Annotated in this window: 58 protein-coding genes, 1 tRNA gene and 1 riboswitch (1 of these 60 running past the window's edge); of the genes, 21 read left to right on the top strand and 38 right to left on the bottom strand. The window is 50.1% G+C overall.

The window, feature by feature from the left end; all coding sequences use genetic code 11:
* Positions 1–52, bottom strand: the 5' portion of a protein-coding gene (locus tag ACETK5_RS04650) for a YesL family protein (protein WP_326113820.1). It extends 755 nt beyond the left edge of the window; 52 of the gene's 807 nt are visible here — the first part of the coding sequence; the start codon lies at positions 50–52; its stop codon lies off the left edge, out of view.
* A 188-nt stretch (positions 53–240) separates the two neighbouring features.
* Between ACETK5_RS04650 and ACETK5_RS04645 the strand changes: the two genes are divergently transcribed.
* Positions 241–345, top strand: a complete 105-nt coding sequence (locus ACETK5_RS04645; protein ID WP_207797483.1) for a YjcZ family sporulation protein — start codon at positions 241–243, stop codon at positions 343–345.
* A 193-nt stretch (positions 346–538) separates the two neighbouring features.
* Here the strand turns inward: ACETK5_RS04645 and ACETK5_RS04640 are convergent, their stop codons facing one another.
* Positions 539–2,149 carry a DEAD/DEAH box helicase gene (locus tag ACETK5_RS04640; protein WP_394054386.1) on the bottom strand — a complete coding sequence of 537 codons (1,611 nt, stop codon included), beginning with the start codon at positions 2,147–2,149 and terminating at the stop codon, positions 539–541.
* 286 nt (positions 2,150–2,435) lie between these two features.
* Here ACETK5_RS04640 and ACETK5_RS04635 point away from each other — a divergent pair, with 286 nt between their 5' ends.
* From ACETK5_RS04635 to ACETK5_RS04620, 4 genes are all read left to right on the top strand, one after another.
* Positions 2,436–3,257, top strand: coding sequence for a YitT family protein (locus ACETK5_RS04635; RefSeq protein WP_100538490.1), 822 nt, complete (start codon positions 2,436–2,438; stop codon positions 3,255–3,257).
* 171 nt (positions 3,258–3,428) lie between these two features.
* A complete protein-coding gene (locus ACETK5_RS04630) occupies positions 3,429–3,623 on the top strand; it encodes a hypothetical protein (RefSeq protein WP_006211704.1) in 195 nt (64 codons plus the stop codon).
* A 389-nt stretch (positions 3,624–4,012) separates the two neighbouring features.
* Positions 4,013–5,200 carry a putative glycoside hydrolase gene (locus tag ACETK5_RS04625; protein ID WP_394054385.1) on the top strand — a complete coding sequence of 396 codons (1,188 nt, stop codon included), beginning with the start codon at positions 4,013–4,015 and terminating at the stop codon, positions 5,198–5,200.
* A gap of 273 nt (positions 5,201–5,473) precedes the next feature.
* Complete coding sequence (locus ACETK5_RS04620) at positions 5,474–6,850, top strand: MATE family efflux transporter (protein ID WP_394054384.1); 1,377 nt, start codon at positions 5,474–5,476, stop codon at positions 6,848–6,850.
* Between the two features lie 186 nt (positions 6,851–7,036).
* Here the strand turns inward: ACETK5_RS04620 and pfkA are convergent, their stop codons facing one another.
* Positions 7,037–8,008, bottom strand: coding sequence for a 6-phosphofructokinase (pfkA, locus tag ACETK5_RS04615; RefSeq protein WP_100538493.1), 972 nt, complete (start codon positions 8,006–8,008; stop codon positions 7,037–7,039).
* Between the two features lie 21 nt (positions 8,009–8,029).
* Entirely contained in the window at positions 8,030–9,112 is a 1,083-nt protein-coding gene (locus ACETK5_RS04610) for a tetraprenyl-beta-curcumene synthase family protein (protein ID WP_100538494.1), read from the bottom strand.
* Between the two features lie 243 nt (positions 9,113–9,355).
* On the opposite strand from ACETK5_RS04610, the gene ACETK5_RS04605 reads away from it, so the two are divergent.
* Entirely contained in the window at positions 9,356–10,546 is a 1,191-nt protein-coding gene (locus ACETK5_RS04605; protein ID WP_394054383.1) for an MFS transporter, read from the top strand.
* 196 nt (positions 10,547–10,742) lie between these two features.
* On the opposite strand, the gene ACETK5_RS04600 is transcribed toward ACETK5_RS04605, so the two are convergent.
* Positions 10,743–10,940, bottom strand: coding sequence for a cold shock domain-containing protein (locus ACETK5_RS04600; RefSeq protein WP_006211711.1), 198 nt, complete (start codon positions 10,938–10,940; stop codon positions 10,743–10,745).
* Positions 10,941–11,135: 195 nt separating this feature from the next.
* Between ACETK5_RS04600 and ACETK5_RS04595 the strand changes: the two genes are divergently transcribed.
* The 5 genes from ACETK5_RS04595 (at position 11,136) to ACETK5_RS04575 (ending at position 15,056) form a co-directional block, all read left to right on the top strand.
* Positions 11,136–11,369, top strand: a complete 234-nt coding sequence (locus ACETK5_RS04595; protein ID WP_100538495.1) for a hypothetical protein — start codon at positions 11,136–11,138, stop codon at positions 11,367–11,369.
* Positions 11,370–11,372: 3 nt separating this feature from the next.
* On the top strand, positions 11,373–11,555 hold the full coding sequence (locus ACETK5_RS04590; RefSeq protein WP_100538496.1) for a hypothetical protein: 183 nt from the start codon (positions 11,373–11,375) through the stop codon (positions 11,553–11,555).
* Positions 11,556–11,757: 202 nt separating this feature from the next.
* Positions 11,758–13,548, top strand: a complete 1,791-nt coding sequence (gene pepF, locus ACETK5_RS04585) for an oligoendopeptidase F (protein WP_326113816.1) — start codon at positions 11,758–11,760, stop codon at positions 13,546–13,548.
* 108 nt (positions 13,549–13,656) lie between these two features.
* On the top strand, positions 13,657–13,983 hold the full coding sequence (locus ACETK5_RS04580; RefSeq protein ID WP_100538498.1) for a LapA family protein: 327 nt from the start codon (positions 13,657–13,659) through the stop codon (positions 13,981–13,983).
* 38 nt (positions 13,984–14,021) lie between these two features.
* On the top strand, positions 14,022–15,056 hold the full coding sequence (locus tag ACETK5_RS04575; RefSeq protein WP_100538499.1) for a M42 family metallopeptidase: 1,035 nt from the start codon (positions 14,022–14,024) through the stop codon (positions 15,054–15,056).
* 186 nt (positions 15,057–15,242) lie between these two features.
* Here ACETK5_RS04575 and taeA read toward each other — a convergent pair whose 3' ends face one another.
* The 7 genes from taeA to hemE all read right to left on the bottom strand — a co-directional run bounded on the left by taeA (position 15,243) and on the right by hemE (position 23,021).
* Positions 15,243–17,189: an ABC-F type ribosomal protection protein TaeA gene (taeA, locus tag ACETK5_RS04570; protein WP_326113815.1), complete on the bottom strand. Its 1,947-nt coding sequence runs from the start codon at positions 17,187–17,189 to the stop codon at positions 15,243–15,245.
* Positions 17,190–17,255: 66 nt separating this feature from the next.
* A complete protein-coding gene (locus ACETK5_RS04565) occupies positions 17,256–18,062 on the bottom strand; it encodes a DUF92 domain-containing protein (protein ID WP_326113814.1) in 807 nt (268 codons plus the stop codon).
* Between the two features lie 32 nt (positions 18,063–18,094).
* Entirely contained in the window at positions 18,095–18,718 is a 624-nt protein-coding gene (locus tag ACETK5_RS04560; protein ID WP_100538502.1) for a fumarylacetoacetate hydrolase family protein, read from the bottom strand.
* A 3-nt stretch (positions 18,719–18,721) separates the two neighbouring features.
* Complete coding sequence (locus ACETK5_RS04555) at positions 18,722–19,495, bottom strand: glycerophosphodiester phosphodiesterase (RefSeq protein ID WP_100538503.1); 774 nt, start codon at positions 19,493–19,495, stop codon at positions 18,722–18,724.
* Positions 19,496–19,527: 32 nt separating this feature from the next.
* Positions 19,528–20,844: a CapA family protein gene (locus ACETK5_RS04550; protein ID WP_394054382.1), complete on the bottom strand. Its 1,317-nt coding sequence runs from the start codon at positions 20,842–20,844 to the stop codon at positions 19,528–19,530.
* A 141-nt stretch (positions 20,845–20,985) separates the two neighbouring features.
* On the bottom strand, positions 20,986–21,927 hold the full coding sequence (gene hemH, locus ACETK5_RS04545) for a ferrochelatase (protein WP_394054381.1): 942 nt from the start codon (positions 21,925–21,927) through the stop codon (positions 20,986–20,988).
* Positions 21,928–21,962: 35 nt separating this feature from the next.
* Positions 21,963–23,021, bottom strand: a complete 1,059-nt coding sequence (hemE, locus tag ACETK5_RS04540) for a uroporphyrinogen decarboxylase (RefSeq protein WP_100538506.1) — start codon at positions 23,019–23,021, stop codon at positions 21,963–21,965.
* 237 nt (positions 23,022–23,258) lie between these two features.
* On the opposite strand from hemE, the gene ACETK5_RS04535 reads away from it, so the two are divergent.
* A complete protein-coding gene (locus ACETK5_RS04535) occupies positions 23,259–24,470 on the top strand; it encodes an MFS transporter (RefSeq protein ID WP_100538507.1) in 1,212 nt (403 codons plus the stop codon).
* A gap of 116 nt (positions 24,471–24,586) precedes the next feature.
* Here ACETK5_RS04535 and ACETK5_RS04530 read toward each other — a convergent pair whose 3' ends face one another.
* Positions 24,587–25,222, bottom strand: a complete 636-nt coding sequence (locus tag ACETK5_RS04530; protein WP_394054380.1) for an O-methyltransferase — start codon at positions 25,220–25,222, stop codon at positions 24,587–24,589.
* A 162-nt stretch (positions 25,223–25,384) separates the two neighbouring features.
* On the opposite strand from ACETK5_RS04530, the gene ACETK5_RS04525 reads away from it, so the two are divergent.
* Both ACETK5_RS04525 and ACETK5_RS04520 read left to right on the top strand, forming a co-directional pair.
* Complete coding sequence (locus ACETK5_RS04525; protein ID WP_127591555.1) at positions 25,385–26,533, top strand: THUMP domain-containing class I SAM-dependent RNA methyltransferase; 1,149 nt, start codon at positions 25,385–25,387, stop codon at positions 26,531–26,533.
* Between the two features lie 170 nt (positions 26,534–26,703).
* The gene (locus ACETK5_RS04520) at positions 26,704–28,689 is read left to right on the top strand and encodes an LTA synthase family protein (RefSeq protein ID WP_394054379.1); all 1,986 of its coding nucleotides are present in this window, start codon (positions 26,704–26,706) and stop codon (positions 28,687–28,689) included.
* Between the two features lie 194 nt (positions 28,690–28,883).
* Here ACETK5_RS04520 and ACETK5_RS04515 read toward each other — a convergent pair whose 3' ends face one another.
* From ACETK5_RS04515 to racE, 9 genes are all read right to left on the bottom strand, one after another.
* A complete protein-coding gene (locus ACETK5_RS04515) occupies positions 28,884–30,344 on the bottom strand; it encodes a serine hydrolase domain-containing protein (protein WP_394054378.1) in 1,461 nt (486 codons plus the stop codon).
* Entirely contained in the window at positions 30,341–30,892 is a 552-nt protein-coding gene (locus tag ACETK5_RS04510; protein ID WP_394054377.1) for a hypothetical protein, read from the bottom strand. Before ACETK5_RS04510 ends, ACETK5_RS04515 begins: the two co-directional genes overlap by 4 nt.
* Entirely contained in the window at positions 30,889–31,254 is a 366-nt protein-coding gene (locus ACETK5_RS04505; protein WP_100538513.1) for a PadR family transcriptional regulator, read from the bottom strand. The genes ACETK5_RS04510 and ACETK5_RS04505 overlap by 4 nt, the downstream gene beginning before the upstream one ends.
* A 120-nt stretch (positions 31,255–31,374) precedes the next feature.
* Positions 31,375–31,641: a hypothetical protein gene (locus tag ACETK5_RS04500; protein ID WP_394054376.1), complete on the bottom strand. Its 267-nt coding sequence runs from the start codon at positions 31,639–31,641 to the stop codon at positions 31,375–31,377.
* Between the two features lie 135 nt (positions 31,642–31,776).
* Positions 31,777–31,998 (bottom strand): YuzB family protein, encoded by a 222-nt coding sequence (locus ACETK5_RS04495; RefSeq protein ID WP_100538515.1) that lies wholly within the window; start codon positions 31,996–31,998, stop codon positions 31,777–31,779.
* 30 nt (positions 31,999–32,028) lie between these two features.
* Positions 32,029–32,331, bottom strand: a complete 303-nt coding sequence (locus ACETK5_RS04490; protein WP_100538516.1) for a heme biosynthesis protein HemY — start codon at positions 32,329–32,331, stop codon at positions 32,029–32,031.
* A gap of 103 nt (positions 32,332–32,434) precedes the next feature.
* Positions 32,435–32,710: a hypothetical protein gene (locus ACETK5_RS04485; protein ID WP_127591571.1), complete on the bottom strand. Its 276-nt coding sequence runs from the start codon at positions 32,708–32,710 to the stop codon at positions 32,435–32,437.
* Between the two features lie 202 nt (positions 32,711–32,912).
* Positions 32,913–34,115 (bottom strand): M14 family metallopeptidase, encoded by a 1,203-nt coding sequence (locus ACETK5_RS04480; protein ID WP_100539484.1) that lies wholly within the window; start codon positions 34,113–34,115, stop codon positions 32,913–32,915.
* Positions 34,116–34,347: 232 nt separating this feature from the next.
* The gene (gene racE / locus ACETK5_RS04475; RefSeq protein ID WP_100538518.1) at positions 34,348–35,154 is read right to left on the bottom strand and encodes a glutamate racemase; all 807 of its coding nucleotides are present in this window, start codon (positions 35,152–35,154) and stop codon (positions 34,348–34,350) included.
* Positions 35,155–35,414: 260 nt separating this feature from the next.
* On the opposite strand from racE, the gene ACETK5_RS04470 reads away from it, so the two are divergent.
* A complete protein-coding gene (locus ACETK5_RS04470; protein ID WP_394057326.1) occupies positions 35,415–36,482 on the top strand; it encodes a nitric oxide synthase oxygenase in 1,068 nt (355 codons plus the stop codon).
* A gap of 112 nt (positions 36,483–36,594) precedes the next feature.
* On the opposite strand, the gene ACETK5_RS04465 is transcribed toward ACETK5_RS04470, so the two are convergent.
* The 5 genes from ACETK5_RS04465 to ACETK5_RS04445 form a co-directional block, all read right to left on the bottom strand.
* A complete protein-coding gene (locus ACETK5_RS04465) occupies positions 36,595–36,972 on the bottom strand; it encodes a YtxH domain-containing protein (RefSeq protein ID WP_100538519.1) in 378 nt (125 codons plus the stop codon).
* Positions 36,973–36,987: 15 nt separating this feature from the next.
* Complete coding sequence (locus ACETK5_RS04460; RefSeq protein WP_326092646.1) at positions 36,988–37,440, bottom strand: DUF948 domain-containing protein; 453 nt, start codon at positions 37,438–37,440, stop codon at positions 36,988–36,990.
* Positions 37,441–37,710: 270 nt separating this feature from the next.
* The gene (locus tag ACETK5_RS04455) at positions 37,711–38,133 is read right to left on the bottom strand and encodes a DUF86 domain-containing protein (RefSeq protein ID WP_100538521.1); all 423 of its coding nucleotides are present in this window, start codon (positions 38,131–38,133) and stop codon (positions 37,711–37,713) included.
* A gap of 44 nt (positions 38,134–38,177) precedes the next feature.
* Complete coding sequence (locus tag ACETK5_RS04450) at positions 38,178–38,465, bottom strand: Dabb family protein (RefSeq protein ID WP_076325696.1); 288 nt, start codon at positions 38,463–38,465, stop codon at positions 38,178–38,180.
* A gap of 198 nt (positions 38,466–38,663) precedes the next feature.
* Positions 38,664–40,100, bottom strand: coding sequence for an NAD(P)/FAD-dependent oxidoreductase (locus ACETK5_RS04445; RefSeq protein ID WP_394054375.1), 1,437 nt, complete (start codon positions 40,098–40,100; stop codon positions 38,664–38,666).
* 75 nt (positions 40,101–40,175) lie between these two features.
* Positions 40,176–40,275, bottom strand: a riboswitch (purine riboswitch).
* Between the two features lie 288 nt (positions 40,276–40,563).
* On the opposite strand from ACETK5_RS04445, the gene ACETK5_RS04440 reads away from it, so the two are divergent.
* The gene (locus ACETK5_RS04440; protein WP_071223142.1) at positions 40,564–41,160 is read left to right on the top strand and encodes a helix-turn-helix domain-containing protein; all 597 of its coding nucleotides are present in this window, start codon (positions 40,564–40,566) and stop codon (positions 41,158–41,160) included.
* Between the two features lie 169 nt (positions 41,161–41,329).
* Positions 41,330–41,521: a hypothetical protein gene (locus ACETK5_RS04435; protein WP_100538523.1), complete on the top strand. Its 192-nt coding sequence runs from the start codon at positions 41,330–41,332 to the stop codon at positions 41,519–41,521.
* A 132-nt stretch (positions 41,522–41,653) separates the two neighbouring features.
* Here ACETK5_RS04435 and ACETK5_RS04430 read toward each other — a convergent pair whose 3' ends face one another.
* From ACETK5_RS04430 to ACETK5_RS04405, 6 genes are all read right to left on the bottom strand, one after another.
* Positions 41,654–42,349 carry a WD40/YVTN/BNR-like repeat-containing protein gene (locus tag ACETK5_RS04430; protein ID WP_394054374.1) on the bottom strand — a complete coding sequence of 232 codons (696 nt, stop codon included), beginning with the start codon at positions 42,347–42,349 and terminating at the stop codon, positions 41,654–41,656.
* Positions 42,350–42,547: 198 nt separating this feature from the next.
* Positions 42,548–42,631, bottom strand: a tRNA-Leu gene (locus ACETK5_RS04425).
* Positions 42,632–42,766: 135 nt separating this feature from the next.
* A complete protein-coding gene (locus tag ACETK5_RS04420; RefSeq protein ID WP_394054373.1) occupies positions 42,767–43,747 on the bottom strand; it encodes a copper amine oxidase N-terminal domain-containing protein in 981 nt (326 codons plus the stop codon).
* 478 nt (positions 43,748–44,225) lie between these two features.
* On the bottom strand, positions 44,226–45,347 hold the full coding sequence (locus tag ACETK5_RS04415; protein ID WP_394054372.1) for a GerAB/ArcD/ProY family transporter: 1,122 nt from the start codon (positions 45,345–45,347) through the stop codon (positions 44,226–44,228).
* Between the two features lie 14 nt (positions 45,348–45,361).
* Complete coding sequence (locus ACETK5_RS04410; protein WP_326113801.1) at positions 45,362–46,576, bottom strand: Ger(x)C family spore germination protein; 1,215 nt, start codon at positions 46,574–46,576, stop codon at positions 45,362–45,364.
* A gap of 21 nt (positions 46,577–46,597) precedes the next feature.
* Entirely contained in the window at positions 46,598–48,286 is a 1,689-nt protein-coding gene (locus tag ACETK5_RS04405; RefSeq protein WP_394054371.1) for a spore germination protein, read from the bottom strand.
* 146 nt (positions 48,287–48,432) lie between these two features.
* Between ACETK5_RS04405 and ACETK5_RS04400 the strand changes: the two genes are divergently transcribed.
* Positions 48,433–49,116, top strand: a complete 684-nt coding sequence (locus ACETK5_RS04400) for a lysoplasmalogenase (RefSeq protein ID WP_394054370.1) — start codon at positions 48,433–48,435, stop codon at positions 49,114–49,116.
* Positions 49,117–49,231: 115 nt separating this feature from the next.
* Here the strand turns inward: ACETK5_RS04400 and ACETK5_RS04395 are convergent, their stop codons facing one another.
* The 5 genes from ACETK5_RS04395 to ACETK5_RS04375 form a co-directional block, all read right to left on the bottom strand.
* Entirely contained in the window at positions 49,232–49,945 is a 714-nt protein-coding gene (locus tag ACETK5_RS04395) for an MgtC/SapB family protein (protein WP_100538530.1), read from the bottom strand.
* Positions 49,946–49,988: 43 nt separating this feature from the next.
* Positions 49,989–50,594 carry a glycerol-3-phosphate responsive antiterminator gene (locus tag ACETK5_RS04390; protein ID WP_100539487.1) on the bottom strand — a complete coding sequence of 202 codons (606 nt, stop codon included), beginning with the start codon at positions 50,592–50,594 and terminating at the stop codon, positions 49,989–49,991.
* A gap of 67 nt (positions 50,595–50,661) precedes the next feature.
* Positions 50,662–51,474, bottom strand: a complete 813-nt coding sequence (locus tag ACETK5_RS04385; RefSeq protein ID WP_100538531.1) for an HAD-IIA family hydrolase — start codon at positions 51,472–51,474, stop codon at positions 50,662–50,664.
* Between the two features lie 332 nt (positions 51,475–51,806).
* Positions 51,807–53,570, bottom strand: a complete 1,764-nt coding sequence (locus ACETK5_RS04380) for a glycerol-3-phosphate dehydrogenase/oxidase (RefSeq protein ID WP_394054369.1) — start codon at positions 53,568–53,570, stop codon at positions 51,807–51,809.
* Positions 53,571–53,787: 217 nt separating this feature from the next.
* Positions 53,788–54,645, bottom strand: coding sequence for an AraC family transcriptional regulator (locus ACETK5_RS04375; RefSeq protein ID WP_394054368.1), 858 nt, complete (start codon positions 54,643–54,645; stop codon positions 53,788–53,790).
* Positions 54,646–54,771: 126 nt separating this feature from the next.
* On the opposite strand from ACETK5_RS04375, the gene ACETK5_RS04370 reads away from it, so the two are divergent.
* From ACETK5_RS04370 to ACETK5_RS04360, 3 genes are read left to right on the top strand one after another with little or no spacing between them, the layout of a single operon-like run.
* Positions 54,772–55,830, top strand: coding sequence for a Gfo/Idh/MocA family protein (locus ACETK5_RS04370; protein WP_100538534.1), 1,059 nt, complete (start codon positions 54,772–54,774; stop codon positions 55,828–55,830).
* The gene (locus ACETK5_RS04365) at positions 55,827–56,684 is read left to right on the top strand and encodes a sugar phosphate isomerase/epimerase family protein (protein ID WP_100538535.1); all 858 of its coding nucleotides are present in this window, start codon (positions 55,827–55,829) and stop codon (positions 56,682–56,684) included. The genes ACETK5_RS04370 and ACETK5_RS04365 overlap by 4 nt, the downstream gene beginning before the upstream one ends.
* 49 nt (positions 56,685–56,733) lie before the next feature.
* On the top strand, positions 56,734–57,630 hold the full coding sequence (locus tag ACETK5_RS04360; RefSeq protein WP_100538536.1) for a sugar phosphate isomerase/epimerase family protein: 897 nt from the start codon (positions 56,734–56,736) through the stop codon (positions 57,628–57,630).
* Positions 57,631–57,671: the final 41 nt, after the last annotated feature.

The following is a 57,671-nucleotide window of genomic DNA, read 5'->3' as shown; positions in this document are numbered from 1 at the left end:
TAATCCACTCGGTGAGCTTGTATAAGCCACCCATGGCTCCTTTCATTTCCAAATCCGTTTCCTCCTCACTCAAATCATGCATGTATCTATTAATATACCTTATTTGGTACATGCATTGCCAGAGCCTAATTTAAACGCACCTGGGTGAATGTCCAATCCATCGCCGTGGTTTCCCCATACGATATCTCGTAATCCGTTCAACAAGCTTGAATTTCCAAATTTAAAGAGGAGGGATTATGTATGTCTTGTGAAGGTGGCGGCGGTTACGGCTACGGAAATAATGTTGGAATTGTCCTGGTTCTGTTTATTCTCCTTGTCATTATTCTCAGCACATTCTACATCTAATGTCTCTTTGAGTCATGAAGTGAAACAGATCGGATGTTACTGCCCTAAAACTGCGAGTTTAAAGGGGATGCACCTTGGGTGCATCTTCTTTAAACATGAACAAAAGACGAAGCGCGGCTCCACTTGGTGTGAGCAGCTGCTTCGTCTTTTAATGTTCGGTTACTTCATTTCAGAAGAAGTTAACCTTTAAATACTATTCGTCTCCGCCCCGGTTAGGACGACGTTCGCCGCCGCCGCTGTAGGAACGAGGTTTACGGTCACCGCTATTGCTGCGGTCACGGTTGTAGCCACCGCCATCGCGGTTGCCATAACTGCTGCCGCCGCCATCGCGGTTGTATCCACCTTTGGAGTAGCCGCCACGGTTACCACCGCCACCGCTACCGCCTTCACGACGATAGCCGCCGCCACCGCTGTTGCTGCGTCCGCCATAGCCTCCGCTTGGCTTGCGGCCACTTCGAATATCCGGCTTCCGGCGCTTTGCGCGGATCGGATCTTCCGGAGTCAAGTGAATATCGGAGCCTTCCTTCTTGTCACCCGTCAGGATTTTCATTGCAGCTGCCAGCAATTGTACGGAATCGTACTGCTCCAGCAATTGAATGGCAAGACCTTTATACTCGGTCAATTCGCCCTGCTCAATGATTTCAAGCACACGCTCAGCGATGATCCGTTGTTTACCTTCAATCGCTTCAGCGATCGTAGGCAAAGGTTTACGTGGAATACGGTGACGAGTCACACGCTCGATGAAGTACAGATGATCCATCTCACGAGGAGTTACGAAGGACCAAGCTGTACCTTCTTTACCCGCACGGCCTGTACGTCCGATACGGTGTACATAACTTTCCGGATCTTGCGGCAAGTCAAAGTTCACAACATGGGTAACGCCCGATACGTCGAGACCACGTGCTGCCACATCGGTTGCCACGAGGACATCGATGCTTCCGTCACGGAATTTCCGCATAACGGTATCACGTTGGTGCTGGGACAGGTCGCCATGAAGGCCATCTGCCGAGTATCCGCGTTTTTGCAATGCTTCTGCCAATTCGTCAACACGGCGCTTGGTACGTCCAAAGACGATCGCAAGCTCAGGCGACTCCATATCCAGAAGGCGGCTCAAGGCTTCGAATTTTTGACGTTCAGGAACTTCGATATATGCTTGGTCAATCAGAGGTGCACTAACGTGCTTAGGAATAACGGATACATGCTCAGGTTCTTTAAGGAACTGGGATGCCAACTTCTGAATGTTAGCCGGCATAGTTGCGGAGAACAGCAAGGTTTGACGTTCTTCAGGAACAAGCTTAAGGATCGACTGAATATCTTCCATGAAGCCCATGTCCAGCATTTCATCCGCTTCATCCAATACAACCGTTTGGACATCATCAAGTCGGATGGTTTTTCTGTTGATGTGGTCAAGTAGTCGACCTGGTGTGCCGATAATGATTTGAGGCTTCTTTTTCAAAGCGCGGATCTGACGCCCGATATCCTGTCCACCGTAAATAGCCAAGGAACGAATTCCTTTAAAGCGGGACAGTTTACCGATTTCTTCAGCAACCTGGATGGCAAGTTCACGGGTCGGTGTCATAATGAGAGCGACGATACGCTCCTCTTCCTTGGCGATTTTGTGGATAAGAGGAAGGCCGAATGCTGCTGTCTTACCAGTACCTGTCTGTGCTTGTCCAATCATATCCTTGCCGGTAAGGGCAATCGGAATCGATTGGGATTGGATCGGTGTGGCTTCCTCAAAGCCAAGTTCGGTAATTGCTTGCAGCACGCGCGGCTCCAAGCCAAAATCTGCGAAATTTTTCAATAGGTTCATACTCCTTCTATCTGTGGACTTCCACTTTCTTCTCTGTATTCTTAAGTAGTGGTAACGTTTATAGGCTTTCCCGGCCAGCAGGATTTTCTGCACGAGGTGAACCGGTATATTTCTCTTATCACCAGTATGGTGACTGGTTAATGTATAATCATCCTGATAAGCTTGCAAAGTTATCAATGTAACGGACTACTCAAGAATATCCAATACATTATATCACAAAACATTTCTGGAATACCAGCAAGCTTAAAGAAGTCATAATAACCGGGAGGTGATTCCTATGTTGAAGCGTCTATGGACCTATTTCTCGATCGTGTTCGGCGGCATCATTATCGCCGGCGGATTTAATTTGTTTCTGATTCCCCATCATCTGCTCAGCGGAGGCGTTTCCGGCGTCGCTCTGATTATCGGCTATTTCACGCCGCTAAATATCAGCATCCTGTATTTTGTGCTCAATATCCCGATTCTTATAACCGGTTGGTTCAAGCTCGGCAAAAGGTTCGTTGGTCTCAGCGTTCTCTCGGTTATCGTTACAACCCTATTCCTGGAGCTCATTCCGGTTACTCCGGTTGCAACCGACATGCTGCTGTCCTCCGTTTTCGGCGGCGTGCTTGTCGGATTCGGCACCGGACTCTCCTTTCGAGTTGGCGGTTCCACCGGGGGCTTTGATATCATCGGCTCCCTCGTTACGAAATACCGGGACTTCCCCGTTGGAAGTGTGCTCGTGACGCTGAACGCCATCGTCATTATGGCAGTTGCTTATTTGGAAGACGACTGGAACCTGGCCCTCGCCTCCATGGCCTCCATCTATATTGCCGGAAAAATGGTGGATATGCTCCATGTCAGTCATATCAAGGTTACGGTCTTTATTGTCACGAACCAGACGGAAGCCCTGCTGGAGAAGCTGCTTAAGCGCCCCCGCGGTATAACCAAGATCAAAACCGAGGGGGCCTTTAGTCATAAAGAAAAGGATATGCTAATGACCGTCACGACGCGATATGAGCTGGCTGAGCTAAAACAAATCATTACGGAGACCGACCCCCTGGCCTTCGTTAATATCGTGGAAACCACGGCTGTCATGGGTCAATTCCGCAAGAACTAAATATTTACCACCTGTGAGGGTGTGGTAAATTTGTGGTATAATATTGGTGCGCGGTTCCTACAATATTCATGAGATCTTTTCCCGGGCATCGCTTTGGCCCAATTTTAATTGTTTTTCCGTTTTACAAAAGAACGTCCTGCCTAACCAATTTGGAAGGAAAGGGTGATTTTTATGGAAATGGAAACGGTAAAATTGTCACAAATCGTCATGAAGTGGTTCCCGGAAATGATACCGTTCTTTAGACAGAACGAACTGAATTCCATGATCGTTCTTAGGGACGGGCTGAGTATTCTGGAGCAGGAGGACGCTCTTGAAATCATTCAGTTCAGCATTTGCGAGCATCAGAACCAAACGCCGCTTCATTAATTTTAATGCTACACGTAAATATCGCACGACAAGTGTCGTTATTCTCCGGTAAAATTCACCGGTGAGTAACGGCATTTTTTTATGGATAAATGTAAATTCTATAAGCACGTCATTCCCCACCAAAGCAGGGTAAGCTGCTGAAAACGCTATCCACCTTCTTATGGTTGTTATATTCCGATGCTAGTCACTCCCCATGTTCACATGTTGTTCACGGCCAACTGCCACAAATGTCGATTTTTAGCGTTTAAAACGCCCTCGACCCGTTTAATGAACTAAGTACGCTCACCCGCCGTTTCCAATTTATTGTCGATTGTAACAATCCTGTTCTTTTTGAAGGCATCCGTTCCTTTATAATCATGATGTGAATGTACACAAGGGAGAGAGTAATTATGAATATCATCTTGGCTTTATTCATCTTAGCGTCCGCGGGCTTCGGCGGTTCCAGTCCGCAAGACAACAATCTTACCGCCAAACTTCAGGCTTCGTTAAATACCGCCATGATTCAGGGCATGCACCAAAATAACAACCAGGGTCAAGGACACTCCGGCATCAAGCCAAACACGACGGAAATCGATCCGCAGATTGACGCGCCTAAAGTCAAGGGCATTTATGTAACGGCTTATAGCGCAGGCGGCTCCAGAATGAATCAGCTCGTGGATCTTATGGACAAGACCGATCTTAATGCGATGGTCATTGACATCAAGGACGATGAAGGATACATAACGTACAAAACCGATAATCCGAAGCTGAAGGAACTCGGTAAATCCCAGCCTTTTATCAAAGACATCAAGCAGCTGATGAAGCGGCTGGAGAAACACGATATTTATCCGATCGCCAGAGTTGTCGTGTTCAAGGATACCATTCTTGCCAAGAAAAACCCGGAGCTTTCCTTCCGTAAAGGAGACGGCAGCGTCTGGACCAATGGCGGGGGCGACAGCTTCGTTAACCCGTACAGCAAAGAGGTTTGGGATTACAACATCGAAATCGCCAAGGAAGCCGCAAAACTCGGATTCAAGGAAATCCAGTTTGATTATGTCCGTTTTCCGGAGGGCTTTGAGAAACGCGCCGATTCCCTGAAATATACCAAGACGGATCAATCGCGTGTGGACGTGGTATCCGATTTTGTGCAATATGCCCGGGAAGAACTGGCGCCGCTCGGCATACGCGTATCCGTTGACATCTTCGGGTATGCTGCTTCGGTACCCGCGGCGGAAGGGATCGGCCAAGACTTCGTCAAAATTTCCAAAAACGTGGATGTCATCAGTCCGATGGTATACCCAAGCCATTACACGGCAGGCTGGTTCGGCTCCCCTGTACCGGATAAGGCTCCATACCAGACCATCAAAGGCTCCATGGAAGATACCCACAAAAAGCTGGAAGAGCTGGGGGATCAAAAACCGATCATTCGGCCTTGGATTCAGGACTTTACCGCGAGTTGGCTTGGAAGCGGAAATTATGCCAAGTACGGTAAAAAGGAAATCGAGGAGCAGATTCGCGCCCTCAAGGATACAAACGTCGATGAATATTTACTCTGGAATGCTTCCAACCGTTATACGGAAAGCGTCACTCATAAATAATTCAATTATCCATTCGTTAAGGGCCGGCCCATCAACAGGGCCGGCCCTTTCTGCGTTCAAATCGATCGGTGAGCTTACTTGACAGCAGATGCTATGATGAAGATTAGGGCCGGGCTTCGGGCCCTGAACATGCAAACCTGACGCACTCCGATTCAACCGCTGGTTGAGTTCTGGCTCGCCGCTCAATAAGCCAGTTATTGTTCCCATCCTTAGCAAGACCCTACAATATGGGGGCAGCGTCATAAAAACTACAATAAGAAAGGCACATCGCACATGCAACCGACCACTACAACACGGGGAAAGCTGAAGCAATTCGCGATTATTCTTATCCCCATTCTGATTACACAGCTAGCCTTATCGGCCATTACTTTTTTTGACACCAACATGTCCGGAAAATTCAGCTCCGCTGACTTGGCAGGCGTAGCGATCGCTACAAGCATCTGGATCCCGGTCCAAACCGGCCTCAGCGGAATTCTGATGGGGATAACCCCCATCGTTTCGCAGCTCGTTGGCGGGCGTCAGGAACATAAAGTCGCTTACCAAGTTAACCAGGCGCTCTGGCTGTCCATCTTACTCGCCATCGTCGTGCTTGGGATCGGGTATGCCGTTGTACCAGGCATTCTTGGAGCCATGAGCCTCGAGCAGGAAGTTCGGCGGATTGCCTCCCAGTTTCTCGCCGCCATATCGATCGGCATCATTCCGCTGTTCGCCTACACCGTGCTCCGCAGCTTTATCGATGCTCTGGGGCAAACTAAAATTTCCATGGTGATCACGCTGATTACCCTGCCGGTGAATGTAGGCTTGAATGCGTTATTCATTTATGGATTCTGGAGCTTTCCAAGAATGGGGGGCGTGGGCGCCGGCCTTGCTTCCGCGATTACATACTGGACCGTTCTCATCATCGCCATGGTGATCATCCATAACAATCACCCGTTCTCTCCATTCGGCATCTTCAGGCAGCTTCAGGGTGTTTCCTTGAGTGCATGGAAAAGCCTGTTAAAAATCGGCGTGCCGATCGGGTTCTCCATCTTCCTCGAGACCGCTGTTTTCGCAGCAGTGACGCTGCTCATGAGCAGCTTTGATACAGCGACCATTGCCGCACACCAAGCTGCCCTGAATTTCGCTACGACACTGTACATGCTGCCGTTAAGCATATGCATGAGTCTGACGATCCTTGTAGGCTTCGAGGCCGGCTCGGGACGCATGAAGGATGCCTGGAAGTACGCTAAACTCGGCATCAGCACAGCCGTTATCCTGTCGCTGATCACGGCTGTCATCCTGTTTATGGCCGGCCGCCAGGTCGCCGGATTATATTCCAACGAGCCTGCGGTCGTGGCGCTGATCCAGCAGTTTCTGTTGTTCGCGATCTTCTTCCAGATCTCAGACGCTATCGCCACTCCGACCCAAGGGGCGCTGCGGGGCTATAAGGACGTTAATGTCGCTTTCATGCTCGCTTTTTTGTCGTTCTGGGTGATTGGCCTGCCAGTAGGATATGTGCTCGCCAACTACACCGATTGGCAAGCCTTCGGCTACTGGATCGGCTTAATCACGGGCCTTGCCGTCGGCGCTGCCCTGATGCTGATGCGTCTGGTCAAAGTTCAACGCAAGTTCGCACGTCAAGTCAATGCGCAAGCCCGATCCGCATCCTAAACGTCTATCGACGTACTTCTCAGAAGACAGACCGCTTCTAGCGGATTTTTCTTGCGAGACAGGGATGATAAACCTCTAAAGTGTATACTTTCTCATCGCTAAAAAAAGACCGTCTCCATGCAGAATGCGTTCTGCAATGGGAGACGGTCTTTTTGCTTATCGTCCGAAATTAGGACACGGCCTAATTTATTGGGATAATCGCAATGCCAAATCATATAGTTCACGGTTAAATTCTTTCTTCGTATTAACGACCTTGTCAATATCCGTGAGGACCAGCTCACCCTTGATGATACCGCATCCTTTATCGGATTGGCCGTCAATCAGACTGCGAACTGCAAAATCGCCAAGACGGCTTGCCAGGTTGCGGTCAAACGGAGTCGGAGCTCCACCGCGCTGGATATGTCCGAGCACCGTTACCCGTGCATCGATCGAGGCATGGCACTCTTTAAGATCACATACGATGTCCTCGCCGCGTCCGACGCCTTCCGCTACGATGATGATACTGTGACGCTTGCCTTTTGCGAAATTTTCGCGCAAACGGGTTGCCACTTCATCAAGGTTGTATTCCACTTCCGGCACCAGAATGGTCTCTGCGCCTGAAGCAAGGCCCGCATGGAGCGCAATGTCGCCGCAGTGGCGTCCCATAACCTCTACAACGGACGAGCGCGCATGGGAAGACATCGTGTCACGCAGTTTGTTAACGGCGTCTACAACAACGCTCACGGCTGTATCAAAGCCGATCGTATAATCCGTAAAGGAAATATCGTTATCAATCGTTCCAGGAAGGCCCATCGTTTTGATTCCGAGTTTGCTGAGCTTGTTCGCCCCATGGTAAGAACCGTCCCCACCGATAACGACCAGCCCGTCGATGCCATGCTGATTCAGAATCTCGGCACCCTTCTGCTGCCCTTCCGCCGTCTTGAACTCTTCACAACGGGCGGAACGAAGGATCGTGCCTCCGCGCTGGATGATATCCCCTACGCTGCGAAGATCCATTTTGACAATGTCGTTCTCCAGAAGTCCTTGGTAACCGCGCTGAATGCCATATACTTCAAGACCATAATACAGACCGCTGCGTACAACGGCGCGAAGCGCCGCGTTCATCCCTTGGGAATCGCCACCACTTGTAAGAACTGCAATTTTTTTAACCTCTGCCATGTTTCTTTTCCTCCTTCAATGTCACTCATGCTTATGCTTGCGAATCCATCGGCTGTTGACGTAGAAAAAGATCCGGGTCATCGGACTCTTCTTCATCAAACGTTTGGATACGGAGCGAACCAGTTGCTGCTCGCTGACTTTTGGATCGGATAAATATAACGCCAGTAACCCCTCAATGATCATACGATGAAAAGGGGTCGAGGGAATTGTTCTGACATCCTTCCGGGCCCACTCAACAATGGAAGCTATACGGTTCAGCATCGTATCGGCATCTTCGTAATAATTACAAAAGTTCAGATCGCCGCCCAGCCTGTCTTCGTCTTGATCAATAAGATAATCCAGCATAATGTGGAGACTGCATACATTCGGAAAATAAGACGCATGAATGGACGAAGCATCCTCGTCATCCAGAAACGGATCGGTTGCAGCCAAGAATAGCATGAACACACCCAAGGTTGATCCCGTTGCTGCCGCAAACTCATTCCACCGCAGATGCGGTGTCCGGTGAGCATGCAGGGACCACCATTCAAGCAATGCCGCTTCCCTCTTATCCGGATGGATGTGCTTGTATACCTGCAAATCGGTATACAGCCCAGCCAAATCCCTTATGTAGGGCTTTGCCGCTTCATACCCTGATAATTGACCGATGCAATCCCGGCATTTCTGGACAAGACGGAGAAGGTAACCTCCATCCTCCCTTTCGGTCCGGAGTGCGTAATAATCGGCCGGCTCAGTCTCAGGCGTAACGGCATCCAGCATCGACTGATGGAGCTGTCTGAAATCCGCTGGGTCCAGCGAAGTACTACGGTCACATAAATTATCGAGATAATCGCTAATTGTCTGGTAAGCTACAATCAATGGAATGAGAATATGCTTCTCCGGCAGATTGGCTGCGGCATACACCGCACCGCCCTGGCAGTGGAATCTTTTGTTATCTATACTGGCCAGTGCCTGCTTTCGTAGCTCCTCATCCGGAATTTGCTCAGCCTCCCGGCGCCACTTCTCCAATTCGATCCGCACTTCCGGGAGTATGAATTTGTACACCCGGCTCATCAGCCCGACCGGACTGCGCGGAACCTTACGGCTTAGCTCTTGATTATTCAATGAACTCTGCCTCCACATGGTTGTCTTTTTATCCCTATCCAAATCAAACCTATTATAATATGATCGTTCATTTTGCACAAATAACACAAATCATTGACGGCGTAGGGTAGTTGAGCGCGTCCTATTATCCATCTATCTCCATTCTGCGATATGTTATATACTAGTCGGAGCTGAATAACAGACCATGAACCTCACGAATTGCGTATATGCGCCGGGTTCATAAAAAGAACGGAGAACCCCAGCATGAAACTTCCCGCTACGAAAAGACCGGATCAGAATTGGCTGCGCGCCTTTATGTTTACGATATTTGGCACGACAGCTCTCGTCATTTCCTATTTCCCGCTATATTTCAAAGAAATCGGCTTCAGCAGCGCACAGATCGGTTATCTGTATGCCATCGGCCCGCTTATATCCATGTTCTCCAATATGATTTGGAGTTACACGAGCGACAAATACCGGACCATCAAACGCATTATGAACATTCTGATAATCGGTCAGCTTGTCACGATGCTTGTTTTGTGGCAGGTTGCAAGCTTCGGCGTTGTATTGATTACAATCAGTTTGTTTTATTTTTTCTACTATCCGGTCTATCCCCTGGCGGATACAATGGCGATCCAAACGGCACAGAGGTACGGTCGCAGCTTTACCGTCATTCGCGTATTCGGCTCACTCGGCTACGCGTTCTTCGCGCTTGCTATTGGATATGCCATCGGTGCCGCGGGCGCATCGGCCACACTGGCCATCGGCATCGGAATCGGCGTGTTCACGCTGCTCTGCTCGTTTCTTCTCCGCGACGGAGTTGCTGCGAAGTCGGAGGCTGTCGAACTGGCAGCCCTCCTCAAGATATTGCGTTCCAAAGAAATATTGTGGTTCTTCGGCTGCTCGTTCTGTCTTGCCATCGCCCACCGTATGAACGAAGCCTTCCTCACGCTTACCTTATCCGACCTGGGTGCAGGCGAAGGACTCATCGGCTGGTCCTTGATGGTCTCGGCTGCCAGCGAGATCCCGATCTTCTTCCTGCTAAGCAAGTATGGCGACAAGATGAAGGAGCTTCCCCTGCTGGCTTTTGCAAGCCTGATGTTCGCGCTCCGTTTCCTGCTCATGGCCCTTGCAGCTGACCCGTTGTCCGTACTCGCGGTTCAGTCGCTTCACAGCATTACGTTCGGCGTGTTCTATGTAACCGCCGTGCGGTATATTACCCGGATCATCCCTTGGCAGTACCGCGCGACCGGCATGGCTCTATTCGTTATCTTCTGGTCAAGCGTTTCAGGACTTCTCAGCGGAGCCTTCGGCGGTTTGCTGTTCGAAGCCGCAGGAAGACCCACCTTCTATCAGCTCGCTGCCCTCTTGGCCTTTGTCGCTGGTCTAGGGTTTCTTTACCGGCACCTCTTTGCCAAGCCGGAGGATATGAATGTCGGCGGGATCAGCGTTTAGACTACCCGCTTGCATTTTCCTCCCTTGCTCCAAAAACAGCAAAGGCAAGTACGGACCAGATATTCATCCGTACTTGCCTTTGCTTACTGATGACAATGGCTTGACCCATCGGAACACAAAAAAGCACAGTTCTCTAAACCGAGAACTGTGCTTCATGCCTTGGTAATTCTATAAGATCTCCGTATTGGGAGCTAACTTACAGTTTTGTTACGTTGGCTGCTTGAGGACCACGGTTACCTTCAGTGATGTCGAACTCAACCGCTTGACCTTCTTCCAAACTCTTGAAGCCTTCTTCTTGAATTGCGGAGAAGTGTACGAATACATCCTCGCCACCTTCAACGGAAATGAAGCCGTAACCTTTTTCTGCGTTAAACCATTTAACTGTACCTTTCAAATGAACAACCTCCTAAAAATACCGCCATCTATGGCGAATATCCATATTATATCCCATGTTTTCTGACAATGCAATCCGTCAATTCGCCCTAAGGGGCTTTTTTTGAGCCACTATTTAACAGAAGATTATTTGCTTTTACGCCCGCGAGTGCGTTATCATTTACCCAAAAGCCTAAGTAGCAAACGGAGAATGCATATGATCAAAAAACATGAAATATACAAAAAAGACAAGTGGAACATGATGACGGTTGAAGTTCAGGGCCGGTACATCGTTCTCCGCGAAATTTCGGACCAGTGGGGTGAAGAGACCCATACCTTTATGAGTCGGCCAGCCTTGATGCACTGGGCTCAAAACCGTTTCCCCAAAGCAGATTTTGAAGGCCGGGAAGATGAGTGGAGAGACATGATGGCTGCTTTTAAGCAGGTGTAGAGCATGGATTATACGAATATCGTCATCTTCATTATCCTCGCGTTCAGTCTCGGTGCCATCATGATCATGTACCGGGATAAGATACCGCCAAGACTGAGGAAGGGGATGGCCCTGATTGCCGTCGCCTTCATCTTGTTTGCCTTTTACCTTATTGTATACAGCTTCTTGAATCTGGGTTCCTCGTAAATTTATAGGATGAAAGTGGCGGGTACGCGGCATACTATCGCTCGGATGCTTCAATTCGAGGAGGTATGATGCCATGAGAGGCGCCAAGGTGCTCTGCATTACGATTGCAATCAGCCTGATCGCTCTTTCGACTACCCGCAACGAAGTCTTATCTGAAGGAACCCGGACTCCAACTAATACCTATCATTCAAGGAGGATTTCCATGGAACAATTGTTAAAACGCGCTGATGTCCCTAAAGAGCATCAATGGAAGCTTGAAGATTTATTCGCTGACCAGAAGGCTTGGGATGCGAGCTTTGCGGAGCTGAAGAATCTTCTGAAACGCACAGCCGATTATCAAGGCAAGTTAACCAACGCAGCTTCCATCAAGGAATGCTTCGAGCTCGAAGACGAAATCTCATATCACGCCGAACGCTTATACGTATATGCCCATATGCACCATGATGAGGATACGGCAAACCCTACATATCAAGCACTGACTGCCAAAGCCAAGAAACTGAACGTGGAAGCCGGAGAAGCCCTCTCCTTCATCACACCTGAAATTCTGTCCCTGTCCGAAGCGGAACTGGATAAACTGATCGATGACCCTTCCCTCAAGGAATTCAAATTCACGCTGACCGAAATGAAACGGGAGAAAGCGCACGTTCTGTCCAAGACGGAAGAAGCGCTGCTGGCTCAAGTCGGCAACCTCTCCTCTGCGCCGCAGACCATTTTCGGCATGCTTAACAATGCGGATATGAAATTCCCGAAAATCAAAAACGAGGACGGCAAGGACGTCGAGCTCACGCACGGCAACTATATTCAATTCCTGGAAAGCCCGAACCGCGAAGTTCGTGAGCGTGCTTTCAAAGCCGTGTACGAAACCTACGGCAAGCAGAAAAACACGATCGCAGCTACGCTGAGTGCCAATGTAAACAAAAATATCTTCTATTCCCGCGTGCGCAAGTACCCTTCCGTTCTCGAAATGGCGCTCTATGGCGATAACATTCCGAAGGAAGTTTACACCAACCTGATCGACACGATTCACGAGAGCCTGCCGCTTCTCCACCGCTACATGGAGCTCCGCAAGAAGCTGCTGGGCGTGGATGAGCTTCACATGTACGATTTGTTCGCTCCGCTCGTAGAAGAGTACAAGTGGGATATTACTTACGAAGAAGCGAAGCAAATGACCAAGGAAGGTCTTACGCCGCTGGGCGAAGATTATCTGAGCAGCCTGCAAGCAGGATACGACAATGGCTGGATCGATGTATACGAGAACGAGAACAAACGGACGGGCGCGTACAGCTGGGGCGCTTACGGCACCCATCCTTATGTGCTGCTGAACCATAAAGATAACCTGAACAGCATGTTTACCCTTGCTCATGAGATGGGTCATGCGCTTCACTCTTACTATTCCGACAATGCCCTGAAATACCGCGACGCCCAGTACACCATCTTCCTGGCTGAAGTGGCATCCACCACGAACGAGGCGCTGCTGATGGATTACTTGCTGAAAAACGCCAAGGATCCGAAGCAGAAAATGTACCTGCTCACCTACTATGCCGATCAATTCCGGACCACGGTATTCCGTCAAACGATGTTTGCCGAATTCGAGAAGATTGTGCACGAACGCGCAGAGAGCGGCGAATCCCTGACTCCTCAGGATCTATCCGACATCTATTATGAGCTGAACGTGAAATATCACGGCAAAGGCATGCAGGTGGATAAGGAGATCGGCATGGAATGGGCGCGGATTCCTCATTTCTACAACAGCTTTTATGTATACAAATACGCGACCGGCTTCTCGGCTGCGACCAGCTTCTCCAAGCAAATCCTGGAGGAAGGCCAGCCTGCCGTTGACCGTTACCTCGGCTTCCTGAAGAGCGGCGGCAGCGATTACTCCATTAACATTCTCAAGAAGGCCGGCGTGGATATGTCCTCACCGGAGCCGATTCGCGAGGCGATGAGCGTGTTTGAAGACATCATCAGCCAGATGGAGCAATTGACGAAATAAACATCCACTATTGCAGGAGGAGCGAATCCCAATTGACCAGTGGAATAAAATCCCTTGCCCTTTACAGGCAAGGGATTTTATACTGTTTGGAGGAAGGAGGTGTTCCCCATGAAAATTCAATGGTCGCTAATCGCAGCCTTATTGTTTGCCTTGATTACGGCTGTATTCGCCGTCATCAACGTCAATCCGGTCGCAGTCAATCTGTTATTCGGCACCGTCAATGTACCGCTGATTCTGCTGATTATCGGGTGCTCGCTGATCGGGGGACTCATTGTCGGTACGTTCGGCATTTACCGTCAATATCAAATGCAGAAGGAGATCCGTTCGTTAGCGGAGCAACTTATACATATCCGTGAAGTAACGGGATACACCCCGGAAGTACAAGCTGCGGAAGAGGAAAGCAAGAAAGAACAAAAGGACGCCCCCGCTGAATAGGGCAGGTGTTCGATTGAACCAAGGAGGCTTAACAATTCGTGTCGATACAACCGAATGAAACTTATGTGCTGGACCTGCTAAAAGAACTGCTCGATACTCCGAGCCCTACGGGTTATACCCAAGACATTATGAAGCGGATCGAACAGGAAGCCGCAACGCTTGATGTTTCGCTGGAATGGAATGAAAAAGGCGGTGCCATTCTGTCCGTTCCAGGACAAGACGGCAGCCGTACGGTTGGTCTGAGCGCTCATGTGGACACACTTGGCGCGATGGTTCGTGCCGTGAAATCAGAGGGCACACTCCGCCTTACCTCCGTTGGCGGATACATGATGAACAGCATTGAGAATGAATACTGCATCATCCATACTCGCAGCGGCAAGAAATATACAGGCACCATCCTGTCTACCCATCCTTCCGTTCACGTGTACAGCGATGCACGCGATTTCAAGCGCCAGGAAGCCCATATGGAGGTCCGGATCGACGAATTGGTGGAGTCGGCCGATGATGTGAAGAAACTCGGCATCGGGGTTGGAGATTTTGTTTCCTTTGATGCCCGTCCGGTCATTACGCCAAGCGGTTACATCAAATCGCGCCATCTGGATGACAAAGCCAGTGTCGCCGCACTCTTCGGCTTGCTCGAAAGCATGAAGCGGGATAACTGGAAGCCTAAACACAATGTGAAGCTTCTCATCTCGAACTATGAAGAAGTGGGACATGGCGCTGCCTATATTCCTGCCGACATCAACGAAATGATTGCGGTCGATATGGGCTGCATCGGCGATGACCTGAGCTGCAAGGAAACCGATGTGTCCATCTGCGCGAAGGATTCTTCCGGTCCCTACGACTATGACATGACCAGCCGTTTGATCCAGCTGGCCGAAAGCGAAGGCATTGCTTATGCGGTGGATGTCTACCCTCATTACGGCTCTGACGCTTCCGCTGCGCTCTCCGCAGGCAGCAATATCAAGGCCGCGCTGATTGGTCCCGGCGTTCATGCATCCCACGCGATGGAAAGAACGCATAAACAAGCCGTTCTTAACACCGTCAAACTGCTCGCAGCTTACGTAAAGTAAATCATTCATAACCAACGTCTATCCACGTACTTGCACAAAAGACCGTCCGCGTTTGGTGGATGTTGTTCTTACGATGATCAAAATGGTTCAGACTTCGCTGAAACCTGATACTAACAAAGGGGCGTCCCGCCAAGGCATTATGCCTGGGGACACCCCTTTTGCTATTGATATGGATCGCTTGAATCATTACAATTTCTTGCTCTGTTCAATCTTCTCTGCGAGCTCGTTCAGATAGGTCCAGCGCTCCATCAGATGCTCCAGCTCACGCTCCGTTTCTTCCTGAGCCTTCATCAGCTCCTGAAGCCTGGCTGCGTCGCTGCCGGCGGTCTCCATCTCCGATTGAATGGATGCCAGCTTGCTCTCGGTATCCTCGATGAGACCGTCAATCTGCTCATACTCCCGTTGTTCTTTATAACTGAATTTCAAGCGCTCCCGCGGCGCTTCTTTAGCCGAGCTGTTGTCCGAACCTCCATTATCCCCCGACGCTGACTTGAAACTGGATGCTTCCGTCTTGCTCCCGGCAGCTTCACCGCCATGACGCTGCATCCATTCCGCATATTCGCTGTAGGAGCCAACATGGACACGAATCTGACCCTTGCCCTCAAACGCCATAATCTTGTCCACCGTTCGATCCAGGAAAAAACGATCATGGGATACTACGATACAGACGCCCGGGAACTCATCCAAATACTGTTCCAGGACGGACAATGTCTGAATGTCCAAATCATTCGTCGGTTCATCCAGCAGCAGCACATTCGGCGCGCTCATCAGCACCCGCAGCAGATACAACCGTCGCTTCTCTCCTCCGGACAGCTTCGCAATCGGCGTCCACTGCAGCGCGGGCGGGAACAGGAATCGCTCCAGCATCTGGGCCGCGGTAATCGCCGAGCCGTCCGCCGTGCGGACAACCTCCGCCTCATCCTTGATATACTCAATCACGCGCTGACTGCCATCCATCTCCTGATGCTCCTGCGTGAAATAACCGAGCTTGACCGTCGGTCCGAGCACGACTTCCCCGCCATCCGGCTGAATCCGTCCGGCAATCAGATTGAGCAGCGTGGATTTGCCGCTGCCGTTCGGGCCTACGATACCAATCCGATCCTCGGGAACGGCAATGTAGGAAAAGTCCTGAATTAACGTTTTGTCGTCAATCTTCTTCTGGAGACCTTCGATCTCCAGAATTTTGCGTCCCAAGCGGGTGGAAGCGACCGATACGTCCAGCTCACCGGAGCTGTGTACCATCTCCTGATCCTTGAGCTTCTCGAAACGCTCAATTCTCGCCTTCTGCTTGGTTGTACGGGCCTTGGCACCTCTGCGAATCCAAGCCAGCTCGCTCCGCAGCAAATTCTGGCGCTTCTGCTCGGAAGCGGCCTCACGCTCCTCACGTTCTGCCTTCAGCTCCAGAAAACGGCTGTAATTCGCCTCATATCGGAACAGCCGTCCGTGATCCAGCTCCAGCATGACATTGGCCACCCGATCCAGAAAATACCGGTCATGCGTAATCATGAGCAGCGCACCGCGGCGCTTCTGCAAATACTGCTCCAGCCAGGCGACGGATTCATTGTCGATATGGTTCGTCGGCTCGTCCAATATGAGCAAATCGGAAGGCTGGATCAAAGCGGCGGCTAATGCCACCCGCTTACGCTGGCCGCCTGAGAGCGTCCCCATCTTCGCGTCATAATTCCGGATGCCCAGCTTGGACAGGATGGTTTTCGCATCGCTTTCTAGCTGCCACGCCTGCAGCGTATCGAGCGTCTGATTGAGCTTCAGCAGTTTCTGCTGCAGCTCCTCATGACTTGGATGCAGCTCCAGCAGCTCCATCGTTTCGGTGTACTCCCGCACCGCCTTCATCTCCGGAAGATCGCCCTCAAACACCTGCTGCAGGACGGTTTTGTCCGGATCAAACTCCGGGTTCTGTGCCAGGTAACGCACCCGGATGCGATTGCCCATCGATACTTTACCGGAGTCGGGCGGCTCGATCCCTGCGATGACGCGCAGAAATGTGGATTTCCCCGTGCCGTTAACTCCGATAATGCCGATTTTATCCTGATCCTCCATTCCGAAGGACGCATCTTGAAACAGAATTTTGTCTCCATAACTTTTTGTTACCTGTTCGACGGTCAAAATATTCATTGTTATGATCCCTACTTACATCTATAGATTTCGTTGATTCGTTGTTTCATCGGTAAGATGGATACATTATAACGCAATAAGCACTGCAATCCCATAAGCTGCCGCGCCGCCGAGAAGTGAGCTGACCAGATTAACTGCATCGTTGGACATCCAGGCAGCGCCGCGCGTACGCACGGTATCTTCACCACAGTGATGAGATACTTCCACCGATTTACCGCACACACGGCAGCGATACATCACTTGTAAGGTCGCTCCGAGATACGAATCGGCAAAAGCTCCTACCAATCCACCCGCAAGGGCTGCAAGGACATACGGCAATATCTCTGCATTCATGCCGCTCCATCCGGCAAGCAGCCATCCGCCTGCGCCTATCAGTATGCTCCCTACCGCTGCAGCCGTGGAGCCGACCCAGGAGACGCCGCCGGATTCCCCGGCGGTCAGTACCTTGCCGTTCAGCACGGAGCGCGGAGGCTTCCGGCTAAGGCTGCCTACCTCCGTGGCCCAGGTATCCGCCGTTACCGTAGCCATCACACCTATAAACAGGAATACCCACAGATCGGACGGAAACCATGCATTTAACAGACATAGCACCATGCCGATGCCGCCATTGGCGAATACCTGGCCCGCGTCCCGCCGGCCGGTCTTGGCATAGGATTTTTCCAGGTCTGCCTTCCGCTGCTTCCCGTATCGGGAAAGCAGTGTGGACGTAATGAAAAAAAGAAGCAGGGTTCCGAACCAAAACACGTTCCCTGCTCCGTAATATATGGTACCCATCAGAATAGCGGCTGCGGCTCCGGATTCCGATAGCGATCGTTTCCTGTACGCGGCTCCTGCCACGATAAGGGCACCTGCCGCTCCGATCAGCCAATCCATCTGTGACCCCTCCCATGTTAAAGCATATCAGATTACCCGATTTCGCAGCGGCCCAGACGGACATCTCCCCAGTACAATTCGAACACGTCGCCGGATTCCGTCGGTCCTACGCCAGCCGGCGTACCCGTGAAGATTAAATCACCCTGGCCAAGGCCATAATGCTCGCCGATGTAATCGATGATGCGCTGGAGGGAGAAGATCATATCCTTCACATTCCCGCGCTGTACTTCTTCGCCGTTCTTCCTTACGGTAAAATCCATATCCGCCAGCTTCGCGGTTCCGGGAAACGTAATGGATGGCGTAAGCGGTGCGGAAGATTTAAACGCTTTTGCCGCGGTCCAAGGATGTCCCTTCTCCTTAATGACCGACTGTACGTCACGCAGCGTGAAGTCGATGCCAAGGGCCATCGTTTTTACAAGCTCATCAACACTTTTACCTGGCGCGTAATCCTCCGCGAGCTGTATAACAAGCTCGCCTTCAAAATGAAGACTGCCGCGGTCCATCGGCAGCTTCAGCACGCTGCCGTCCAGCGGAACGACGGCATGCGACGGTTTTAGAAATATCATCGGCTCTTCCGGTACGGCATTGCCGAGCTCCGCCGCATGCAATTGATAATTACGACCTACACAATAAACGTTATTCACCAGGGCACACATACATTAAAACCTCCATTTTCTTCGCCAGAATGGAACTTTGGGTGCTATTTTATTAATAAAAATCTGACCCCAAGTATCGGGGCGGTTCGTACAGATCATGATGGCGGGATTCATTCGAGCGAGCGATCTCATGCTCTTCGCATCATCCACCGTCCAGGCCATCGGCGTAATGCCGTTCTTCACCAAATCCGACGCGAAGGCCGCATCCAGATGGGAGTAGCCGATGGATAAAAAGGAGCATTTCATTTGCTTCAAGCGTGCTACCAAATTGCGAGGATGCGCATCGATAATAAGTCCGGTTTTCACTTCAGGATCCAATTCCTTCGCTTTGATCAAGGCTTTCGGTTCAAAGGAAGTAAGCACCACATCCGAAAGCATCCGGTGGGCATGAATCCGTTCCAAAACGGCTTTCTCAAGACCGGGATACATGTCTCCGCTCGTTTTGAGTTCGATATTAAGCTTCAATCGGCCTTTGACAAGCTGCAGGACTTCATCGAGCGAGGGTACCTGCTCTCCCCTGAATTGGCGTCCCTTCCATTCGCCGGCGTCCATCCTACGGATTTGCTGCCAGGTCAGATCCTTCACCTTGCCCTTCCCGGTCGTCGTACGATCCACGCTGAAGTCATGTATCACGACAGGGACCCCGTCCTGAGTCAGTTGCACATCAATTTCCATCCAATGCACGAAGGGTTCATCCATCGCCATCTGAATGGCTGCGCGCGTATTTTCAGGTGCTTTACCGGAGAACCCCCGGTGAGCCACACATAAATTATTCATGGTGGGACCTCCTTGATGTAACATTTAACGAATTATTCCACAGCCTTGCCTGCTATAACTTCACCATCAAGCGCTATTTTGACACCGCCGACGGAGCGCTTCTCCACCTCTTTCAGCAAGTCTTCAGCTTCTTTGCCTTCAAGCGGGATGACCTGTCCGATCTCCGTACGGTAAGGCGTCAGCTTCAAGTCACAGTCTCCTTGGTTGCTGCATGATACCTGGAATACGGCTGTTTTCCACGTATCTTCATTCGACGATTTGGTAAATATGAAATTGCCGGTACTATACGCAATCCACTTGCCTTTGTACTGCTCCAATCCCTGCAGCACATGGGGGTGCCCGCCGATAATCAGGTCAGCCCCACCGTCAATGAACGCGCGTGACAGATTGATCTGATGTACATTCGGCGCCTTATGAAGCTCCTCTCCCCAATGGGCAATCACGACCACCAGATCGGCTTTGGAACGTGCCGCCTGAATCGCTTCAACCGCCTTGGGAAGCACATGATCATAAGCCCCGGCCACCCCCGGCCTGTTTTCCAGCGCGTACCAGGTCGTCTCCGGAAGCACACGGCTGAATCCAAGCAATGCAACCGTCATGCCCTGAAGCTCGAAATACTGGGGCGCGAAGGCTTCTTCCTCATTCCGTCCTGCCCCCACGTAACGGATATCATGGTCCTTCAGATGCTTCAGGGTATCCAAAAGTCCTTCTTGGCCTTGATCCAGGATGTGATTGTTAGCCAGATTAACGGCCTCTACCCCGGCATCTCGAAGGGCCGGCAATACGTCCGGCGAGGACTTGAATACGAATTTCTTATTGGCGGCGCCAACGCCTCCGTTCGTAACGGGCGTTTCCAGATTAAGAACGGTCAAATCATCCTCCAGAAATGCCGTACCCAGATGCTTGTAGGGATAATCATACCCGTGATTCTTCAGCACATCCTCTACTTTGCCCGAAAACAAGGTATCCCCGGCAAAATGCATCACCACCCGCTTGGCGGTAGCGGAATCGGCAGGATCCTCTGCTGCGCTGCCTTCCGGCTCGGTCATATCGGAACCTGGGGGTTCGCCGGTCTCCGTCGTCTTTGGAGGCTTCGGATCCGCCCCCTCACCGTCAGCTTGTTGTCCGGAGCCTGGGCTATCCGTTCGATCCCCTTCCATGCCAAATTCCGGCATACCAGGCAGATAAGCCGTTTGCTGAACAGGATCTTCCTTAAATTTAAAATGATAGACAAGCAAAGCAGCGATCATAACAATCAGACATAAGTTAAGTATGATCCAAACCTGTCCGGTTCGCTGCTTACGGGCCTTCTTTTCGGCCTTGCTTTTCTCTGATCGTGACAGATGCATAGGTCACTCCTTTATTCCCTTATGAGCTCGCGTAATAAGTCGCTCCCCCCATTATACCAGCTTCCCTATAAAGAATAGAACCCCCCGTCGCCGGGGAGTTCATATCTAAGCATTCTATTCGAATTTCGGGTAATAACGGATTTACAGGCCTATCAAGGTGATCACGGAATCACTGAGCGCTTCCATGTAAAGCGGGTCGCTGTTCAAGGAGTCGATGCGCTCGAGCCGCATATCCATTTCTTTGGCAATGCTCTTGGCTTCAATATCCAGATCATACAGGACTTCAAGATGATCCGAGACAAAACCGACCGGCGCAACCAGCACATCCTCGACCTGTTCTTCTTTATTCAGTGTTTGCAGCGTATCCAGAATGTCCGGACCCAGCCAAGGCTCCGCCGTCCGGCCAGCGCTTTGCCATGTGAACTGCCACTGCTTGACGCCTGCCTGTTCGGCTACGGCTTTGGATGTCTCAAGCAGCTGCTCCTGGTAAGGATCTCCGATGGACAAGATGCGTTCCGGGAGGCTGTGAGCACTGAACAGCACTCTCACGCTGTCCCGGTCAGCCCCTGCTTCCTCGAACTGGTTCAGCTTGGCGGACACCCGATCGGCAAAGGACTCGATCAGTTTCGGATGCATGTGATAGCTCTCCACAAACGAAATCTCAAGTCCCAGCTCATCCGCTTTGGCCTGAGCGCGCTTCACGTAGGATCCGATGCTCATGGTGGAGTAATGAGGAGCCAGCACAATGCCGACGGCTTCCTTAATGCCGTCCCGGACCATTTGCTCAACGCCATCTTCGATGTACGGAGCTGCGTGCTTCAGTCCCTGATAGCATACAAACTCAAGATCGATCGCGCGAGGATCCGCATTTAATGTATCCTGCAGTGTGCGTACCTGCCGGTCGGTATTCTCGCGGAGTGGAAACACGCCCCCCACAATCGCCTCATAGCGGTCTGTCAGCTCCTTGAGCTGCTCCTCCGACGGCTTATTCCCGCGACGGATGTGGGTATAATAACTCTCGATTCCTTCCATGCTCTCCGGAGTGCCGTAGGACATAACCAAAACGCCAATCTTGTTCTTCATACCATCTCACCTCTGACTAATAAAATATTCAACATTTAAGAGCGTTGTGCACCTGCCTGCAGTGCCTGAGCGGAGTATTCGTGAATATACGATGTCAACTCACGCAGTTTCTCTAGCGAAGCCTCCGGGAATAAACCGTGCCCTAGATTAAACACAAAGCCGGGCTCCTGAATCCCCTGATCGATAATCTCCTTCGCATACTGCTGGATGACCGGCATCGGCCCGGTCAGAACGGTCGGGTCCAGATTGCCCTGAACAGCATACTTATGCTCTAAGCGGCGGCGTCCTTCTGCAATGGACACTCTCCAATCAAGACCGATGACATCCGTTTTCAGATCCGTAAGCGTTGGCAGCAGCTCGCCTGAGCTCACGCCTGGAAAATAAATTTTCGGAACACTCAGATCCTGAAGCTCTGCAAAAATACGCTTAATGGTTGGAAGCACAAACGTTTGGAAATCCTGTGGAGACAATGCCCCCACCCAGCTGTCAAACAATTGAAACGCTTTCCCACCGTTAGCGACGTGGGCACGCAAATAAGCGATCACCATATCCCCGAGTTTGTCCATCAGCGAGAACCATACCTTCGGCTCACTGTACATGAGCTCTTTCGTGCGAAGATAGTTTTTGGATGGTCTGCCTTCGATGAGATAGCTGGCAATCGTGAACGGAGCGCCGGCAAACGTGATTAGCGGCACTTCCAGCTCCTTATCCAGGATACGGATCGTCTCCAGGACATGTCCAAGATCTCCCTCGACATCAATCGGGCGCAGTTTCTCTACATCCGCCGCAGTTCGGATCGGATTATCAATCACGGGGCCGATATTTTTCACGATATCGAAGTCTACCCCGATCGAGGCAACGGGATTCATAATATCGGAATATAAAATTGCCGCGTCCACACCAAGCTTCCGTACGGGCATCAAGGTTACCTCTGCCGCCAGCTCCGGTTGACTGCATATTTCCAGTAGGGAGTACTTTTCTTTAATCTTTCGATACTCCGGGTCGTAGCGTCCCGCTTGGCGCATGTACCATACAGGAACGTGGTTCACTTCCTGCTTGCGGCAAGCGCGGATGAATTGATCGTTATAGGTCATGATTAGGCCCCCATCAATGTGTATAAAGTTTCCTAAATTTCATTATGCCCTTTTTAAAAGTAAGTAACAACCGTCTTACATGGACATCCTATGAAAATCACATGACAATCTTATGACATTGTTAGCTTTTGGCACTTTTTAAATATGTTATACTGGAAGAACGGCATTTTTAGGGTAGCTCCACCATTCGTCCGGTTATTCCGGGCTCGACAGCTTAGAAAGGAAGTGAAGGGCACATTGACCAATTGGAAAATCAATCTCATTGTGCTTTGGTTCGGACAGTTTTTGGTCAACTCCGGGATGACCATGATCACCCCGTTCCTGACATTATATCTGGCGCAAGACCTGAATGTCGTTGGAGACCGGGAAATAGGACTATGGGCAGGATTGATATTCGCAGCCAACTTCCTGACATCATTCATTTTTCAACCGATCTGGGGAAAAGTCGCAGATAAATACGGACGCAAAATCATGCTGCTGCGCTCCGGCTTCGGCATGGCGCTGGTCATTGCCTGCATGGGCTTTGCTACCCATCCATGGCATCTGCTGGTTCTGCGTCTGCTGAACGGTACCATATCGGGATTTAACCCCGCTGCGATATCGCTCGTATCGGGCACAACGCCCAAGAATCGAATGGGATTTGCGATGGGCATCATGCAGTCCGGACAAGTTGCCGGCACGATTCTCGGTCCGTTGATCGGCGGACTCATGGCCAGCTGGGTCGGATTCCGGCCGATCTTCTATATCACTGGCGGACTGATCTTTGCCGCCTCGATGCTTGCTTTGTTCCTCGTTAAGGAAAATTTCAACCGCGAGCAGGCAGCCAAGGCGCCTCAGCCTTCGGTTATTGCCGGGCTCAAGGAGCTGAGCCACATTCCGCAGCTGCCGGCGTTATTCGCCGTCACGTTCCTGCTGCAATTCGCCATGATCAGTCCCATGGCACTGCTCCCGCTGTACGTTCAGAAGCTTCATGGATCCGCGGTGGATATTGCGATATGGGCCGGGTTTGTTGTAGCGGTGACAGGTCTTTCGAATATGATCGCCTCCCCGATTCTCGGCAAGCTCAGCGACAAGGTCGGCGCACACCGCATCTTGACCTACGCCTTGATCGGGACGGGACTTACGCTGATCCCGCAAGCCTTCGTTCAATCGGTGTGGCAGTTGATTATCGTGCGGTTCATGATGGGCGTCTTCATGGGCGGGCTGCTGCCGAGCGTCAACGCGCTGATTCGCTCTTACACGCCGGACGGCATGGAAAGCCGCTCCTTCGGATTCAATACAAGCTCGCTCGCGCTTGGCAACATGCTGGGGGCGGTGATCGGCGGATTCTTATCCGGCTTCATCGGAATCGAAGGATTGTTTATTACTTCCGGCTGCCTGTTGATCATCAATATGATGTGGGTGAGACGAAAGCTGTTCTCGCAAAAGCCTTCGCCCAAATATCGATGATCCCCCGGAGTCTTTCATCTAAAGATGGAGGTAGTCTCCCAATCCAAACAACAAGGGGCTGTCCCATGGTCTATATCGACCCGAGGACAGCCCCTTGTTATTATCGGTTTATGATTTCATCCTTTAACGCGTGCCAGGATCAGCCCGTCATAAGCAGGCAGCAGCGTGCTGACCAGCCTCTTGTCCGTCGCAATGACTTCATTAAACCGGCGTACCGCTTGAACCGAAGGACCGTTCTTGTCGGAATTCAGCGTTCTGCCGCGCAAAAAACAGTTGTCCCCGGCAATAAGGGCACCCGGATTCGCAAGCTCCATGGCATAATCCAAGTATAGAGGATAGTTCTCCTTATCGGCATCAATAAAGAAAAAATCGAAGGTTCGTCCTTCCTGCTTCAACGCTGCCAAACTGTCCGCAGCCGGCCCAATCCGGTACTCCACCCGATCCTGGAATCCGGCCTTTTCCAGATGCCTGCCGGCAAGCTGCGCGTATTCTTCCTTCAGCTCGAGAGAGGTGAGCTTGCCGTCCGCAGGAAGTCCTCGGCACAGACAGATTCCGCTATAGCCGCCAAGGGCGCCGATTTCGAGAATATTCCTGGCTCCGGCTGTCTGTACCAGCATGGTCAGCAGTCGGCCGTATGCCGGTGCCACCGAAACCTCCGGCATCCCATGCTCGCGGATGGCCTCTATCACATACTGAAGCTCTTCATCTTCAGGGTATAATTGGTTAACATAATCATCAGGGGTCGTAAGCAATGAAGCCGCCTCCTTTATCTTGATAAAATACGCTGTTTCCCGTTAAACCTAACGAGAACTATCATATGATAATTGTCTTAGTCAATGCAATCGCCTATACTATATAGATTGAACCGGCGGCGACTATCGCCGTACACATGTTAAATGGAGTTGACATCGTTAATGCCTCGATTACAATTGATCGCGACGGCCCCGATGGGGCTGGAAGCCGTCGTTGCCCGCGAGTTGAAAGAGCTCGGGTACACCGACATGGAAGTAGAAAATGGCAGAGTTACCTTTTCGGGTGACCTGATTGATATTTGCCGCTGCAATCTGTGGCTCCGGACGTCGGACCGTATTCTCGTCAAGATGGGTGAGTTTAAAGCCTTTACCTTCGACGAGCTCTTTGAAGGAACAAAAGCTCTTCCATGGGAGGAGTGGATTCCGGCGGATGGCGAGTTCCCTGTGGAAGGGCGTTCCCATAAATCGCAGCTTAGCAGCGTTCCCGCCTGTCAGGGCATCGTGAAAAAAGCAATCGTGGAAAAGCTGAAGCTCTCGCACCGTACGGAATGGTTCCCCGAGGACGGCCCCCGTTATGTAGTCGAGGTTTCTCTCTTGAAGGATAGAGCCATACTGACCCTGGATACCACAGGACCAGCCCTTCATAAACGCGGCTATCGCAAGCTGGTTACGGAAGCTCCGCTGAAGGAAACCATGGCTTCCGCTCTGTTGCAATTAAGCCGCTGGGGCCCCCATCGTCCGCTGTATGACCCGTGCTGCGGTTCAGGCACCATTCTGATCGAAGCCGCGATGATGGCCTGGAATATTGCGCCCGGCCTGCGCCGCTCGTTCCCATCCGAGCATTGGGATATCATCGGAAATGACCTCTGGGAAGATGCGCGCGAGGAGGCTTTTGACGCGGTGAAGGACGATATTCCGCTGCATATCGCCGGAAGCGATATCGACCCGAAAGCGATCGAAGTAGCCAAAGCCGCCGCCAAAAGCGCGGGACTTGCCGGCGAAATCGACTTTAAGGTCCTCCCTGCAGCCAAAGCCATACCTGAAGGTGAATATGGTTGTATCATCACCAATCCACCCTATGGCGAACGGTTAAGCGAGAAAGAGGAGGTTGAACGTCTCATTCGCCAGCTCGGATCCGTAACGCATTCACTCCCGACCTGGTCCTTCTTCGCACTCAGTCCGACCAAGCAATTTGAGCATTATTTCGGCCGCAAGGCGGACAAGCGCCGCAAGCTGTTCAATGGCCGGATCGAATGCCAGTATTATCAATACCTGGGCCCCTTGCCGCCGCGTAACAAATCGGTGGAATAACGAAATGACGCTTCTTGCAGACGCCGCCCTTGGGCGGCTTTTTTGCTGCATCGTCGTTTGATTTCATGCCGGGCCAAGCTATAATTAGAAAAGTGTCTATCGACGTTCTTGCATAGAGGACTGACCGCGTTTCGAGAATGTTTTAGTTTGAGATAAAGGAGGATACCCACGTGCTCTCATCCCCATCATGGAGCGATATCCGAAGCCGGGTCTCCAAAGGGCTGCATTACCGGTACACCGCATATTTATTATTCCTTATCCTCATGATGTACAAGCTGGTCATGCTTGATCATCATCTCCATATTACCAACATGAAGCTGGATCAGGCCGATTATGTGATCACTGTCGGCTCACTCCTGCTGATATCCTTCTGGACCTTGTGGCTTCCGGCCAGAGGCCGTCTTGCGGCTTTAACTTTATTAAATCTCTTATGGACGGGGATCCTGTACGCCGATTTGATTTATTACCGCTACTTCGATGATTTCATAACCGTGCCGGTGCTTATGCAGGCCGGACAAGTCGGTTCCCTCGGGGATAGCATTCGTTCCCTGGTTCATGCGTACGATCTGTTCTTTTTTATCGATTGGCTTATTGTTGTCCCATTTACCGCCGTCATGGTGTTCCGCAAACGGAGATCCACCCTTGGAACCTATACACTCCCGGGGGAATACCGCCAGCATCGGCAGAGCCGGATCATTCGCCGGTTGGTAACAGGCACACTTGTGTTCATCCTGGGGATGGTCATGACTTTCGTTCCTATCAAGAAAGCATCCAATACATGGGCCGTTGGCCTCTTTGAAGGCAATTGGTGGAATATTACGCTGTATAATGTGACGGGACTGATCGGCTTTCACGGATATGATATCTACCGTTATGGACGAGATCATCTCGTGGGGCAGCCCAAGCTGGCGGAAGAGGAAATCAATCAGATCAAGGCATGGTTTGATGCCAAACGTATGGAGCCGTCCGGTGCGGACGCCTTGTTCGGCAAGTATAAAGGCAGCAATGTCATCATGATTCAGACGGAGGCCTTTATGAATTTTGTCATCGGCCAGTCGATCGGCGGGCAGGAAATCACCCCTAACTTCAACCGGTTGATGCAGGACAGTATGTATTTCAGCCATTTCTATCATCAAACCGGTCAAGGGCGAACATCCGATGCGGATTTTGTCACCCACAGCTCCCTGCTTCCGCTGCCCACAGGTTCCGTATTTACGCGATATGCTGATCGCGAGTACGATACGCTTCCGGAGATTCTGAAAGAACAGGGTTATGGCGCAAACGTGTTCCATGCCTATGACAGCAGCTTCTGGAACCGGACCACGATGTACCGGGAGATGAATTACGACCGTTTTTACAGCAAGAAGGATTTTGAAATGAACGATGTAGAGGGATGGTCATTGAGCGACAAAGCGTTCTTCGCGCAATCGCTGGATGCAATGAAAGGCATCAAGCAGCCCTTCTATTCCTTCCTGATTACGTTAACGAGCCATCATCCGTATTATGTCCCCAAGGATGGTGTGAAGCTGGATACTGGGGCTTTTGAAGGCTCGATATTCGGGAACTATCTACAGTCGATCCACTATGTTGATGAAGCATTCGGCCAGTTCGTCGAGCAGATGAAACAGCAAGGACTGTGGGATAACACCATATTAATCATCTATGGGGATCACGACAATTCGATCAAGGAAAAAGCGGACTATGAGAAATTCCTGGGACGAGAACTGAATGCGCTCGACATGGAGCAAATCATGAACCAGGTTCCCCTGCTCATCCGCCTGCCTGATGGAGGGCATGCCGGAGTATATCCGGAAGCCTCCGGCATGATGAACGTGACCCCAAGTATTCTTCATCTTCTCGGCGTTCCGAAAGAACCGTATTACTGGATCGGAAGCCATCTGTTTCATGACAATCCGCGTCTGATTCCGCTGCGCAGCGGCGCATTCTCCGATGAGAAGGTGTTTTACCTGCCCACCGAGACGGCCGGACTTGAAGGGGGAACCTGCTACGATCTCGCTGCACGTCAGCCGACCGATATCCAGGCCTGTCGTGACGGTTATGATGAGACACAGGAGATACTGCAGATTTCCGATCAAGTGATCACGTATGACCTGCTGAAGTTATTTAAATCGCAGGGCGAAGCGAATGCCCGATAACCGGGCTTAGCGATAGAAAATTTCAAATCTTATTTTAGCCTCTGATCGCTGTTGAGTGAGGCTGCTTTAAACCAAACCAACCAGGCTGATCTTATCCATCAGCCTGGTTGGTTTTTTGGCTAGGCCGTGTCCGAAGAGGCACGCCAAGCTGCATTTATGAAGGGATCATCTTTTTAATGGTAACCTTTCTTATATCAAGCCCGGCGGGTAACCGACTCAAGCTGTTTTCTCCGGCTGACAAGCGTTCCGTACATCAGCACAAGCCCCATCCATGCCAGGATAGCTACAATCCCTAGCGTCATATAGGCAATGTCAGGTGCAAAGAGTCGTATTGAATTCCAAGGGGAGCTTGTCAGACGCATGAAGAGCGGAATGATGCCAGCTGACATCGCAAAGAAAACCAAACTCAGCGGAAGCGTGAGATATAACTTCAAGTTGCGTTTCTTCATTCTTAGCAGCAACCATATCAGAATAGCGAGCAGGATGATCAAAGTTCCCGCCAATCCCCAAATCACCGGATGGACTCCAGCGGAAGGCGGTTTTGTGTCTTGTCCATCTAATATCCCCCTCAAATCCTTGGAGACCTGAAACAATCTGGCTTCCTCCAAAATGTGATCCTTGTTGGTTAATATAACGGCCCCTACGCCCCGCTCAGGGATGAAGAAGATTTCCGCCCGTGCCTCCGGCGTTGATCCGGAGTGCCATATCAGGGTCTCGCCTTGGTCCGTCTCGCTTATTCTCCAGCCAAAACCATAGGCACGATCCGGTCGATGCTGAACTAAAGGTGACAAGAACAGCTCCTTATATTCGCGACTCAGCAGCATGTCGTTATCTTCGAGCAAAAATTGGAGATACCGCGTCATATCCTCGATACTCGCCGTGATATAACCATAAGAAGCACCGCTATTGTCATAGGGAACGCTGCTCACTCGCGGATAGCCGAACCACGATTGATACCCTTGTTCAAATCCGGTTCGAACCGCTCGCTCCTCATCGGCTGCAGCCGTACTCATGCCCAGCGGGCCAAACACATGCTGCTCCATATAATCGGCATAGGATTGACCCGAGACCTCCTCCAGAACTGCACCCAGGATCATATAATTAGCGTTACTGTATTGATGTTGTTCTCCTGGTGTCCTGCTAAGCATCGCGTTCGAGAGATTGCGCACATTCTCTTTCAGGCAAGAAGCATCCTTCGCACCCACATCGGAATACTCCAAGCCCGTATATGTACTATATCCGCTCGTCTGAGCCAGTAATTGCCTTATCGTTATCGATGACACCTCAGAAGACGCTTCAGCCGCAAACCATGGCAGATAGGCTCCAATGGACTTATCCAAATCCACCTTGCCCGACTCCACAAGTTGGACAATCCCTAACGCCGTCATGGATTTGGAGATGGATCCTAGTAAAAATGGAGTTTTGGAGCTGACTGTACTGCCTTCTGCTGTAACGCCATAACTATTCGTAAAAACCATGTCCCCATCCTGTAGGATGGCAACGGAAAGGCCCGGAATTTGATATTCTTCCATCGCCGCCTTCATGTAAATGTCAACCTTATCAGCCATGACTTCTTCCGCTTTAACTACATTCCCCCATGTCGGAAGCACGAATGCCAGAACGGTTAGAACGACATGCGTCCACTTCTTTCTCATAACACGCTTTCTCCTTCTGTAAACAGGGAACGTCTATATTTTCTTTTACCGAAGACGTAGACCAGAATCGTAACGAGTGCCGAAATCGAAAGGCTGAATACGATCAACATCATATTCCACCACATCTGATCGGATATCCGGTACAACAGATTGAAGCTGGTTATCTCATACCCCTTCACCCATGCCGTCGTTAATGAGAAGGAAAACAACAGCTGACATATGATATAAACCACCGTAAAGACCAGTGGATATTTCAGAAAGCCCCATACGCTCAACCGCCCGCTACTCGGTCCCGGTTCTTTAGGAACAGACTCGAGATCCCTGGCGTCTTGTACTCTAACCAAACCTTGCACCTCTGCATAATCCCTGACATACATATTGGGAGAGCCCAGATCTTCAAGACCATACTCCCCATGCTCCCGGCTTGCCTCCAAATGTTCCTGAATCTGTTCCTCAACTTCATCCATCTGGCTTGACGTAATATCGTACCGTTTCAACTCACGGCGAACGCTCGCAATAAATTGCTCTTCTTCATAGGACAATGTCATGATCTCTGGCTCTCCTGCTCCACGCCATCGGCCATTCGCTGCACATTCGATGAAAGCAATGATTGAATATCCTGCTGCAGCTCCTGCCACTCCTGGATTTTCTTATCCAGAAACAAATCTCCGCTAGGCGTTATCTCGTAGTACACTCTGGCTTTGCCGCTCTCGCTAAGCTCCCTCGTATCCGTCACCCATCCCTGATCTTTCAGCTTGGACAGGATTGGATAGATGCTTCCTACTCCCTTCAATTTCAGTCGGTGCTTCTCCAGCTCCTTCATGATCTCGTAACCATAACTCTTGCCATGGCTCAGAATGGCCAATACGCACATTTCCAAATGCCCTTTAATTAAACTTGTTCTATCCATGACAACAATTTAACAAAAATATATATCGGAATCAAGTATATAATTCAAATGTGTATATAAACAACAAAAAGTCCGCTCATTAGCTCGAAAGCTATTGAACGGACTGCACAGGATCATAAACTACTTTTTTGCTGAACGAAGCTTGGACAGACGTTCCTTCTCTTCGTCTAACAACTCTTCGGCCAATTCCACCGCGTTTTCGTTCCCCTGCTCAATCACCTGGGAAACCGCTTGCTCCGTGTGGGATAACGAATTCTCCGCTTGCCGAATCAGCTGTTCCGTCGGGTGGGACATTGCCGAGGATACGGCACGGTGCAGCTTCTCAACGGAATCTAGCGCGCTGTTGCTGGGACTGTTGGAATGAAGACTGGAATCGTGACTGTTCATGACGGATGCTCCCTTCTAAAGTTGTTGTTCCTGTTGCCCTCTTAGCATGGATGGCGGAGCCAGGAACTATACCCGTAGAATGGGAATACCTCGAAACTTTGATGAAGGTGTGTCAAACAGCCTGCTGTTTGTTTGTTATTTCACAAACGGCAGCGCTTTTGCCAGCACTTCATCCTCGGTAGGCGCGCTGACATAGCGGCCATTGATATAAATAAATGCGCGTTTGCCGCAAGGACCGCAATAGGATTTACAGCCGATCTTAATGTCGGCATCCGGTACCATTTTCTTAATCTTCGGGATCATAGTCTTCAACTTCGTATGTCTGCACTTCTCGCAGACGCGAATATCATTAGCCATTGTACATTACCTTCTTTATTCTGAAGTAACCTAGTGGTCGCCGTGATTGCCCTGGGATGGATTCGTAATCACAAAGCCTTCCTCAGGAAAATAAAGATAGTCGATTTTGACGCCGTCCAGGAAAGGTTGTCCCGCCTCCAAAATGACATCGATTTCTTTATCTGTTGTTACGATGACATCATTTTCCTTCGGCGTATCCAGATCCAGACCGTAGTGGGCATGATCTCCATGCGCATGGGTAACCAGCACACGAAGTTTCTTGTCCTTGTTCTCTTCCTTGTCCAGCTCTCGCTTTAACACCTTGGCGGCATTTCGTGTAATTTTACATTTCACGTATATTCATCTCCTCACGGATGTTTCATTCAATATGTTATTGTAGACCCCTGCCGGCTTTTTCGCAAGGGTCCTGTCTGTATTGTTACAGCCCGAAGCCCATTTACCGTACGCGCTTGGCGGTGCCTTGATCCTCACCGTGCAGGCCCGGATATTTCCGTTCGACGCGGGATACGAACCAGTTCATCAGCAGCATCGTAACTCCGATATCATCAATCGGCAGCAATGGCATAAAGTCTGGCAGCACCCAGTACAGCACAACCGGAACCAGGAATAACAGCTTGTCCCCGAGTGTAACCCGGGAAGAGGTTAAATAACCGAATATCCGCTGGAATACGTGCGACCAGCGCCGAAGCGACCATAATCTTCTCCACTTCATGTTGTTCCCTCCATTCCACGCAGCATGTCTATATCATTACCCAAATAGCAAATCTCTAAGAAATCCCGGCATAAACCATATTCCGTCCGGGCCGCAAGCGGTAAAAGGGCGAAAAGAGGCCACTGCCTTGTGATCCATGAAAGCAGCGGCCGAATTCTTCTATATTGTATACGTTAAATAGACCTTTTCGTTTCAAAATATCCTATTCCAAAGACATAAACGCAGCTAGAATGGATCCCACCTCGACGCACAGATCCTCGAAATCCTCAAGCGGCAGCGGATTCATCCCATAACCAATCTCCACGGTAAAGCCCGGCCTCCGGTATTGCTGAATGAACCAATCCTTGTAACCCGCATCGCTGCCCTGCAGCTTCACCGGCCTGTAACCGCCGGCCTGACCTAATCTTCTGGCCATGTCCTCACTTTCCGGAGGTTCGTAGTCCCTGTAATTCCAATAGATCTCCCTGCCTTGGCTGTGAAGGGAAATGGCGCGTTCCGGAGATATCGATAATGTATGCTGATATACGGCTTCGGCTTCCGGCTCGCTAAGCGGCTTAGTCCCCGCATAATCCTGCGGGGAGGGGCGGACTTTCCCCCTACGCGCGACTTCCTCATGCCAATGTGCAGGGAACTGGTCACCCAAATCCACGCCGTTCATATTCGCCTTCCAGCGCCGAAAATCCTCGCGTCCGCCATTCCAATCGAGCAGTCGTTCATAATATGGATGAGAAGGAGTGACTCCTTCCTGTACGAGCTCTACCCCATCCGGGTTTGCCATCGGCACAACCCATAACGTATAGTTCCGGTACCAGGCATCCGGCTCCTGAAAATAAACCGGCGACCCTTGCGATAATGCCCTGCCGTATTCCTCCATGAAACGCATCAGACAAGGGGTTGTGATCCATTCATTGGCATGCAGTGCTGCATTAATGTGAAGGTTCTTAGGGCCTTTACCGATTTTGGCCGCATATAGTGGTTTGCCGAGCACACTTCGGCCGATGACACTCCACTCGATAACAGGGTAGCGCAGCTGCATCTCTTGTATATCGCGTTCCAGATCCCCCGGTCCGTATTCACCGGTTAATCGTATCATGCGCTTATGCGTGGTACCCGGCAGAACGATCGTTTTTCCCTGTGGCAGATGATGAGCCGATAACCCGGGATTCAGTTCTTCCAAGGCTTCCTTCCGAAACCGGAACGTATTGGCAATGCTATCAAAGGTATCATGTTCCTGAATGACATACCTTCGGCGCAACGATGCAGGAAGATAGAGCATTTGCCCCTGCTGGAGATACGGCTGCTGCGCCGCCCATGGATTCGCCGTAATCAGCTGTTCATACGCCAGACTATATCTGGCAGCCACGCGTCTCAGCGTGTCGCCTTTCTGTACGACATATTGCTGCATAATGGATTCCTTTCCGCGGCAGAGCCGCTTCAATTAGCGTCCATTCCATGTATATGAGCGGCCGGTTGTCCAACATGTATGATGCAAAAGATCGAAAAAGGGGCGTGAGTCCCGCTCTTTTTCTAATCCTGGCACCGGAAATTAATAAAGGCAGGACAAGGTCTTATTCCTTGTCCTGCCTGCGTTTCCTGCTCTTATTCATTCAGATTAGCTCTTAGGTATGAACTGTGAATTATAGCTTCGTAATTTGCCAGACAACAGGTGTCCGCTTGATATGCTCTCCGAGCCATTCGGTCGCAATGCTCTGAAAAATGACCGGATCCCCTGTACAGAAAAATTGATGCACCGGACTCTCCATGCTGCTCGCGAGCTGGCCTTTATCGTACAGAATCGTGCTGACCTCGCGAGCCGTCTCATCGGCGGAGCTGATCAGTTTCACGGACGGCCCCATGACGGTTTGGATCGTATTCCTCAGGAACGGATAGTGAGTACAGCCCAGGATCAGACAATCAATGGAGGTATCCTTGATGCCTCTCAAGGATTCTTGCACCACCTGCAGGGCATCCTCGGATCGGAACAATCCGTGTTCGACGAGCGGTACCAGTTCGGGACAGGCTTGACTTTCCACCTCGATGTAGGGCGAGAGCTGTTTCAGAGCCGCTGTATATGCTCCGCTGCCAATGGTTCCGACTGTACCGATTACGCCGACGTTACCGGTCTTCGTTGCACTTATGGCGGCACGCGCCCCTGGGTGAATGACACCGATGACCGGTACAGGCACTTTGGACGAAATATAATCAAGCGCCGCCGCCGTAGCCGTATTACAGGCGATCACAATCATTTTAGGATCATACTGAATTAAATAATCTACAATTTGCTCCGTAAATAAACGGACTTCTTCCGGCGTACGGGGTCCGTAGGGTGCGCGGGCTGTATCTCCGAAGTAAATAATTTTCTCTCTCGGGAGCTGTCTCATCACTTCTTTAGCGACTGTCAGCCCGCCGACACCCGAGTCTAGTATTGCGATTGCTTGCTGCACGAACCCACCGCTTCCTTCTTGTCAAATTCATGGTTTACTGTGATACCATATGTCATTTCGGATCGAAATGTACCTTAAATCTTACCCCAATTCCCCCCTATCTTCAACAAGGGCGCCGCTGCAAAGAGAGTTGGATATTTGTTCAAGCAATTGTAGGACTCTTGCGCCAGTCGCTGACCATAGGTAGTTTATACTATAGTAAGCGCGCGTATAGTAAAGGAGAATTCTACGTGAATGACAACATACATCATACCGACCTTATGGAAGCTGCGAAGCAGTTTATCGAGCTTTGTTATGCAGAATTAAACCGTTCTCCGGAAGAAACCGAGGCCCGGCTCATGGAAATCCGCTCACAGATCAAGCTGACAGGTACATATAAGCATACGCTCGAGGAACTGACGCACGGGGCCAAAATGGCTTGGAGAAACAGCAACCGCTGTATCGGCAGACTGTTTTGGGATCGCCTAAAAGTATTCGATGCCAGGCACTTAACGGAGACCGCTGACATTTTCTCAGCACTTCTCCACCATATCGAGAGTGCCACCAATGGCGGAAAAATCATGCCAACGATTACGATTTTCAGGGCTGCACATCCAGGGGAGGCCCCACTTATGATCAAAAACCACCAATTGATTCGGTATGCGGGTTACGAAACGCCGGATGGGACGATTGGCGACCCGGCTTCCCTATCCTTCACGAAGGAATGCATGGAGCTGGGGTGGCGGGGAGACTTGACCGACTATGATGTGCTGCCGCTGGTTGTGCAGCAGGGGAATGAGCCGCCGGAGTGGCTTCCGATACCTGAAGCCTACGTGCTGGAGGTCCCCTTGGAGCATCCCGAACTTCCAACTCTTAAAGAGGAAGGGATAAAATGGTATGGGGTGCCTTTCATCTCGGACATGCTGCTTGAAATCGGCGGCATTATATACACGGCCGCACCGTTCAACGGCTGGTATATGGGAACCGAAATCGGAGCCCGTAACCTAGCAGACGAAGGGCGCTACAACAAGCTTCCGCTTATTGCCAAGCTGATGGGTCAGGATACTTCCAGCGTGACGACCTTATGGAGGGATCGCGCCTTGGTTGAACTCAATGCTGCCGTGCTCTATTCCTTCAAGAAAGCAGGCGTCAGCATCGTAGACCATCATTCAGCAGCAGCCCAATTCGGTTTGTTTGAACAGCGCGAACAGCAAGCCGGGCGGGAGCTCACAGGGGATTGGAGCTGGCTGATTCCTCCGGTCTCGCCGGCTACAACACATATTTTCCACACCTCTTATCATAACGACATCCGTTCGCCGAATTTCCATTACCGGAGCAAAGGGCAGTAATCGGGACTTTATTTCGAATCATTTATACACAGCAAAGCCGGGGCTCTGTGCCGCCCCGGCTTTCATGTATTTTGGCGTAATCCTTATCCTCGTAAATGATGTGCTGAAGCGATTATTTGATCCTGGATTCATCGTTGATCTTCACTTCAGTAACAGTGGCTGCATAATCCTCTTCTTCAAAATCCTCGTCAAACGAGGAGACCTGCGCAATTTCCTCTTCCGCCAGCCAGCTTTCTTGCCGGTTGCGCCAGGACTGAATGTCGGAGATCACGTTCTCCGCCCGATCTGTCATGATGCCGATCAGGTTAACCCCCTGCTCTCCTACCTTCTCCGCTGCCTCCTGCACCTTGGTGCCGATGCCGCGGGCGCCGTCGGCAATGTCATTCCGAAGCTCTTTGCCGGATTTTGGAGCCAGAAGAAGTGCGGTAACAGAACCTGCAACACTGCCGATCAATACTCCCCAGAGGAGTCCTTTGCTCTTCTCTTTCATATTCCATCTCTCCTTCTATTTGGCTTGCCCTTCGCCGGACTTGGAGGTGTACTTGTTCCATGAATGCCAAAGCGTCATTCCGGCATCAACCCACCGGAACATCTCCCCGATCTGCCGTTCATTATCGAGGCGTGCACGTTCCAGATGCTCAATGGCGGTTATGGAAGCTTTTTTCCCTACAGCATGAACCGCATCGGCCGTCTTGGCTACCGCTGACGCAGCATCGGACATGGAAGCGGCAAATGCTTCACCGGCCGCCAGCTGTCGCTGAATCATCTCTAAAGAGACGGATGCCTGCTCCAGCACTTGCGAGGCTTCCTGCGTCAATCGGGTACTGTCTTCCTCAAGGCGGCCCAGCATGGTCTCGGCCCGCCCGATCAGCTTTTTAACCGACAGCATCATGATCACCGCCGCAACCGCGATCAGAACGATGCCGATGGCAGCGGCCAGCGCACTCCATTCTGTCATGGGGAACTCCTCCTTTCGTCCGACCGGGCGAATGCCTAGTCGCTTGATGCATTATAAGCAGCATGGGCTTGTCTTGACACAACATCGGCGTTTTTTTATTCCGGCACCGAAAAACCACGAGGATCCCCAAAGCTTCGGAACATGCCAGCGCTCGTAAGGAAGCCAACAAAAAACAGACCGTTCAAGGATTCCCTGAAGGTCTGTTATGGATGAATCGTATGGAAGAGCCCATGGCATCATGGGATATCTCTTAATTGTACTATACAAGCATCAGTACATCTCGTTTTTTAAATACTCACGGACATTTCCCGCAAACTGCTCCAGCACATCAGGCAGAATCGAGGTTAAAGAATGAAGCGCATGCCTGTCCCAATCATAGTAATCCTGTACAAGCGGTTTACGCAATCGTACCAGCTCCAGCAGCACCTTATGAACCTCTTCGGGGAACACCTTTTCCTCATGATTAATATCCATGATATCTTCATAGCTGCTGGCATCCCGCATAATAAATCCGTCAATCAAGTAGCTGCCGACATCCGTTACGACTTCGATCGCCAGATGAAGCGCACGCTCCTGAACCAAGCCCAGTACCAGGCCTCCGTCCCATGTTTGTGCCGCAGCACGCAACCCTTCCGCAATTTCGGGAATCGCGCTCAGGCGCCGTTCAATTTGTTCTTGATTCACATAATACACCTCAAATCTCCTCCAGCCTGTTGTTGTAAGGTCTATATCATTGCCTACACTTCAAAATCTACGCTAAGCGTATGATCTTTCACCGTATTAATGTATTGGATCACTTCCTGGTGAACAGGATGAACGGCATATGCTTGCAAATCTTCAAGATTGTCCACTTCAACGATCAAAGCCAAATCATATGAGCGCTCGGAGCGAATAACATCGGCACCCGCCTCAAGGGATCTTAGCATCGGAATCTTGCCATCCATATCACGCAGCACCTGAACCGTCTTCTCAATATTCTCGGCGGATGAGTCCTTAAGTTTGAAAAAAACAATATGTTTAATCATCGTCCGTTCCTCCATCTCTAGCATTTATGTAAATCTTTCGTATCTATCATACCCCGTTCGTCCGGAAAAAGAAATCGCTCCCACCAACATATCGGACATATCAGCTGCGCCAGATCTAACCAAATAGGAGCACCGTCTGGCTTACACCAGAATGTGCTCCAAAAATCAGCATTCTATTTAAGGGAACAACCGCTGCAATCACGAACTTAATGGGTTCAGCATGTTCTGGGCAATCCAGACGCCGGCGGCTCCCGCCTGAGCAAGCCCCCTGGTAATTCCGGCGCCATCCCCGCCACAGTATAGCCCCTTGATTTCCGTCTCGAAGGACTCCGACAGCTTCGGCCTTGCGGAGTAGAACTTTGCCTCCACCCCGTAGAACAGCGTGTGCTCCGACGCAATCCCCGGTGTGACTTTATCAAGGGCTTCGACCATCTCGATCAGGCTTTTCATGGTATTGTACGGCAGCACCAAGCCAAGATCACCAGGAACGGCCTCCTTCAGCGTCGGCTCCAGAAATCCTTCGCGAATTCGGCCTTCGGTGGATCTCCGGCCACGGAGCACGTCGCCGTATTTCTGTACAATGACCCCGCCGCTGGATAGATCGTTAGCCCGCTTGCAAATTTCACGCGCATATTCATTAGGCTTGTCAAACGGCTCCGTAAACTTATGGGATACGAGCAGCGCAAAGTTTGTATTGGCTGATCCCAATGCCGGATCTTTATAAGAATGGCCATTGGCTGCCATAACTCCGCTATGGTTCTCAACCACAACATGACCGGAAGGATTGCTGCAGAACGTACGCACCCGGGTTCCAACCGAGGTGTTAAAGATGAATTTGCCTTCATACAAATGCTCATTGATCTCGCGCATGACCACATCCGAGGTTTCCACCCGAACGCCCACGTCTACTTGGTTATTATGCATTTTCAATCTGCGTTTTTTAAGTATGCCGGTCAACCAGGCAGACCCGTCGCGGCCGGGAGCAATCATCATCAGATTCGCCTCATGGACCTCTCCGCCCTTCATCGCAATGCCGGTGACGCGGTGAGTTCCGTCTTCTTTGACGGTAACAATGTCCTCGACTTCCGCCCGGAAAGCCATATCAATTCTAGTCTTCAAATATTCATATATCGACTTCAGAATCTCCAAATTCTGCTCGGTTCCAAGATGTCTTACCTGAGCACGCAGCAGCTTCAGGCCTGCTGCGTATCCACGCTGTTCAATATCCCGGATCGCATTTGTTGTCGGGTCCGTAATGGCGGGTGTCGCTCCATGCTCCAGATTGATAGCGTCGACATATTGGATGAGTTCCATGACTTTGGAGCCGGGCAAATAATCGGTCATCCAGCCGCCAAACTCCGTGGTGATGTTGAATTTGCCGTCGCTGTATGCGCCCGCCCCACCAAATCCGGCTGTTATCGAGCAAGCCGGCAAACAACCGGCAAATTCCTTACGTCCTACTGCCGGTGGACAGAGCTTAATCTTCTCCTCCAGGATCGGACAGCTTCTCCGGTAAATATCATGTCCCTTGTCAACCAGCAGCACCTTGCTTCCTGGTGACTTCAATGTCAGTTCATAACAAGCGAAAATACCGGCCGGACCGGCACCCACAACGATAACATCATATTTGCTCATCATATCCCCCTGTGTGTTTGACTGTCGCTTCTGCACACCGCTTCTGGACACAAAAAAATCCTGCTTCGAATAGGTATGCTTGCGCATCCTATTCGTAGTCAGGAATTTAAGGTCCCTTGTAGAAACCCCTGAACCTTATTTTCAGGGATATACGAATAAGCTTCTTTGTTCTTCATCAACCATAGCTAATATAAAACGGATTTACGAATGAGTCAATAGATAATTCGTTTATCGTTCGGATTTGACTCTATACTTCCTCATCGTCAACCTCTTTTTCCTCTATAAATATCATGAAAAAGCGAACGATACATCAAAATAATCAATCAAACAGGTAGGTCTATCGGACCATTACATCCGACTTATAAATCAGGTAACAACGAAATGGAAACAATTGTTTGATGATTGGCTATTGAAAAGTGAGTGTCGAATATTGTAGTATTGTGTTAAAAAAATCGGAGGAATTATGCCTACACAACTGCAGCAAGAAAAACACTCCATTGAGGCGTGGTCCCTGATCAATCGTAAATATTTGGGGAAAGGTGTGCGAGTCAAGCGCTTTCGCCGGCCGACCCGCTGCCAAATTCGCAACCGCGTCCTACTAGCCGTACTTATGGCCAACGATATCAAATTGTCGCAATTGGCCGAGGAACTGGGAGTATCCTCCCGTAGTGTCAGCGCCTGGGTATATGAGGGACGCGTTCCCGGTAAAAACAACCTGGAGAAGGCCTGTGACTACTTGGGTTATCCCCGCCACATTCTCTTCAGGGAAGAACTGCTGGACAAGTCACCTTTAATCTGTCAGCCGGCGCCTTCCCGTTTCATGAAACGCACCCTGACACGATCACCCGTTAGCAATCGGATTCTGACAGGTCTGTGCATGGTTCATGATTTGTCGGTAAGCGATGTCAGCCGCTGGATCGGCGTTCATCCCGGCACATTCCGCAAATGGCTGCACCAGGGCACCGTGCCGTCCGCAGCGTTCCAGGAAAAAGCGGAACAGTTCTTCCGTATCCCTAAATCTGTTCTATTCGCAGATTGCGCATTAAAGCAAAATTCCTAATTGAAGTTGCACGTTATATTATAACCATACTTACTATTCAACCAATGCTCAGCTTGCCGGGTCGATCCGGCTAAGCCGGGCTTATTTTCTGTTACGGCATATTTCGAGATGATCAGGGAATACAAGTAACATTCCGTTTGCATCATCCAACAATTGAGGTGACAGAAAGATGACGCTACGTCAAAAGCAAATTGGTGCTGCATTGGGATTGCTGGCCGGAACAACCATGGGAAGCGGTTTTGGATTCCTGCTGGGCTGGCACTCCTTGAATCTGATCGTCCTGGTGGTCCTCTTCGGTTTATTCGGAGTAACGGCTGGTCTTTGGCTAGGCTCCCGAATGATATTCAAAGAGTTGCCTTAATGAACGATACGATTCATCGTTCTGCCTCTTCCTCGCTGAGAATGGAGGCAGAACCACAAAAAGAAGACCGGAGATTCCGGCCTTCTTTGTTATTCATTCGTTATGGGGCCTCGCAGAAACAACATATAACGGTCAAGACACAGCAGCGCCTTCGTTCCTGGGAGCTTCAGCAGCTTCATCGGTGATAGCTCCCGTGGCAGGGCGGCCGACAGTCGTATCCGGTATATCCTGGTTGATCCAAGTTTTGCCTCCGTCCTCGGTTTTGGCTTGACCGCTGAATCCCGTTTCAGGCGATGTGAAATGGAGAAATCCGGCATTCGGCGTGCTTCCAATCCGAACCCACGTCTCCCCGCCATCCATAGTGCGGTACAGATCGTTATTCTCCATCACCGTCCACGCCTGCTTACCATTCAGCGCGAAGATTTGACGTACGGTGCCTTTCGGCTGAGCTTGAACCTCCCATTCCGTACCACCGTTATCACTAAAAGCAATCCAGCCTTCTCCGCCAATCCAGCCCGAGCTATGATTAATGAGCCGGACCGCCGTCACATCCGCTAAATCCACATCGGGCTCAGCGGCCTGATGATCTGGAGTAACGTCCGTATCCTCATCCGGTTCTGCAACGGCACCGCTTCCCGCGGCGTCATCGTCTTCTGAGCCGGATGAGGGCTCTGTCTCCGGGGCATCCTCATTCGAAGAATTCACCGATTGCTCCGGTACCGGAAGCTCAGCCGTATTCCCCTCATCCGTCGATTGACATCCAACAGACAAACTAACGACAACAAGCAGCAACAAAATAAAGCTAAGCCCTTTTCGAGGTTTTATCACAGGATCACACCCCTTGTATTCATAATAACCAGCCAGTAATGCTAACAGGTCTTATATTATAAATCCAACTCCATCGAATTTACCCTAAAGCTGAACGGTTCCTCTTGTTTAGTATAACGCGATTTCCACATGAAGAGGAACGAAAAAAGCTGTTCTTCAAGTTAAATTCCCACTTGAAAAACAGCTTTGCTTCATAGATGCGGTCGAGAGGACTCGAACCTCCACGGGGGTTAGCCCACACGGACCTGAACCGTGCGCGTCTGCCAATTCCGCCACGACCGCATGTTATGTAAGTCGTGATCGAGTTGATCACCGTAATTAAGAGTATATTACGCCCAGAGTTAAAAAGCAAGCATTTTTTTAAAAAAAATGTCGAAACCATCAAACTATATATGGTTTCGACAGCTCAAGTTGATCTCAGATGGTCCATTGATCATGTATGACGCCAGATAACACCCAGTTCTCCCCATCTTGTTCAAATACAAGCCGGAGGCTTTCCCAATCCATCCCCGCATAATCAGGATGAACTCCATCGAAGTAATACTCGACGATGACAGCTCCCTTATACTGGCTGCTTGCATTGTTCACCGTATTTCCTTCGCTCTTGGATTGGTTGTAACCGATCCATGGCGCTGCGGCAAAATCGCGGGTATAGATGAATTTATTAAAATAGTTCTCAAAATTCATCGAGATTGGTTCTCCGCTGCCATCATACTCACCCCATCGGTATAAGGTATCGTGGTTAAATCCCTTCCTCAGCTGCTGCTTGCCAAGTGTGACATCCTTCTGCCGGTCAACATGCGCATAAGGGGAAAAAGTGATCCCGTTTGGATGAGCGAGCTCTGCAAGCTTTTCAAAATCCTTGTTTTTCAAAAATGTCATCGCTTGATCACTCATCTTGGACAGAACTGCTTCTGCCTCCTTCGGTGTGAGTAACGGATAGATCATAGCTTCTTTAGCCTGGTTATTCCAAACAACCTTACCTCCCAGACCCTCTGCCGAGAATCGGAGGGGGATATAAATACGTCCCTCCTTGAGCAGAGGCGGGGCATCCAGGGTCACAGCTTTGCCGTCTTTCATGGCATGATTCTGCCCCACGGTGTAACTCGTTGTATGTGTGCCATTACTTACAATGGCCGTCTGCTTGGCTTGGTCCCAACGCACTTCGGCTCCCATCGCTGTTGAAATGCCGCGGAAAGGCACCATCACCCTGCCGTTATGAATAAAGGGAGGTGATTCCAGCAGAAGTCGGCCTCCATTCACCCGAACTTCGATAGGTCCACCTGAGGATGTGTCCGCAGCCCAAGCTTCTCCCCCATATGCCACGGAACCGGTCATCCCTAACACTACCGCCACGATCCCAGCCAGCAGCCTTCTCACGCCTTGACGTTTCTTCATCACAAACTCTCCCCTCCTAAAGCCCGGTTCACTATCTATTTTCATTATATAAGATCTATAACCCTTAGGCCCATCTATAAACGGATTTACTATACTTCTGTCCCAGCCGTCTCGATTGGATAAAAACTCTCCACTGTATGTTTATTCAATAAACCCTTCATACTAATACAACGTTGTCATGGATTGGCGTGTCATAAACCATATGAAATGTGAGGAAATAACGATGTATATCAAAAAATATGCGATCATCCTGCTGTTAGGCTCCCTCTGCCTTTCTTATACCGTGCTTACAGATTGTCTGTTCGGGTTCCCATGGTATAACTTTATCATCAACTGGCAGTTTACTCTATTCTCCATCATAGAGAAGCTAACGGTTACGGTGCTGCTATGTCTCCTGATCCTTCCCGATTGTTATCGGGCATTCAAAAATAAAAAGCCCCGTGATTCAAACCAAAGTCCTGGAAACGCGGGACAAGGTTCATGAATCGGAGCTAGATTCGGACTTTGCCTTTCCCTCAGAACTTACCCTGCGTATCAAACCGATCAGGACAAGCAGCAAGGGCACTGCGATTGAAAATATAGGGAGAACCGTATATAGATGTTGGCTTCCTTTCATAAGATGCTCGCTATACGAGCGGGCGAGAATCATCGAATTACCGAGCATGATCAAAGCGAAAGGATAAATCAATTTTTGATAGGGAATGTTGAACAGCTCGGATGCAGAGATCAATGCAGCATAATAATACAGACTTATTTTGAAAAAGACACCAATAATTAGAACCATCACGATCAGAATTTCCGTCCGCTCAATGAACTCCGAAATATTGGCTTTTCCGACCATCGTCAGCAGTGGAAAAACCGAACGCTCCGTGATGTTGTCCCCAAGCACAGAAATGGTAACGGCAGAGGTTAGCGCCAGCATCATTCCACTGAATAAAATAGCCAGATACCCTGCCTTAATCCCGCTCTTCTGCTGGCTCAGATGCGGAAGGAGGACCGTAGCAACGATCAACTCCCCAAACGGGAAATGCATATTTTTTTTCAATACAGATTCAATGATGGGTTGTATGCCGTTACCCAGAACAGGAAGCAAGCGATGGACTTCCACGATCGATGAAAATACGATAACCAGGGCGCTGAATACGCTGATCAGCAGAACAATCGCCAAGAAGATCAAAGCGGTACGCCCAAGCACCTCCAAACCTTGATGAAGCACAAAAGCAACGGTCATCACCATGATCAGATTGACAATGAGGAGGGGGGTCTCCTTAAGGGCTGCCGAAGCCATTACCAATAACCCTCCGTCCACGATATCTCTGGAGCCTGTATACAGATAAAACACGCAGTAGGATACCCCCACCAATCCCCCTAAATATTTCCCAAGCAATATTCGATAATAAACCGTCGGCAAATGATCAGGAAACATGGAGTATAAGTAAACATTCAGCGAATACATCATCGTCCCGATTACCATGCCAATCAGCAGCCCAATCCACGAATCCTTACCAGCCTGCAGCCCCATGTTCACGACAAGTGTTGTTCCGAACTGAAACAGTACCAGCAACGAGAAGAACTGCAGCGGACTGATTTTCACCTTCACTTTTCAGCTCTCCTTTACTGGGTCTTCATGTTGTATTTAAAGGATCGATCTCTTGTCTGTGAGTTACGCACAACGGATTTCACATGATATTCCACTTCCAATTGCGGAAAGATAACATCCCATCGACCCTTCATCTTGTGCCAAGCTTCTGGTCTGGCGCGCTCTACCGTTTGGCCGAATTCCAGGATATCGCTGTTCGCTTCCTGGCACTTTTTCACGGCTAATTTCAGAATTCGAGCCACCTCTTGGTTAGCGGCTGCTTCAATCGTTCTCATCGAATCCGGATTCCGCAGGTCGATGTCGCTCATCACTTCCCGGATCGAGTAGTTAAGTTCGACGAATATGTGGATAACAGGTTGAATCGGATCTTTAAACTTCGCTTCCAGCCGGGTCTTTGATCGCATCACGTCCAATGCAATTTCGCCCTGTCCATTTTCAAGTTTTATATTTAATGGCGTTGCTTGCATTTTGTTCTTGATCCACACGGTTCCCTTGCTCTCTTCCTTGGTCATCCAATCTTTAAGTTTGTCGCCCTTAAAAATAGCCAGATTGGAGATAACGCCCAGACCCGCGCTCTCCGAACTTTCAAGATTGGATTTCTTTACGGCTCGCTGCGCATCACCTTCGATGAAAACGCCGTTAATGACAGGCCCGCCACCGGGAACGAGCAGATCCCGAATGACATCATCCACCTCTACACGGAAGTTCTCGCTTAATTGTCTCGAGGTTAACTCAATCTTCTGTACAAGCGCGAAGGCCGTAATCTTCCCGATGGGCGTCAATACAGCAACCACGTCTTCCGCCCTTTGCCCTTCTGCGGCCACCAATATTTCGGTCGTCAATCGAATATCGGAATCGCGGTCCAAATAGTCGAATAGATCGATAATTCCGTTTCTTGCCACCTCGTCGGATATAACAATTAATCCCGTGTGGGCAAGCGAAATGATACGCGGTACTTTTTGAGACGTATTTCGCAGCGCTTCGATGATCGTTTTTCCGGATGCTTTGTATATGGATGTCGGTGTCGCTCCCCTGCCCGTTTTGCCGGATATTTCATCCGCAATGATGGTCTGGAAGGAAATCATATATTGCTGCTCTTCTTCCTTCCAGTCAATGCCGATACCGGCAACAATGGCCCGCTTATTCAATTCAGTCGCATCCCAGCAGCCCGTTATCGTACTTAGGCAGCAGCATAGGAGGACGATAACCCACCATCTGTATCTGCACATATCCCGGCCACACCCCTAACGTTATTTACGATTGGCCTCAGCGGCTGGAACAGCCGTATTTCGGTCCCCGGCACTACTGTTATCCCTCTCGGCATTCCGGTTGTGTAAACCGGATGTATTCCCAGCTTCCTGCGATGCAACTGCCCCCGAAGCACCTTTTTGTCGAATGCTGCCTGAATGAGTTGCGGACAAGGCTTCCGCTTGGAGCGACTTGAAAGGCATACGGATGACAGCGTCTTTTTGATTCCGTAATCGGAAAGGGCTGATCGGCGATAGATAGGGAACTCCGAACGAACGGAGACTATTCATATGGGCAACCAGAATGATTAATCCCAGCGTCAGCCCGTAAAATCCGAACATGCCGGCCAGTATCATAAAAGCAAACCGTATTAAGCGTCCGGCGATAGACAGGTTATAGGCTGGTATGGCAAAGCTTGCAATACCGGTCAAAGCCACGACAATGACCATGGCTGGCGTAATCAGCCCGGCTTCAACGACTGCCTGTCCCAAAATCAAAGCACCGACAACCGAGACGGTCTGCCCGATGGCTCTAGGCATCCTCACCCCGGCCTCACGCAGAATCTCAAATACGATTTCCATCAGCATCGCTTCGACAAAGGCGGGAAACGGAACCCCTTCCCGTTGAGCAACCAAACTGATTAGCAATAAGGTTGGCACCATTTCGTAATGGAAGGTAGTTAGGGCTATATAAACCGATGGACCCAAGATCAATATAATAAAACTGAGATAGCGGACAATCCGCATCACAATCGCAATATCAAATCGCTGTGCATAATCTTCGGGTGATTGGAAGAAGTGAACAAATAAGGTTGGAAGGACCAGAACGAAGGGGGTACCATCAACCAGGACAATGATCCTTCCCTCCAGCAATTTACTGGCGGCATCATCGGGACGCTCCGTATTGTAGATCGTGGGAAAAGGGGTTACCGTTTTGTCCTGTATAAATTCTTCAATATAAGCCGATTCCAGAATACCTTCAATCTCAATGCCATTCAGCCGTTCTTTAATCTCCTTTACGATCCCGGGATCTGCTTTTCCCTTCACATACATAAGAGCAACGTGGGTATGGGTTACGGTGCCAATTTTCATAGTCTCGAGCCAGAGATCGGGGGATTTCATCCTCCGCCGGATAAGGGATATGTTGGTGGCTATGGACTCCACGAAGCTATCCTTGGGTCCGCGAACAACAAGCTGGGAGGTCGGCTCGGTAACGGATCGCCATTCCCCGCCCTGCGTCCCCGCCACGATGGCTTTCTCAGCACCTTCCAGCAGGATCACCGTATCCCCGGACAGAATGGCCAGCATCATGTCGTTCCATTCGGTCATTATTTTGGATTCGCCCATTGACAGCCCATCCTTCATGATTTTGTCCAGGAAGGCATCGGGTCCCTCACCCTTACATAAATCGGGGGTTAAACGCAGGAGGGAATCCATTACGAAATGGTTGACCATCTCAGGATCGCTGAGCCCGTTCAAGTATACAATGGCGCAGTTCTCCTCCGGTTGACCGCCCAGCTTCAAACGCCGGGTAACAATATCCGGGCTATCCCCGGACTCGGTCCGTATGCGATCAAGCAGCTCTTGTATATGGCCTGAAATCACGGATGACCCTGACTTCGGGGATACCGCCTGCTCCTCTGATTTCTTGGCGGGAGCCGGGCGGCGGTTACGAGATCGGTAGCGTATCATGTCGGGTACCCCCATTCTTCAAAGCTCAAGTTAACTCCATTATTTGCTTTACATTCCTTTTTCATGCGGAGAGAAGAAAGAGGGATTGGGACGCTGCAAGAAGAATTGTCTAACATTAAGATTACATACGCATAGGAGGACTGTATTTGAAACGGTACATGTTGCCATTGATCATCCTGATTATGAGTTTGCTTTATATTTTCTTCATTCCATCCGAACCCTTGGTCATGAAACTGCTGTTCAAGCTCATTCCGATGTGGCTCATCATCCTGTTTGCCTATCGGCAATTCCCGCCCCATGCCTCTAAGGTTCACTATCTGCTGTTAACAGGACTGTTCTTCTGCATGATCGGTGACGGGACGCTCATCTGGTTTGTTGTCGGTCTTTCTGCCTTTCTGATCGGACATCTGTTCTATACGGCCGGCTTCTTGGGACAGTGGCGTTATTCAGGTCCTCGCCTACTTAGCATCGTTCCGATTGCAGGCTATTCGGTTTGGATGGGCATCCAATTGGTGTCTTCGCTCAAATCGAATGGAGAACAGGCTTTGATTATTCCTGTCATCGCTTATATCGCTGTCATTTCATTCATGCTCTGGACGGCCATCATGACCGGGAATCGATATGCGATGGTTGGAAGCCTGCTCTTTGTCATCTCGGACTCGATCTTGTCCTGGAACATGTTTGTTGCCGATATCCGCTTTTCGAACGTATGGATCATGACCACGTATTACGCAGCCCAGTTCCTGATTGCCAGCAGCATCCCGGCTTTTGATAGCCCTCAAGCAAAGGCCTTAGGAAGCTCGTCCCTGAATACATCTGCCGCCCCATAGAAGACATAAAAAAGCCGAGTCCGGTTCCACCCGGGCTCAGCCCTGTCCAGCATATATAGTCCATCACAGGACCTGACCATGTATCATTAACACGTCAAACAAATCCGATAAGCTCTTAATCCCGCCAGTTCATGCGAACCTGCTTAATTCCCTCTACCTGCCACAATTGCTCGAACAATCCGTTAATTCCCTTGCTGTTAAAAGAATACACCCGGAATTCCATCGTCACCTTGGTCGAATCGTCTTCCGTCGTATCATTATTCACGATCATGCCTTCCACCGTCATATTTGCCTTTTGCAGCAATTCGGTAATGGTGCTCACATGAACCGGACGGTCTCCAGCCTCAATGATGATCTTCAAACTGCCTGACTTTTTGATAAAGAGAAATTTCGATTCCAATTTATTCAACACCAGCGTGCTGACCAGAACAATCGCTGTCGTTATGATCGCGGGCCAGTAAAAACCGGAGCCGACACTTAAACCGATAGCCGCTGCTACCCATAGGGTTGCCGCCGTGGTAAGACCTGAAATGATATGATTGGAACGCCGCAATATAGCCCCCGCACCAAGAAAACCGATACCGCTTACAACTTGTGCCGCCAGCCGGGCAGGATCAAACCTCGCATTGGGATGATTGATCAGTGCAGAATCAAAACCGTAAATGGAAGTCAGCATAATCAGCGTTGATCCGACAGCCACCAAGAGATGGGTTTTTAAACCGGCCTGCTTATTTCTGCGTTCCCGCTCCCAACCGATTAAACCGCCAAGCAATGCAGCGAACAGCAGCCGCATCAGCATGGTCTCCGTATCCAGTTGAAACACATCCATTCCCTAATCTCCACCCATCTTAGTCATGTAAGGCGGCTCTTCGCTATACCATATGTTCATCCTGCCAGCGCCACAGCTCTTTGCTGGAAGTGGATATGCCGATTACACCGCTCTTCAAAGCTGTATCAAAATCCTCCAAATCGATCATGAGTCCTCCTGCGATGACGGGCACGTCCACCTCTGCACGAATCCGTTCCATGATCCGCTGACACACCATGCCCGGCAGCACTTCAATAGCATCCGGATTAGAGGCCTTAATCATCTTGATCCCGTTGTCCAGGGAAACGGAATCGAATACAAACAGACGCTGAACCGTTAACAAGCCCAGTTTCTTCGCTTCTACAATCGCCGTGTTTTTTGTCGTGACAATACCGTCAATGCCAACCTTTTCAGCTAAATACTTAACCCCCGTTTTGTCTTTACCGATTCCCTCGATCAGATCAAAATGCACAAACGAGAGCTTGCCCGCCTCCCGAATCTGCTCGACGATCGATTCGATGATAAAAATATCGGTCTTAAGAATAAACACGATATTCGATTCGGTCGCTAATACAGCAGGAAGTTCCTCGGCATTCATTAATGAAGTAATAATGGGCTTACGCTTCAAGCAATACGAAATTCGTTGTGCACCTTCAACACTGGTTTTCATATTTTCACCTCGTTGCCGCAGCAACATCTCCAATTCTCCCGTTGCCCCGGCATATTTTTGTAAATCATCATGACTTTGCTTCGTCTGCCTGCTTCACGGCAGAACCGCTGAGATAAATATCGTAGACCGAATTCAACACATAGGTGGGCTTCACGCTGCTGTCCATCAGATCGTCCCTGCTCGATACCCCGGTCAGCACCATTGCCGTACTCATCCCTGCCTGATTTCCCATCTTGATATCCGTCTCCAGCCGATCCCCTGACATCAGACAATCTTCCGCCTTCACTCCCAAAATATCAAGAGCCGTCAGTGCCGTCAAGACGGAGGGCTTGCCCATGACGGTCGTAATTGTGATGCCGGCAGTGCCTTCGATGGCACCGATCATGCCGCCGCAATCCGGGACATCGCCGCCAGGCATCGGACATGTTCGATCCGGGTGGGTGGCAATTACTTCGGCGCCCCGTTTAATCGCCTGATAGGCAAAATCCAGATGACGGTAGTGAAAATCCCGATCCCACGACACAACCACAACGTCGGTTTCCTCCGGCGATGATGCGAATCGTATTCCATTGTCCAACAGCTCGTTCTTCAATATTTCCTCACCAATGACATACACATTTGCGCCGGGATGATGTTTCTGAAGATAATGAATCGTAACGAGCGCAGGATTCAATATATGATTCAGTTCCACTTGAATGCCAAGCTTCCTTAATTTCTTCAAATAGTTTTCCCTGGAATCTATCGTTTTGTTGGTCAAAAACAATAGCTTCTTATTCAGTCCCTGCAAATAATGAATGGTCTCCACCGCACCATCAATGGCCTCAGCCCCAAGATAGATCGTACCGTCCAAATCAAAAATATACCCTGAATAATGATCCATATTTCGTTCTCCTCTGCATGTTCAATCTGTATTTTCGCCCGTAAACGTAAATTGGACATGTTCTGGTCAGATCAGTTCTGTTGGACCCACAGTCCCCATCCGTAAAGTATACATATGATGGTGTCATGTCCTTTAGTCCTTTGGACAAGCAGTTCCACGCGGATACAAAAAAATGAGAAGCACTTTGCATTGAAAAAGCCTTCATTCATGACAAATGAAAGATTCTCGTTATGCAAAGGGCTTCTCATCATCTCTGCCCAGCTCTATAACTTTATATGGTTATACTACATCCACATTTTACATTTGACAAGATGATCCTCATAAATAAAATCCTATCGATTCATCGCCGACATGGCGGTGGATTGCTCGGCTTCCTCGTCGGAGCGCGATTCGGTTACGCCTTCCCGATTCGGCGAATCCGTAAACCGTTCCATCCTGATGCCTTCCGCCATCCCCCATGCCAACTGCAATTGATCCTGCAGCAGCTCCCACTGCCTGTCGACTTCCTCATGATTCCATTCTAAATATTCTCGCATAAGCCTCATCACGGGTGCTATGATTCGCTCGGTTTTTTGCCGGTCAAATAATATCCAGCCTGTTCTTCTTAACAGAAAATCCACTGCGGTCATCGTCATCTCATAGTCGATGGAATACTCGATTTCCGCACGTAACAATCGAGACTCGATCGTATCTGCTTCCTGCGAAGAGACACCGATCCGGTTCATCAGCTCCATCGTATTGGAGCCGTACCTGTTCATGAGGGTCACTATATCTTTAGGCCTGATGCCGAGGGATTCACCCTGCTTGATTAACTTCTTCCGAACCTCTTCATAGGTGAGGCCGTTCAGGTCGCCTCCGCTGATAGGAACCCGATCCGTCGTACAAGGAGGATAAATGGTGCCATCAGCGTCTTGAAGCTGTCTGGCTGCAAGGTTCACCACCTTTTCGGCCATTATCCGGAATCCGGTCAGCTTTCCGCCTGCAATGGTGATCAATCCGGAATCGGATATAAACATCTCATCTTTTCTCGATATTTCCGAAGGACCTTTTCCTTCCTCGCGGACGAGTGGCCGTAACCCCGACCATCCGGATTCGATATCGTCCGGCTTCAGCCTTGCTTCCGGGAAGGCATGATTTACCGCATCGATAAGATACCGCCGATCCTCCTCGGTAATACCGGGCGTCTCAATCGCCCCCTCATACACGGTATCGGTCGTTCCGATGTAGGTCTTGCCCTCTCTTGGAATGACAAAAATCATTCTGCCACCCCGCACATCGAAATAAGCAGCCTGCCGTATCGGAAGCTTGGCATGATCCACCACCAGATGAACGCCTTTTGTTAAGAGCAGCCTCTTTCCCTTGAGCGAGTTATCCTTGAGTCTGATCTGATCCACCCATGGCCCGGCGGCATTGATGATTTTTTTGGCACATATCGTATAGGTCTTACCACTTACTTGGTCTTCTACGTGAGCCCCTACTACTTTTCCTCCCCGATACATGAATTCCTGGACTTTGGCGTAATTCGCGATGAGCGCTCCCTTGGCCCTTGCAGACTTCATCACTTCAACCGTTAATCGCGCATCATCGGTTCGGTATTCATAATAATAACCGGAACCTTTCAATCCCTCCTTTCGAAAGAGCGGTTCAAGGGTTAGGGTACTCTCACGCCGGAACATCTTCCGCCGTTCACTGCGTTTGACCCCCGCCAGCCAATCGTACAGATACAACCCGATCGCGCTGGCAAGATATCCATACGTGCCTTTTTTATAAATTGGGAGCAGCATGGGAATTGGCTCCACCAGATGTGGAGCGCTCCGGTGAAGCAGTGCCCGTTCAGAACCCACTTCACGTACTAAGCCGATCTCTCCTTGCTTCAGATACCGAAGACCGCCATGAATCAGCTTCGTTGATCTGCTGCTTGTTCCCGAAGCAAAATCATTCATTTCCACCAATCCGACGCTCATCCCTCTGCAGCTGGCGTCCCAAGCAATTCCCGCACCCGTGATACCGCCGCCAATCACCAGCACATCCAGCTTTTTTGCCGACATGCCCTGCAAATATTGGGTCCGCATCTTGGCGGATAAGCTTGTGTCCACCTGACATTCTCCCCTCTGAATTTAAAATAAAGAACCTATTTCATAATAAGAAAAAGAACCGCTTCTGCTAAGAATGCATACCAAATACAGTACGCATTTAAGCAAAAGGGTTCTCCGTTATCTCCGCCACTTTATGCAATAAATATGATTATTCATTATAGGTTGCTTTTATACTTATGTCTACATGGAGCCTATTCAGAACCTTTAAAGCCGATTCTCACTTTTTCCGTAAAGCCGATGGAGCCATGCTTTTATATTTCTTGAAGGTTCGGCTGAAATAATAAATATCATTAAACCCGGTCGCAGCCGCGATTTCGGATACGGTAAGCGGACTTTCGCGAAGGAGATAATCCGCCCGGTTAAGCCTCGTCTCATTCACATACTCCGTCACGGTCCGGCCGCTGATCTCCTTGAACAGACGGCTGAAATGAAAGCGGCTTAGACCCGCCATGCCGCATAGGAGCTCCACTGACAAATCCTCCCGGTAGTGCTCCTCGATATACTTGAATATCGGGGCAAACCGCTCCACATTCTTCATCCGCTCGATGTACTCATCCAGGGTAAGAACCGTCGCTACATAACCTCGTACAAGCAGCGTAAGCAGCCGATACAGCTCTGATTTGACGGCCAGCTCATAACCGAACTCCCGCTGTTCCAGCTCATGAATGATAGACAGCATGGAGGCTAGCGCATCATCCCCGCTAATTCGATTCTCGAAGATCAGCCGATTCTGGGTGATGGGCGTGATGAATTTCATCTCGGTTGCATCCAGCGAATGGCTCTGAAGCAGCGAGAAGTCCGCGATTAACGCATAATAAAACAAATGATCCGACAGGCTGAGGCCGTAATGCAGCTCATTCCGGTTAATGACGATCATATCGCCTTCCTTGACCGTGAAGGTGGACGAGCCGCACTCCAGACTCGCTTCCCCTGATACGATATATAGAATTTCAAGATGTTCATGCCAATGGTGGTTAAACAAAACCTGTCCCCGGCCATCAAACTCGCAACGATGAACCTTAATCGGAAACTGAGGATCCGGCATCGTCATCGGTTCTCGCAGTGTTTTGTCCAATGTTCTGATCTCCTTCCAGTAAGACAGCACAATTGTACAAACAAACAGCACGGTTTATCATGGTGTCTTCCTCTAAAAGCATTATAATACGAAAGTGTAATGCAGTAAATTCAGAGGAGTGAACTCATGAAATCTATTAATGTTGGCGTCATTGGCACGGGATCGATCTCTGCTATGCATCTGCAATCCTATCAGAAACATGCGAACGCGAATTTGCTCGCCGTGTGCGATTTAAATGAAGAAAGAGCACAGCGTGCAGCTGAAAAATACGGTGCCACCAAAGTGTACACCGATTATAATGAACTTCTGGCTGATCCGGAAATCGATGCAGTAAGCATCTGTACCTGGAACAATACGCATGCCGAAATCAGTATTGCGGCACTGAATGCGGGCAAACACGTCCTGGTTGAGAAACCTCTCTGCCGTACCGTTGAGGAAGCGCTTCAAGTACAGGAAGCCGTTAAATCCTCCGGCAAGCTGCTTCAGGTCGGCTTTGTAAGACGTTATGACCCTAATGCTCAGATGCTCCGTGAGTTTGCAGACAAGGGTGAATTCGGGGACATCTATTTCGCGAAGGCTTCCTCGGTTCGTCGTCTTGGCAATCCAGGCGGCTGGTTCTCAGACATTGAGCGTTCCGGCGGCGGACCTCTTATCGATATCGGCGTGCATGTCATTGATCTGTGCTGGTACATGATGGGTCGCCCCAAACCGGTTTCTGTCAGCGCCAATACATATCGGAAGCTGGGCAATCGCTCGAACGTCCGCAACCTCTCCTTCTACAAAGCGGCTGACTATGACGCTGAGAAGAACACGGTTGAGGATATGGCGAATGCGATGATCCGTTTTGAGAACGGTGCCTCTTTACTGGTGGACGTCAGCTTCACACTTCATTCGAAGGAAAATCTGCAATCCGTTAAATTGTATGGAGACAAGGGCGGATTCGAGATTGATCCTGAAGTGGTCATCGTTACGGAGAAGCACGATACCATCATCAACATCCAGCCTCAAACGGACAACAAAGGATTCGATTTTGACGCGGCTTTCCAAAGCGAAGTCAATCATTTCATTTCCAGCATCGAGAACGGCACGTCACCTCTCAGCCCGGTAGAAGACGGCGTTGAGATCATGAAGATTCTGTGCGGGATCTATGAATCCGCCGAAAAAGGGGTTGAAGTTCTCTTATGAAACTAGGAATAAGCTCGTACAGCCTGTACCAGGCCATGAACAAAGGCGAAATGACCATTACCGATGTCATCGACTACGTTGCGGAAATCGGCGGAGAGCATATCGAGATCGTTCCGCTCGGCTTTAACCTGAAGGAAACACCGGAGTTGATCGATACGATTAAATCCCATGCCGCATCCAAAGGACTTGAAATCTCCAACTATGCCATCGGCGCTAATTTTGCGGAATTGGATGACGCTGCTTATGAAGCGGAGATTGAACGAGTTAAAGGCGAAGTAGACATTGCAGCTGCGCTTGGCGTCAAGCTGATGCGCCATGACGTAGGCTCTTCCAAGGACTTGTCCATCACGCATTTCCTGGAGGAGCTTCCCCGTTTGGCCAATGCATGCCGTATCATAGCCGATTACGCGGCAGAACGCGGCATTACCACAAGCGTGGAGAACCATGGCTATTTCATTCAGCATAGCGACCGCGTAAAAGCGCTGGTTCAGACCGTTAATCACCCTAACTTCAAAACAACCCTGGACATCGGGAACTTCCTCTGTGCAGATGAGGTGTCCACCGTGGCTGTCAAGAACAACATCGGCCTCGCTTCGATGGTTCACTTCAAAGACTTCTATTATCGCCCGGCTCACCGCGCGCCTGGATCCGGTTGGTTTAACACCTCCAGCGGCAACTGGCTGCGTGGCGCGATTGTCGGCCAAGGCGATATCGATATGCCGGAAGTCGTTCGCATCGTGAAGGAATCCGGATATGACGGCTACATCTCGATTGAATTCGAGGGGCTGGAAGATTGCCGGACGGGAGCTAAGTTTGGATTGGAATATCTCCGTAAAGCCTGGAACGAAGCTTAAAGCAGACGGCTTATGGATGACACAAGGATGATATAAGGGGGATATTAGGATGTCGAAACCTATCATGCCTAACAAAATTGGCGTTATTGTTGACAGCTTTCGGGTTGGAGTAAGAGATGGTCTTCTTAAAGCAAGGGAAGTCGGTGCAGACGGCGTTCAGATCTATGCCGTTCACGGCGAAATGGATCCGGCCAACCTCTCTGCTGCGGCCCGAAAAGAACTGAAGGATTACATCGATTCACTGGGACTTGAAATCTCCGCCCTCGTTGGTGACCTTGGCGGACACGGCTTCCAGGACCCTGCTGAAAATGCGGCTAAAATCGAGAAATCCAAGCGAATCATGGAGCTCGGCTTGGAGCTGGGAACCAATATCATCACCACGCATATCGGTATCGTGCCGCAAGATCACAACAGCCGCGTATACGAAACGATGCACAAAGCTTGCCTGGAGCTTAGCACATTCGCGAAGTCCATGAACGCATTCTTTGCCATCGAGACAGGTCCGGAGCCTTCGGCTCATTTGAAATCATTCCTGGACGGTCTGGGTTCCAACGGTGTATCCGTTAACTTTGATCCCGCCAATATGGTCATGGTCACTGGGGACGATCCGGTACAGGGTGTGTACAACCTGAAGGATTATATCGTTCATACGCACGCGAAGGACGGAATCAAGCTGGTTGATTACATCGACCCTCGTGATGTATACGGCGATTTCGGATACGAGGCACCTGCCCTTGACCATGACAAAATTGCCGATATGGCGGAATCCGGCGAGAAGTTCCGTGAGGTGCCGCTTGGAGAAGGCGGCGTTAACTGGAATGCTTACCTGCAAGCTCTCAAGGATATTGGCTATACGGGGTATCTGACGATCGAACGTGAAGTGAAAGCCAATCCGGAAGCGGATATCAAGCTCGCCGTAGACTTCTTGAAAACATTCAGAGCTTAACATTCACACAATCATTCAGAGTTCTTGCTGCAGGATGTCAA

Source organism: Paenibacillus ilasis (assembly GCF_043195395.1).
Lineage (GTDB): Bacteria > Bacillota > Bacilli > Paenibacillales > Paenibacillaceae > Paenibacillus_AQ > Paenibacillus_AQ lautus.
Note: the sequence above shows the minus strand (reverse complement) of the source record. Positions and strands in the feature narration are given on the sequence as shown.

Excerpts from the sequence above, each read along its gene's own strand:
- ACETK5_RS04645 (WP_207797483.1), top strand. The coding sequence starts at position 241 with ATGTCTTGTGAAGGTGGCGGCGGTTACGGCTACGGAAATAATGTTGGA.
- ACETK5_RS04635 (WP_100538490.1), top strand. The coding sequence starts at position 2,436 with ATGTTGAAGCGTCTATGGACCTATTTCTCGATCGTGTTCGGCGGCATC.
- ACETK5_RS04630 (WP_006211704.1), top strand. The coding sequence starts at position 3,429 with ATGGAAATGGAAACGGTAAAATTGTCACAAATCGTCATGAAGTGGTTC.
- ACETK5_RS04625 (WP_394054385.1), top strand. The coding sequence starts at position 4,013 with ATGAATATCATCTTGGCTTTATTCATCTTAGCGTCCGCGGGCTTCGGC.
- ACETK5_RS04620 (WP_394054384.1), top strand. The coding sequence starts at position 5,474 with ATGCAACCGACCACTACAACACGGGGAAAGCTGAAGCAATTCGCGATT.
- pfkA (WP_100538493.1), bottom strand. The coding sequence starts at position 8,008 with ATGGCAGAGGTTAAAAAAATTGCAGTTCTTACAAGTGGTGGCGATTCC.
- ACETK5_RS04605 (WP_394054383.1), top strand. The coding sequence starts at position 9,356 with ATGAAACTTCCCGCTACGAAAAGACCGGATCAGAATTGGCTGCGCGCC.
- ACETK5_RS04595 (WP_100538495.1), top strand. The coding sequence starts at position 11,136 with ATGATCAAAAAACATGAAATATACAAAAAAGACAAGTGGAACATGATG.
- ACETK5_RS04590 (WP_100538496.1), top strand. The coding sequence starts at position 11,373 with ATGGATTATACGAATATCGTCATCTTCATTATCCTCGCGTTCAGTCTC.
- pepF (WP_326113816.1), top strand. The coding sequence starts at position 11,758 with ATGGAACAATTGTTAAAACGCGCTGATGTCCCTAAAGAGCATCAATGG.
- ACETK5_RS04580 (WP_100538498.1), top strand. The coding sequence starts at position 13,657 with ATGAAAATTCAATGGTCGCTAATCGCAGCCTTATTGTTTGCCTTGATT.
- taeA (WP_326113815.1), bottom strand. The coding sequence starts at position 17,189 with ATGAATATTTTGACCGTCGAACAGGTAACAAAAAGTTATGGAGACAAA.
- ACETK5_RS04565 (WP_326113814.1), bottom strand. The coding sequence starts at position 18,062 with ATGGATTGGCTGATCGGAGCGGCAGGTGCCCTTATCGTGGCAGGAGCC.
- ACETK5_RS04560 (WP_100538502.1), bottom strand. The coding sequence starts at position 18,718 with ATGTGTGCCCTGGTGAATAACGTTTATTGTGTAGGTCGTAATTATCAA.
- ACETK5_RS04555 (WP_100538503.1), bottom strand. The coding sequence starts at position 19,495 with ATGAATAATTTATGTGTGGCTCACCGGGGGTTCTCCGGTAAAGCACCT.
- ACETK5_RS04550 (WP_394054382.1), bottom strand. The coding sequence starts at position 20,844 with ATGCATCTGTCACGATCAGAGAAAAGCAAGGCCGAAAAGAAGGCCCGT.
- hemH (WP_394054381.1), bottom strand. The coding sequence starts at position 21,927 with ATGAAGAACAAGATTGGCGTTTTGGTTATGTCCTACGGCACTCCGGAG.
- hemE (WP_100538506.1), bottom strand. The coding sequence starts at position 23,021 with ATGACCTATAACGATCAATTCATCCGCGCTTGCCGCAAGCAGGAAGTG.
- ACETK5_RS04525 (WP_127591555.1), top strand. The coding sequence starts at position 25,385 with ATGCCTCGATTACAATTGATCGCGACGGCCCCGATGGGGCTGGAAGCC.
- ACETK5_RS04515 (WP_394054378.1), bottom strand. The coding sequence starts at position 30,344 with ATGAGAAAGAAGTGGACGCATGTCGTTCTAACCGTTCTGGCATTCGTG.
- ACETK5_RS04510 (WP_394054377.1), bottom strand. The coding sequence starts at position 30,892 with ATGACATTGTCCTATGAAGAAGAGCAATTTATTGCGAGCGTTCGCCGT.
- ACETK5_RS04505 (WP_100538513.1), bottom strand. The coding sequence starts at position 31,254 with ATGGATAGAACAAGTTTAATTAAAGGGCATTTGGAAATGTGCGTATTG.
- ACETK5_RS04500 (WP_394054376.1), bottom strand. The coding sequence starts at position 31,641 with ATGAACAGTCACGATTCCAGTCTTCATTCCAACAGTCCCAGCAACAGC.
- ACETK5_RS04495 (WP_100538515.1), bottom strand. The coding sequence starts at position 31,998 with ATGGCTAATGATATTCGCGTCTGCGAGAAGTGCAGACATACGAAGTTG.
- ACETK5_RS04485 (WP_127591571.1), bottom strand. The coding sequence starts at position 32,710 with ATGAAGTGGAGAAGATTATGGTCGCTTCGGCGCTGGTCGCACGTATTC.
- ACETK5_RS04480 (WP_100539484.1), bottom strand. The coding sequence starts at position 34,115 with ATGCAGCAATATGTCGTACAGAAAGGCGACACGCTGAGACGCGTGGCT.
- ACETK5_RS04470 (WP_394057326.1), top strand. The coding sequence starts at position 35,415 with ATGGAAGCTGCGAAGCAGTTTATCGAGCTTTGTTATGCAGAATTAAAC.
- ACETK5_RS04465 (WP_100538519.1), bottom strand. The coding sequence starts at position 36,972 with ATGAAAGAGAAGAGCAAAGGACTCCTCTGGGGAGTATTGATCGGCAGT.
- ACETK5_RS04460 (WP_326092646.1), bottom strand. The coding sequence starts at position 37,440 with ATGACAGAATGGAGTGCGCTGGCCGCTGCCATCGGCATCGTTCTGATC.
- ACETK5_RS04450 (WP_076325696.1), bottom strand. The coding sequence starts at position 38,465 with ATGATTAAACATATTGTTTTTTTCAAACTTAAGGACTCATCCGCCGAG.
- ACETK5_RS04445 (WP_394054375.1), bottom strand. The coding sequence starts at position 40,100 with ATGAGCAAATATGATGTTATCGTTGTGGGTGCCGGTCCGGCCGGTATT.
- ACETK5_RS04440 (WP_071223142.1), top strand. The coding sequence starts at position 40,564 with ATGCCTACACAACTGCAGCAAGAAAAACACTCCATTGAGGCGTGGTCC.
- ACETK5_RS04435 (WP_100538523.1), top strand. The coding sequence starts at position 41,330 with ATGACGCTACGTCAAAAGCAAATTGGTGCTGCATTGGGATTGCTGGCC.
- ACETK5_RS04420 (WP_394054373.1), bottom strand. The coding sequence starts at position 43,747 with ATGAAGAAACGTCAAGGCGTGAGAAGGCTGCTGGCTGGGATCGTGGCG.
- ACETK5_RS04410 (WP_326113801.1), bottom strand. The coding sequence starts at position 46,576 with ATGTGCAGATACAGATGGTGGGTTATCGTCCTCCTATGCTGCTGCCTA.
- ACETK5_RS04405 (WP_394054371.1), bottom strand. The coding sequence starts at position 48,286 with ATGATACGCTACCGATCTCGTAACCGCCGCCCGGCTCCCGCCAAGAAA.
- ACETK5_RS04395 (WP_100538530.1), bottom strand. The coding sequence starts at position 49,945 with ATGGATGTGTTTCAACTGGATACGGAGACCATGCTGATGCGGCTGCTG.
- ACETK5_RS04390 (WP_100539487.1), bottom strand. The coding sequence starts at position 50,594 with ATGAAAACCAGTGTTGAAGGTGCACAACGAATTTCGTATTGCTTGAAG.
- ACETK5_RS04385 (WP_100538531.1), bottom strand. The coding sequence starts at position 51,474 with ATGGATCATTATTCAGGGTATATTTTTGATTTGGACGGTACGATCTAT.
- ACETK5_RS04370 (WP_100538534.1), top strand. The coding sequence starts at position 54,772 with ATGAAATCTATTAATGTTGGCGTCATTGGCACGGGATCGATCTCTGCT.
- ACETK5_RS04365 (WP_100538535.1), top strand. The coding sequence starts at position 55,827 with ATGAAACTAGGAATAAGCTCGTACAGCCTGTACCAGGCCATGAACAAA.
- ACETK5_RS04360 (WP_100538536.1), top strand. The coding sequence starts at position 56,734 with ATGTCGAAACCTATCATGCCTAACAAAATTGGCGTTATTGTTGACAGC.